The organism is Methylobacter marinus A45, assembly GCF_000383855.1.
GTDB lineage: Bacteria > Pseudomonadota > Gammaproteobacteria > Methylococcales > Methylomonadaceae > Methylobacter > Methylobacter marinus.
In genome coordinates this window covers 1-57671 of record NZ_KB912877.1, presented here as the reverse complement: position 1 = coordinate 57671, position 57671 = coordinate 1, and the positions used below count along the sequence as shown (strand labels likewise).

The following is a 57671-nucleotide window of genomic DNA, read 5'->3' as shown; positions in this document are numbered from 1 at the left end:
GAAGCGAAGCGCATCGCTCGCGAACGATGCGCCTCCTGTCGTCGGCACATATATGGACTCCTCGATTATTGCAAGCCAAGTTTTCAATTTTGTAATGTCACTAACAGAGATCAAGATTGCCGCCATATATTCGGTCTCTTAACAGAGGTTTTCTTACCTCAGGACTCCTGATGAATCTATCCGCGCGCTTTCACCTCAACCATCCTAACGGTTTCTTAAGAACCTATGTGCTGAGCGGGTTTGGAAAGCACCGGTCTGACCTGTTGTTGTCATCACTAATCGTTAACTTGCCTCCGCAATCTTGTGTACTCGGTTAAAATAGTGCTCAAGAGGGTTATCCACGCTTTGTCCACGGACGAAGTGCTTCACTTTCACGCAGTCGGTGGGCAAAGGGTGGATAACCCGGTGCCTAATTAGGCCGCCTTAGGCTCGTAAGCTTGCTCTTTAGTCGCCATCGCCCACAGGATCCGGGCATTCTTGTTGGCCAGGGCGACCACGGCCTTATTGAAGCCCCGCCGTTCAACCAGGGCTTGCAGCCATCGGTTTAATGGGTCGGTCTTGCCACTGCAGTACTTGACCACCGACCGGGCACCATGAATGAGCTTGGTACGGATATAGCGATTGCCCCGTTTGCTGATGCCCAGATACACCGCTTTATCCCCGCTGCTATGCTGCCTGGGTACGACACCCAAACTGGCGGCATAATCCCGGCTGCTGGCATAGCCCTTGCCGTGGCCAAGATCGGCTGCGACGATCGTAGCGGTGATCGGTCCTATCCCGGGAACCTCCAGAAATCGCCGGCTTAAGGCGTTGCTGTTGCACAGCCGGCTGATCCGCCGGTCCTGGTCCTTGATGGCTTGATCCAGCGCCTTCAATTGCCCGTATTGTTCGGCCAACACTTCACGGCTGAGCGGGGTCAAGCCGTTTTCCGCCTCCTCCAGGATCAAGGGCAGTTCTTTTCTGACCCGATCGATCCCCTGGGCTATGACAATCCCTCTTTCGCTCAATAAGCCCCGGAGCTGATTGACCAGTGCCGTACGTTTGTCCACCAGATCCTGCCGGATGTTATGAACCAGTTGCACATCCTGTTGTTCCAGCGTTTTGATCGCCACCACTCGCTTGTTCGGCCGGGTCACGGCATCGAAGATCGCTTGCGCATCGTTAAAGTCGTTCTTATTGCCCACCACGAAGTTTTTGACGTAACGGGCATTCAGCAGCACGACCTGATGCCCCAGCTTAGTCAGTTCTCTCCCCCAATGATGGGCTCCGCCGCAAGCTTCTATGCCAATCAGACTCGCCGGGTAATTGGCGAAAAAAGCCAGCAATTCTGCTCGCTTGAGCTTTTTCCTGATCGCTTTGCCCTCGGCGTTCAGGCTATAGCAGTGAAAGATGTTCTTTGCGATGTCCAGGCCAACTACATTATCATTCATTTCGGGCTCCTCTTTGCTCCGTTGTTTATTGTTGGGTGCATTATGACACCGTGGGAGTGAAGAGGAGTCCATATCATCATCCTATGTTTAAACAGGGACATTATTGACGACCAAATCCTTAGCAATGTCAAGATGGAATAAATGACATTGAATCGGTTTGTTTTTATAAATATTTCTATACGCGCAGGCAATAAAATAACACCGAGATCGGCAAATCAGTATGCCATTTTATAGTGTTGTGCCCAGGTATCGTTCAATTACTTCAGGCGTTGTCAATCCTCTTTGTGCAATCGGCTCTCGAGCTCTTCCCAGCAAGCAAGAAGATCGATTCGGGAAATGATGCCAACCAGTTTTCCCGCTTCCACTACCGGCAGGGAGGTCACCTGATACTCCACCATCAGCCGGGCGGCTTCGAACAAGCGCATGTCTGGTTCAACGCTGTACACATCCGTACTCATTATCTCAGCAGCTGTACGGCCCTCGGCTTTGCCGGGCTGAGGATCTTTAGGGGCAAAATAGGAAATCCAGAAATTCTCCTTCCAGATGGATTCGCGCGGTTTGAGCCGTTCGTCTAGTCCTCGGTCAATTAGATCCTCGGCTGTGACGATACCGAGCAACAAGCCTTCGGCATCTACGACGGGAACGCCATTGATGCGATTGGCTATCAGTAGGTCCGCCACCTCTTTAACCGGCGTTTCCGGCTGAACGGTAATGGGTTTGGGGGTCATAAAGTCTCGGATTAACATGAGCAGTTTCCTCGGCTTGTAAATTGATGAGCCTGCGTAGCCGTGTATACGCGTGCCGGCTCTCTCGTAACAGCGGCCCAATCGGATGATGCCGGGCGTAGCGTCGATTTCACTCTATGCATATAGCACGCTGGCTCAGCGAGAGCGGTTGGCCTCTGACGCGGCGTCACTTATGCAAGATGCTCCAGGTCCAAGGCCCCACTTCACGGTCATAAACGCCGATCGCATCCAACAGCGACAAGGTTTGTCCGGTGTGGGCGGCATTCATTGCCATAAATGCTTGCTAGCCATACGGATATAAAGTTTCGACCTTCCTGTGACCCGGTTTGAATGGACAGGATGCTTTTCAGCTCAGACAGCGCCGGTTCTAAAAAGACTCCAAACGTTTATACACGATTGCGTCAAGAGACCATAATCCAGTCAGTTTCGGCTTCATTGCATTTCCGCTGAATGCAAAAAGTTCCGTGCTATAATGGCGAACTTTAACTTACTATTTATAAGGTTTTAACCATGCAATTTACTCGGTTTTCTGTTTGCGCTCTGATGTTCTTGTCTTTTTCCGCGAATGCGGACGTTCCATTGACTCAGTCCGATCTGATCGGCAGCTGGCAAATCGACAAGGAATCAGTTGATCGCGAAGGTACCAAGTCAAGAAGCTTGAACACTGTTTGGACCTTCAGGGCAGATGGTACGATGGAAGGCATTTCCCAGGAATCGGATGCCCACGCACGGATCGATCAGCTGCGCGCAGTACTCAATTATTCCGTCGAAGACGGTAAACTGGTCAAGCAAGCCGCTCCCGGCCGCTCCAGAATGGAAACCTGCACTGCAGTTGAAAAAGAAAACAACAAAATGATTCTTAAATGCCAATCGGCTTATTTTTTCATGACAAAAAAATAATTAAGGTTTATTGATGTTCGATAAAGTCTTTAACGCCTTGTTTATCATGGTATTTACCTACTTTATCCATTCATTGAAGTGCATCGAGATACAGTAACATTCGACATTTTAAGCAGTAACATTTACAGTAACTCTAAAATACCAATGAGGAGTTACTGTAAATGGCTAAAGAGTTACTGAAAGACAGCGCAATCAAGAGCGCCAAGCCCAACATAAAAGATAAGCGGCTAAATGATGGCGATGGTTTGTATTTGCTCATCAAGCCCAGTGGTGCGCGGTGGTGGCGATTCGACTACAGCATAGACAGTAAGCGCAAGACATTATCATTAGGTACATATCCTGATACCAGTTTAGCGGATGCGAGGCGTAAGGCGGAGGAGGCGCGAAAGCTGGCCGCTAACGGCATAGATCCCAGCGATACAAGGAAGGCAGTGAAAAAGGCCCGTCATGAGGCCACAGAGAACGAAAAAAGAATAAAGGCAGGGTTGCCTATTGTCGGATCATTCGAAGACATAGCGGGGCAGTGGTTCCGCTCCATCAAGCATCAGCTAGCCGAGCAGACTTATGCAAGCAAGCTGGGCAGGTTCAAAACCTATGTTTTCCCCATCATTGGCGGCATGGACATTAAAGCGGTCAAGTCGCCCGACATTATGGCTGTCATTAAAGCCATCGATTCAGGAAAAACAGCCACCGCTAAAGCCTTAAGAGCGGAAATAAGCGCAGTTTTTGGCTATGCAATCGCTCACGGTCTGGCGGATTATGACGTTGCTCAGCCAGTAGCAAAGATGCTGAGATCCCATCAGGGCAATCACCGTCCAGCTCTTACAAATCCCGCTGATGTAGGTAGGCTCTTACGCGATATTGACGCCTATAACGGCACATTTACCGTTAAATCGGCGTTAAGGCTGCTTCCGGTGCTATTTTGCCGCCCCGGTGAAATGAGACTGATGGAATGGGCCGGGATTGATATTGAAGCAAAGGAATGGCGCTATTTGGCATCTAAAACCGGAATCAATCACATCGTTCCCCTTTCTTCCCAAGCAATCAAAATACTGACCGAATTAAGGCCCGTTACAGGGCATTCCGAGTACGTTTTCCCCAAAGGCAGCGATCACAACAAACCGATGAGCAAGCGGACCATTCAGAACGCATTGCAGATCATGGGTTACGATGATATTCATTGCGCCCACGGGTTCCGGACCACGGCTTCAACATTACTGAATGAACAAGGTTGGTCTCCAGATGCCATAGAGCGGCAACTGTGCCATATGCCGAAGGATGCCGTAAGAGCGGCCTATAACCGGGCGCAATACCTGGATGAGCGCCGAAAGATGATGCAAGCCTGGGCGGATTATATGGACAGCTTAAAGAGTGGTGCTGATGTGATTCCGATTGGCAAGCGAGCATAAACACATGGACAATTCACTAGAAAATGCAGGAAATAAAGAAGGCCGATGGTGGTTCCGCTATCCACTCGCCGCACTTATGCTTTATGCGGCCTGGGTTCTAACCAATGAATATCCAGAAGATGAATGGAAAAGTTGGGCTTGCTTGATTTTTGCAGCGGTCCAGGCGCGAGAGCTTTCATTATTGATTTTGGCCGGGGTGTTTATTTACCTATTTTTTAAAGTAGTAGCGATTCTTCCGGCGAGTGTTGCCATTATTATAGGCGCCATAATTATCGCGAACTCTCTTAGCAGAAGATAAGCCGATATAATCGAATTTGACCGGATAGCGCGACGGCGCAACAAACAGGACTCGTTACCCTGTTTCCGGTCAACCCTTTTGTAACGGCTGCACTTTAACGGAGTGTTACCTGATGACAGATCAAATTACGGAAATATTCACTGACGAGTTATTAAGGCTTGATGGCTTAATTGGCGAATCGGCTGAAAGGTTTTTTGATGGCCTGGATCGCGCGGAAATAATCGCTGACCTACTTACTGAGGATGAGCGCATTTATATAGACAGTTTTGAAAAGCTTAGCTGTGCGCTTGCGATTTATCATATTAGTCTTGCCATAACCGCAACAGTGAGGGGGGCGTTTGGCGAGGCGCTTAAACATAGCCTTGCCGCAACTTTTCAGCGTGGAGTTTATCTTGAGCGCTCCGAATCGCAAAAGGAAGTATCAGAGCAGGCCACCGAAGCAGCGCGAAGTCGAAACGCTGAGAATATCAGCATTAAAAACGATGCTCTCGATTATTATGTTGAGCATAAGACCGAGTTCAAAAGTTTGGCAGACGCAGCGCGGCAGATTGCTGGAAAAATAGTCATTATGAAATATCGAACTGTTTATGACTGGATAAGAGACTACGAGAAAAGCGCGCCCGATTAAAAGTACAGTGTGCGCGCACACGGCATTTCCATAGCCAAAGGCAGAGAATAAGATTTGTTCCGTACTTAATTGAACAGGAATTTATCTTAATGAACACATTACCAAATACTGGCTTTCTTAGACTCGCCACCATAATCGGTGACAAGAAAGCCAACACCCCCGCAATCATCCCCGTTTCCCGGACATCATGGCTTGAAGGCGTTAAATCCGGCAAATATCCAAAACCTGTAAAACTTGGAGAGCGTTCTGTTGCATGGCGCGTTGATGATATCCGCGAATTAGTCAAAAAGCTCTCAGCACAATAATTATCAATCTACCGTCGTGATGACGGAAGGAAATCGCAAAATGAAATTATCCAATACCACGCCCGCAGCACATACCCATCTTGCGGGCTCAAATGAATTAACCATGTCCAGCCGTGAAATAGCCAAGTTGGTTGAATCCCGGCATGACAGCGTTAAGCGCACTATTGAAAGACTCGCAGAGCGCGGAACTATTGAATTACCACCATTGGTGGAAATCTCAACAGCAACAAAACCCATATCTGAATATCTTGTAAACAAGCGCGACAGCTATGTAATTGTGGCGCAATTATCCCCGGAGTTTACCGCGCGCTTAGTGGATCGCTGGCAAGATCTTGAAAGCAAAACCCTGTTCACCCTGCCAGACTTCACCAATCCTGCTATAGCAGCGCGTGCCTGGGCAGACGAAGTAGAGGCTAAACAAAAAGCGCTTGAGATCATCGACAAACAGCAATCGAGCATTGCCGAAAAAGATAATTTAATCCTGGCGTCCAACGAGGCGAGCATCAAAGCCGGGGAAATTCTTGTCCGTGAGTTCGTTAAATCCGTCGATATTGTGGACCTGGGAGAGAAGCAGTTCTATCAATGGATGAAAAAACATAAATTGATTATGGACAACCGCCAACCATACCAGCAATACGTTAATCGAGGGTTCTTTACTTGGAAACCAACGGAAGAAAAACACGGCGGCGAGTATCGATACACGTTAAGAATTACGCCGAGAGGCAGGGTATGGTTGGCGGCTAAATATATGTCGCTTTTGGATCAGGATTTTACTATCTAACGGACATAAAAAAAACGGACATAAAAAAGCCCATTACCAGCAGATAACGGGCTTCAACTTATTTACTTATCGTCGAGACGACGAAAGGACACCGCAAATGAATTATATATCACTCAAGCATTTTGTCATAGCCGAGCTAATCACCGCATTTAAGGCGCTATCTCTGGCATTTATAGCTATTTTATTATGGTGGGCGTTATGAAGGTAACTTCGAGAGATAAACGTGCGCTATCCGCATTAATACGCGGCCCTGTGATGCGAGAAAACCTTGATTTGATAGTCGGTTGTTCAAATGGGCCTGATCTAATTGCAGGACTTAGACGCAAAGGCTTAGTCATTCCATGTAGCCGCGTCGAACGCTACGATAAAGACGGGAACGCGTGCTATCCCGGCCAATACAGCCTAACACCCACAGATAAAGCTAAGGCTCATGAATGGCTGAGCGGTGGCTAATATGGGAATTGACAGCATATTGAATCGACTTGAAAAAGTCAGGCGAACCGGCCCCGGCAAATGGACCGCTTGCTGTCCTGCTCATGACGACAAATGCCCCTCATTGGGGATCAAGCAAGCCGACGACGACAAGATTCTGATTCATTGCTTTGGCGGGTGCGATGTGCAAAGCATTGTTTCCGCTATCGGATTAACGCTATCTGACTTGATGCCAGAAAAACCGCAGGGTTACGACCGGACACGCGCCAGGGGCTCACGGTTCTCAAAGTCTGAAATGTTCGATAGGTTGCTTCATGAATCGATCATTCTGGGCTTGGGTATTCGGCAGTTACTCAGCGGCAAAGAATTGTCGCCAGCGGACATTGAAAGCATTGGCAAGGCTGAATCACTCATTGATGAATTGCGCATTGAGGCCAGCCGATGACCAGCACACTAGAAGCAATGCGCGATAAGTTGACCACGGATAACAGCGGTACGTCTGGAAAACCTGAGTTTGAATTGATCGCAGCCAGTGAACTTACCCTTAAGCCTAAGCCGATAAATTGGCTAGTGAGAAACCTACTCGAGCGCGAAAGCATCAGCCTGTTATACGGCGCGCCAGCAAGCGGAAAATCACTGTTTGCACTGGATTGGGGATTTTGCATTGCTAAGGGGATGAAGTGGGAAGGCAGGCCGACACAGCAAGCAGGCGTTGTCATTATCGCGGGTGAAGGTTTTGCCGGATATGCACGACGGCTTAAGGCGTTAGAGATCAAGCATGGAATCAAAGCCCCCGGTAATCTGTTATTGAGCAAGCAGTCCGCGCAATTACAAGATCCCGGAAGTTGTGACGATGTTGTTAAGGCAATACAGAAATCATGCATCAAGCCCGGCCTAATCATCATCGACACGCTTAACCGCAATATCGACGCCGACGAGAACAGCAGCCGGGATATTGCCGCCTTTATCTCGAATCTGGATCAGTTCTTTAAGCCATTGGGCGCAGCCGTTTTAGTGGTTCATCACTCAGGACATAACGAATCCGGTCGCAGCCGAGGAAGTAGCGCCATTCGTGCCGCGATGGATGCCGAATATTGCGTTTCCAAGGATGAAAACACTGTAAATCTATCATGCACTAAGGCTAAAGACTTTGAGCCGCCAAAGCCGCTAGATTTTGCTTTACAACAGGTTTCACTTGATTGGCTCGATGATGAAATGACGCCATTAACGAGCGTTTATTTAGAGTATTCCGGTGAAACGATCAAACAACCGAAGAAGCTTAAATTAAGCGTTCGTGAGCGCCAAATACTCGACAGCATTACCGATGCCTTAAGAGTTCATGGAATCGAGCCTACAACGGAAATACGGCAGAAATTCGGCGGCTTTGGAACGGGTACGTTTAGGCATGTTGTTTCAATAGATCAATGGCGCGAGTTTGCCTTTAAGGTTATTCCGTCCGATTGTAGTCAGCCGCGCGTTACATTCAAAAGAGCGCGTGACAAGTTTTTGGAACGTAATCTGACAGCCGAGCATGACGGGTATATTTGGCGAATTGATGTCGATGCAGGCGTTACAAAAGCGTTACAAAACGACTCTGTAACGAGTGAATCAAATGTAACGGCTAAAACGTCGGCGTTACAGAGCGTTACAGAAAATAAAGAACCGCTAGAGCCTATGAATATCAAGGCTTCGAGGGAAGCGTTACATGGCGTTACATAGCGTTACATTTACAAAAGTGTAACGGTTGAGGGGCGTTACATACGTTACACACTCCTATAGGAGTGTAACGCTTGTAACGCCCTATCAACACCGACTTAAAACTTAGCCTTAACGGATACTTTATGACAACGAACAGAATAGAACGAATGTTGAAAAAGCAAGGAGTAAACAATTATGGCGTTTAAAAAAGGACAAAGCGGGAACGCGGCAGGCAGGCCAGCAGGCAAGACACCGGGCGCTAAGCTTAGAAAGGCCATTGAGCAAAGAGCCGATGATATTTTGCAATCGCTTATTGATGCGGCAGTCGGTGGCGATACGGCGGCAGCAAAGGTTCTTATTGACAAGCTTATTCCCAATTTAAAGCCAATAGCTGGACAAATAGCGGTAACCCTACCTGATGGCGCAGGGCTGGCCGACCAAGGCGCAGCAGTCCTTCAGGCGGCTTTGAATGGATCTATTCCGCCAGATATAGGCAGTCAGTTAATTACTGCGCTGGCGGCACAGTCGAAGATTATTGAAATTGATGAATTAACGCGCAGAATTGAAGCGCTGGAGCAATCTAAATGAATATACGCAGCAGATTAGCCAAGATTGAAGAAAAACGCGCAGCAAAGCCAGTACAGGTGCTTGATTGTCCAAATGCGCGCCAATGGCTGAATGACACTATCACGGCCATTAATAACGGCACACATCAACCAACTAAGCCGAGAAAGCCATTATCACCAGATGCCAGTCCTACGCATAGATGGCTTGATGAAGTACTGAATGGAATAGAGGCGAGATCATGAGCAGCATTAAGACGCGAGTATCGAAGTTAGAGCAGCAGCGCCCGGTATCGGCAAAGAAAGGCCCTATTGAGTTGATTGGTGTCCAAACAGGCGAAACCAAGGAAACAGCTCTTGAGCGGTGGATGAAGGATAATCCAGGCCGTGAGATGCCCGAGGATATTATTTACTTGGTTCCTTTTGAGCAAAAGACAAGGGGGCAGCATGACGAATTGAACTGAATCACAATTAACCATGATCTTTAATTTTTATTGCCGGGAGGCAAAACAATGTATGACAGACTTTTCAATTCTATCGGTAACGGACTTTCAACAATGGGCAATGGATTGCAACCAGGTATTGCTTCACATGGCTGTAATATTGGCAATAGCCACACATCGCGATTAATCTTTTAATTTATTGTCGGGAGACAACACATATGAACTTTGATTTTTTAAACTCATTCGGTAACACACTTGGACAGGGTATTGGGCATGTTGGAAACGGCCTAAGCTATATGGGCGACACCATGAGCGCCGGTTACGACAGGGCTAGCGGTTTTGATGCTTTCGGGCTTGGTTCCGGTTTACGTTCGGGCATGGCCGATTCCGGTCTTAGTCAGAACGCCATAGACAACCTTATGACTGCGGGTAAATGGGGCGCAGGCTTGGGGCTGGCTGGCGCATTAATGGATGGCGGCCAAGGGGGTATGCAGGGCTTAGGCATGGGCTTATTGGGTGGCGGCTTGGGTTCTTATCTGCAGCAGAACGGGCAGAAGGATGAAAAGAAAGGCAACATTTTCGACAGCGGCCTTCTTAGTTCCTTGAACCAAGACGTAACACCACAATTCCAAAGCCTACCGGCACCCTCACCCATAGGCCGCAGCAATTGGATGCCTCTTGATGCTTACCGCAAGGTCGGGAGGATTTAATCATGGTTTCATTGGAACCGAGCCATAGCGGAACTGCTCCATAAAACTCCAGTTGAATTGCTTATGGATAATCCGTTATTCATAAGCAAATGCTTATGTATTGGCGCTACCCTCAGCCAGGGTCAGGAAATCCTGTTATTGTTCCGAAACCACGTTAGAGGGTAACGGGAATTTAGCCGCCGCAATTTTGCGGAGTCCCCCAATACGGGGCGGCATCCGAGGTCATTTTCACTTCCCCCCACAAGGGAAGCGGTCTCCCCAATTTTGGGGAGTCCTCTAACATCCCGCGCTGAAAGATAATCCAAATTTGGATGATATTGATATTAAAGGAAAAGTCAGCTAAAAGAACGAACAGCCGTCCTTTATCCCAAGGGGACAAAAGCCCTATCCGCCTAATGTGTCGAATCCACACGTTTAAAAAGCTGGGCCGGATTTTCGGCTGAGTAACCGCGTGGTCATGCAGGAGGCACCGTATCGATGCGCCCTTAAAAGCAGCGCATTTTCCTGCGTGGTGATGTGTCGCAAATAGTAAACAATCAATTCCTTAGCATGATTCCATGCCAACATGATTATTTAGTCTAAAAAATATGGCTTTATATACTGGTATGATTATTGATATAGGTATTATTTCAAAATAAGTACACATCACCGCGCGAACACCAGTACCGAGACAGCATGAAAACCTAATAAAACCAGATATAGCAGGAATTACTGCTATTCAGTTGACCCGCCCGCCTTTGGTGGATATTTTCCATCGTGAATCACGATAGTATTCTGAGACAGTTGACCCGCCCGCCTTTTGTGGATATCCTTATCTTGCGCTGCACATTCGGCGCCGGGAGTCGAAACCCGATTATCTAACGTGAGAGCGCCTTTCACGGCGTTTTTTTGTGCCTTTCATTCATCGCGGGCCCTGGTCCGTGTACATTCTGTTATGGCGGGCTTATTTGGGCAGCGTTCGGCGCTGGCCGTTGTTAGATACGGTTTTCGACCCCATTTAAGCCTGCCACCCATGCAAAAGCATTGGCGGCGGTTATGCACCTTATAGGAGTCACCGCATGATCACCAATCCAGACGATAACTACAAGCTTTATAGATTTATCGAGCATCACGTTAAAAACCCTGGAGAACGCTTTGATTTCGGGCATGAGCCGCAACCCAAGAAAACACCCAAAAAAACACCCAAGCTAAAGCCAGATTTCAGCCACCGTCTATCCAGCCTTGGTGGTGAAGCCACCCCATGGGAATTACAAGATGCTATTAATAATCTGGCGCTACAGGCTGATAGCAGCCTAGTTCTAATTGGTGATCAATTTGTTAATGACGATGAAGAAAAAAAGGGAAGGATGTCTGACGAGGTTATGTACTGGTCTATTGAATCAGTGAGGCAAACCGTTAAAGATATGCGGGCCATTGTTGACGCCTACCACAAAGCGACAATTCAGCAGCGCAATAATTAACTCCGAGACAACGCTAAACCGTCGATTCGACGAGTTTAAACAAGGCCGGTTTCGACTGGCCTTTTTTGTGCCTTGGTAAAAATCAATGTTACAAAGTAACAATCTTGGATGTTTTTCAGGCTAAAAGCAGAGTCACAGATAAAAAACGCAGTAACATTTACAGTAACTTAATCATTATGTTCTTCAAATCCCTTTATTTTTGCGGTATTCAGTGCGGCTTATTTTTTCATGACAAAAAAATAATCAGCCGGCAGGTGATCAAGGCAAATGCCTCATCGCTACATAGTGATTGACGCATTTGCCGAAAGACTTAATAAACGTTTTGCCCACATCAATACCGGTGGCGGAGATTTAGCTCGACGGTAAGCGTATTATCGGCGATTTGCTCCCACCCATCCGGCTTTTTACCCTGACGGAAAATCTGTTTATCATTCAGGCGTATTTTTGTTTATCATCGCGCTGATTGCTGATTAAATGCATCTATCCAGCAGAAGCGAGAACGATCTGTTTGTCTTCCCATTATTCCGGTTCTGAACATCTTTCAGGCTCCATCGAACGCGTCACCTTCCACAGCGAGGCCTCCGGCTTCTGCGTGCTGCGCGTCAAGGTCAAAGGCAACCGTGACCCGGTGACGGTCATTGGCTCGGCCGCCAGCGTATCGGCCGGCGAATTCATCGAGTGCCTGGGAGCGTGGATCAACGACCGGCAGCACGGCCTGCAATTCAAGGCCAAAGAGCTGAAGGTCGTGCCGCCGACCACGTTGGAGGGCATCGAAAAATACCTCGGATCGGGTATGGTCAAAGGCATCGGGCCGCACTTCGCCAAGAAGCTGGTTAAGGCCTTCGGCATCGATGTGTTCGACGTGATCGAGCAAACACCCGAACGTTTGCGGGAACTGCCGGGTATCGGCAGGAAGCGTCAGGAGCAAGTCACGAATGCCTGGTCGGAACAGAAAGCCATCCGCGAGATCATGGTGTTCCTGCAATCGCACGGCGTCGGCACGTCCCGTTCCGTCAGGATTTATAAAACCTACGGTGACGAGGCCATCGCCAAGGTCCAGGAAAATCCCTACCGGCTGGCGCTGGATATTCACGGCATCGGTTTCAGGACCGCCGACACGCTGGCGCAAAAACTGGGCATCGGCACGCAGTCCCTGATCCGGGCGCAAGCCGGCGTGCGGCACGTGCTGCAGGAATGGTCCGGCGAGGGGCATTGCGCCGCATTCCGGGATCAGCTGATCGAGATGGCCGTCAGGCTGCTGGAGATCCCCGCTGACATTATCGAGCAGGCGATTGGCGAAGAATTGACCGAGGAAAACCTGGTGTCCGAGATCATAGATGGACAGGAGGCCTTGTTTTTGACGCCGCTGTACCGGGCCGAGATCGGCTGTGCCACGCATTTGCTGCGCCTGAAAGAGGGCAGGCCGCCGTGGGGCGATATCGATGCCGGCAAGGCCATTCCCTGGGTCGAGGAAAAGACCGGTCTGGCGCTTTCGGAGTCGCAGAAGGCCGCGATCGAGCAAGTGCTGAATAGCAAGGTGTCGGTCATTACCGGCGGCCCCGGCGTCGGCAAGACCACGCTGGTCAACAGCATTCTCAAGATTCTCAGGGCCAAGCGCATCAATATCGGCCTGTGCGCCCCGACCGGCCGGGCGGCCAAGCGCCTGGCCGAATCGACCGGCCTGGAAGCGAGAACCGTGCATCGCTTGCTGGAGTTCGACCCCCAGGCTTTTGCTTTCAAGCACAATGACGACAATCCGCTCGCTATCGACTTGCTGGTGATCGACGAGGCCTCGATGATGGACGTGGTGCTGACGAACCAGCTGCTGAAAGCCATACCGACTCACGCCGCCATGCTGATCGTCGGCGATGTCGATCAATTGCCGACGGTCGGCCCCGGCGCCGTGCTGGCCGACATCATCGATTCCGGACAAATCACTACCGTGCGCCTGACCGAAATCTTCCGCCAGGCGGCAACTTCCAAAATCATCGTCAATGCCCACAAGATCAATCAAGGGCAGGTGCCATCTGCCGAGAAAGCCGATGGTTTGTCGGACTTTTACTGTCTTCATGCCGAAACGCCGGAAGAGGTCTTCGCCAAGCTGATCCAGGTCGTGACCGAACGCATCCCGAAGCGCTTCGGTCTTGATCCGATCGACGACATCCAGGTGCTGACGCCGATGAACCGCGGCGGCCTGGGCGCCCGCTCGCTCAATGTCGAGCTGCAAGCCCGTCTGAACGGCCATAGCGAGCCGAAGATCAGCCGGTACGGCTCCACTTATGCGCCCGGCGACAAGGTGATCCAGAATGTCAATAACTACGATAAGGACGTGTTCAACGGCGACATCGGCCGCATACAGCGCATCGATCCGGAGGAAAGCCGGCTGTCCATCCGCTTCGATGACCGGGACGTGGATTATGAATTCAGCGAGCTGGACGAAATAGCGCTGGCCTATGCCACCAGCATCCACAAAAGCCAGGGCTCCGAGTATCCGGTCGTGGTCATGCCGCTGGCGATGCAGCACTACACCTTGCTGGAGCGGAATCTGGTTTACACGGGCGTGACGCGCGGCAAGCAGTTGGTAGTGATCATAACGCAGCCGAAAGCCTTGGGGATGGCGGTCAGGACGCAAAAATCGGGGCGGCGGCTGACCCATCTGGCCGGGCGGTTAAGCAGGCAGCCAGCGCGGCCTGAGGTAATACCGTGACGCAGTCCTGGTTCAGGCCGGGATGCGGCGTGGTGCTTACAAGGAGACTGAACCGGCACATCGAAAACCGGATGGTCTGATGCGCTGATTCGTTTCTGGACCTCAGCAGGTTCCGCATCTTGATTCAGTCTTCATCCAACTCCACCCAATCAATTTGTTTTTCGACGATAGTGCTTAATTCCAACGGGGTCAGCGATGCGGTCATCTTCAGCTCCGAGCTGATCTGTTCCAACTGTTCCAAATGCGACACCAACTCGAATAAATCGGTTTGATTGGTATTTTTCTTACGTTTCCTCATGTTTTCGTATCAAAACCCGCTGATATAAATGAATAGTAAAAGTGAAAAATGCGCCGCCGTTTTACGGCACGAGCATTTTTTTGTTCCATTTTATCCTGTTGCAGGGCGGGTGCAATTTAGACTTGGTCTTTGTCTGCGTTTTTATGAAATATCCGGGTGCGGAAGGTAGCCCGGTCAGGATGGTAGTCGCTGTTCCTAACGGGGTAATGGGAAAACAGATTCGACGCGAAAAACTTAAGCTTCTGATATGCAGGAAGAGGTTTTCAACGCGGGTATGTTTGGCAAGAGGCTTTTGCCTAGGAGATCATCATTATGATGGACTATGGCAATGCCTTCTTCAATGTCAGCAATCAATAAGATTTGCCCTAAGAATGGATGGTAACAGCGAGCGATAATCATTTCCGTATGTTCAACTCGTTCTGATTGCTCCCGGGATTCCAGATAAAGTTGATTAAACTGATCCAGGGTTAGTTTTTCAATACTCAACGATTGGCCTAAATAATTGAACTAAAAATAACCCTGATATTGATCCGGTAATATTAAAATACACTTAAAAAATCATTAAAAAACGCTCAATAAAAAAATTGAGACGCCCGTCACGCTGGATAAGCGGTCACATCGAAAGTGGTCAGTGCCAAAATGCCCGATCGCAGCTGCTCTAACCGATTGTTAAGGCCTTGTTTCCCCTTGCCAGGCAAAATTCAACATGTCTGTGATTCCCTTCAGCCCGTACCGAAATTTGAACTGCGAAAGGCGGTGCTTACGCGCGGGACTGAAGTGAGTTTTGTAACCTTCTGATTTTATGTAATTAAGAGGTGATGCTATAACTCAGCTATACTGAAAAGCGGATGTATGAAAAATAACAAATTTTTCCAGGAGAGCATTATGAATTGGTATCTTGACGTGGTGAAGAATAAATATGCCGTGTTTACCGGGCGGGCACAGCGACAGGAGTTCTGGTATTTCATTCTGTTTTATTTTCTCATCTATTTTGCCTTGTCCGTCATTGATCAAGTAACGGGGACGTTTGATGAGGAGACAGGCACCGGTTTACTCAGCGGCCTGTTTATGCTGGCCATGCTGGTTCCATCTCTAGCCGTGGGCGCGAGAAGACTGCATGATATTGGCCGCAGCGGCTGGTGGCAATTGCTTATGCTGATTCCGATTATCGGCGGCCTGATTCTGATTTTCTTTTTTGTCCAGGACAGTCAGCCTGGTGACAATCAATACGGGTCGAATCCCAAGCTCGGTTAAAAGCCGTCCAGACGTGATGCCGCGAGTTGCGATTACGGTTTGTCGCAACCGCGGCACTTCTCCGTTAATTGCTTTTTTCCAGCGCGACAGTAGACTCCCAGCCTCCGCCCAGGGCTTTGTAAAGCGCCGCCAGCGCTGTTGCCGTGGCGGTTTCGCTCTGGGCCAGCTGGCTCTGGTCCTCCAGTAAACGCAATTCAGTGTCCAGTACGGTCAGGAAATCGGCCACGCCTTCCTCGAAGCGCAGGTGAGCCAATTCATGGGCTCTTTCGCTGGCTTTGGCGGCTGTAGCGAGCAATGCCTGCCGGGCCCGCTCGCGATTGTAGTTGACCAGCGCGTTTTCCGTTTCCTCCAAAGCGTTCAGCACCGTTTGCTCGTACTGGGCCAGACTGGCCTCGGCGCTGGCATCGGCGGCCTTGATGCGGGCATACACACGTCCCAGGTCCAGGGCGGCCCAGCTGATCCGGGGGCCTACGGAATAGGTGTCCGAACCCGCCGCGCCGACGCCTGACAGTGTGGTGGCTTCCAGGGATATGGTGCCGACAAATGTCACGCGCGGAAAAAGATCGGCCGTGGCGACGCCGATGCGGGCGGTGGCGGCGGCCAGCGTGCGTTCGGCAATGCGGATGTCGGAGCGGCGCCGCAGCAGTTCGGCGGGACTGCCGATCTGAATGGTCTCTGGAATTTTGGGCATCGGCGCCGGCTGTTCCAGTTCCCTGACCAGCGCATCCGGCAATTGGCCGGTCAACACGCCGAGCCGATGAATAGCCTGGTAGATAGCGTTTTCCAGCGGCGGGATGGTCGCCCGGGTGGAGTCGAGCTGAGCTACGGCCCTTGAGGTATCGAGTTCCGTGCCGCGTCCGCTGTCGAGCCGAACGCGTGTGATTTCCAGGGTTTGCGCCTGGTTTTCGGCGTTCTTTTTGGCCACGGCCAGCTGGTTTTGCAAACCGCGCAATTCGAAGTAATTTCGGGCCACTTCGGCGATCAGGGTGACGCTGAGATCGCGCAGACTGGCTTCCTGCGCCTCGACTTCATCGCTGCTCGCTTCGACGTTGCGCCGTACGCGGCCAAAGAAATCGACTTCCCAGAAAGCATCGAAGCCGATATTGTAGAGTTTCAGCTGACGCGGTGCATAACTCAGGTTGTTTAATGCGCCTCTACTGCGTTTCTGCTCGGTGTAATTGGCGTGCGAGCTTACGATGGGGGCCAGATTCAGCCCCGCTTCCAGGTAGAGCGCCCGTGCCTCGCGCAGATTGGCGCGGGCTGTTTCAAGATCGCGGTTATGCTGAATAGTCTGATCGACCAGCGCCGTCAGTTGCCGGTCATCGAACAGCGTCCACCAATTTACTTCCACGCCTTGCCCGGAGAATTCAGGATGGACGGCATGGACGAAGGTCTGGGGCGTGTCGGTCGCGGGCATTTCGTAGTCCGGGCCAACGGCGCAGGCGCTCAGCAGCGTAGCGCCCAGCAATGTCATGGCGGTGCGGGAGTGGGTTCTGTGCGGGATCATAGGTCGTTACCGGATGAGGGCTCTTGGGGCAGTATATGGCTGGTCTTGGGACGGGCCGGCCGCAGGCGCTGCGCCAGGGCCTGTACGGTCACATAGAAGACCGGCGTCAGCAGCAGGCCGAAAAAGGTCACGCCGATCATGCCGCTGAACACGGCCGTGCCCAGCAGACGCCGTGATTCGGCGCCCGCGCCTTCAGCGACCACCAGCGGAAACACGCCCATGATGAAGGCGAACGAAGTCATCAAAATAGGGCGCAATCGGACCCGGGAGGCTTCCACGGCGGCCTCGAAGCGGTTGAGACCGCTTTCCTGCCGCTGCTTGGCGAATTCCACGATCAAAATCGCGTTCTTGCTGGCCAGGCCCACCAGTACGATAAAGCCGATCTGCGTCAGAATGTTGTTGTCCATGTTGCTGAGCCATATGCCGGTCATCGACGACAGAATGCACATCGGCACGATCAGGATGACCGCAAACGGCAAGGACCAGCTTTCGTACTGGGCCGCCAGCGCCAGGAATACAAAGATGACGCTGAGCGGGAAAACCAGCAGGGCCACGTTTCCGGCCAATACCTGCTGCAGGCTGAGCTCGGTCCATTCGAAGTCGAATCCCGGCGGCAGTTCCGCATCCATCAGCCTGGTCATGATGTCGATGGCCTGCCCGGAGCTGACCCCCGGCAACGTGCCGCCATTGATTTCCGCCGATGGGTACATGTTGTAGCGGGTAATCTTGTCGGGTCCGGTCATTTCCTTGACATCGACCAGCGAGCCTAGCGGCACCATGCCGCCTTGCAGGTTGCGCGTCTTCAATTCCGCGATGTCGCCGGGCTTCATGCGGAACTCGGAGTCGGCCTGCGCCATGACCTGATAAGTCCGCCCGAAGCGGTTGAAGTCATTGACATAGAGCGAGCCCAGATAGATCTGCAGGGTATCAAACACTTCCTTCAGGGGCACATCCATGGATTTGGCGCGCGTGCGGTCGACATCCAGGAACAATTGCGGCACGCCGGACCGGAAGGTCGTGAATAATCCCACCAGGCCGGGCTGCTGATTGCCCTGGGCGATCATTTCCGTAGTCGCGCGTTGCAATTCCTCGATGCCGGCATCGGTTCGGTCCTGGATCTGCAGTTTGAAGCCTCCCACCGAACCCATGCCCCGGATAGGCGGCGGCGCGAACACGGCGATATGGGCATCTTCGACCTGCGCCAGACGCTGCTGGAGGTTTTTGATGACGGCGTCGGCATGCAGGTTCTCGTGACCGGCGCGCTGTTCGAAATCATCGAGCCGGGCGAACATGGTGGCGACGTTGGACTGGCTGGAGCCGCTCAGGATCGAAAAACCGGCGTAGGCGTTCAAGTGTTTGACGCCTTCGGTATTCAGAATGATATCCGTAGCCTGCCGGACCACGGCCTGGGTGCGCGCCAGCGAAGCCGCATCAGGCAGTTGCGCGTACATGATCAGGTAGCCTTGGTCCTGCTGCGGGATGAAGCCGGTCGGGACTTTTTCGAAAGCCAGGAAGTTCAGCCCGTTCAGTCCGACGTAAAGCACCAGCACGACCGCGGTCGTGCGGATCAGCCGGCCGACCAAGCGCGAATAGCCTTCGCTGAAGCGGTCAAAAAACTTGTTGAAGCCGTTGAAGAACCAGCCCAGCAGGCGATCGATCACCCGTGTAAGTCTGTCTTTGTTGCCATGCGCCCGATCCAGCAGCAATGCGCACAACGCCGGGCTCAAGGTCAGCGAGTTGAAGGTCGATATAACCGTGGAAATGGCGATGGTCAGCGCGAACTGTTTGTAGAAAGCGCCCGACACGCCGGTAATAAAAGCGGTCGGCACGAATACCGCGACCAATACCAGAGATGTGGCGATGATCGGGCCTACGACCTCGTCCATGGCCTTGCGCGTGGCGTCCCGGGCCGACAGGCCCATGGCAATGTGCCGCTCGACGTTCTCGACCACGACGATGGCGTCGTCGACGACGATGCCGATGGCCAATACCAGGCCGAACAACGACAACGTATTCAGGGACAGGCCCATGGCCGCCATGACGGCAAACGTACCAATCAACGAGACCGGTACGGCGAGCAACGGGATGATCGTCGCGCGCCAGTTCTGCAGGAAGATCACGACCACGACCACGACCAGCAGTATGGCTTCGAACAGCGTCATGACCACCGCATTGATGGATTGCTGAATGAAGACAACGGTGTCGTAGACCATATTGTATTCAAGGCCTTCGGGGAAGCGCGTCTTCAGTCTTTCCATGGCCTCGACGACCGCTTCCTTGGTGTCCAGGGCATTGGAGCCCGGCAACTGGAAAAGGGCGAGGCCGACGGTGGGTTCGCCGTCCAGGAACAAGCCTGAGTTGTAGTCCTTGGCGCCCAGTTCGATGCGGGCCACGTCCTTGAGCCGCGTCACTTGTCCGTCGGCACCTTGCTTGATTACGATGTCGGCGAACTGCTCGGCTTCCATGAGCCGCCCCAGCGTGCTGACCGTGTATTGAAAGTCGGTATTTTCCTTCGACGGCTGTTGGCCGACCACGCCGGCCGCGACCTGGATATTCTGCTCACGGATGGCGTTGACCACATCGCTGGCGGTCAGGTTGCGCGCCGCCACCTGTTCGGGATTCAGCCAGAGCCGCATGCTGTAGTCGCGGGCGCCGAACACCAGGATTTCACCGACGCCGGGCAGACGTGCCAGGGTATCCTTGATTTGCAGCAGCGCGTAGTTGCTCAGATAAACGCTGTCGTAGCGCTTGTCGGGAGAGATCAGGTTGACGACCAGACTCAAGTCCGGGCTGCGCTTTTTGACGCTGATGCCTTGCCGCCGGACTTCTTCCGGCAGCTTGGGTTCAGCCAGCGCCACGCGGTTCTGCACCAGCACCTGGGCCTTGTCCAGATTCGTGCCCGGCTTGAAGGTGACCGTAAGAGCCATGTTGCCGCTGTTGGTGGACTGCGAGGACATGTACAGCATGTCCTCGACGCCGTTGACTTCCTGCTCTATGGGCGTCGCCACGGTTTCGGCCACCACCTGGGCGTTGGCGCCCGGATAGGTGGTGCTGATGACCACGGTAGGTGGTGCGATTTCCGGGTATTGGGCAACAGGCAGGGCGATCAGCGCCAGGCCGCCAACTAATACGATCAGGATAGATAAGACCGATGCGAAGATCGGCCGATCGATAAAAAAGTGGGTGAAGCGATTCATGGTTTATTGCTCTTTATGCGGGTCGGCGAGCGAGAGGCGTTCCGGATTCACCTTAATGCCCGGTCTGAGTTTTTGCAGGCCTTCGACAACGACCCATTCTTCGGGCTTGACCCCTTCCTTGATCACGCGCGACTGGCCGATGTGAGCCCCCAGGGTCACTGGGCGGTATTCCACCTGATTATCTTGATTGACGACCCAGACGAAGCGTTGCGCCTGATCCGTGGCGATGGCCCGATCAGGCAACAGAATAGCCGGGTAGGGGGTGCTGCCGCGCACACGCATGCGCGCGAAAAAGCCGGGACTCAGCAAGTCATCCGTGTTGGGGAACACGCCGCGCAACGTTACCGTGCCGGTGGCAGTGTCTTCGCGCGGCGAAATGTAATCGAGCGTGCCCTGATGCGGGAAATCATCCTCGTCCGCCACGGCCAGCCGCACGGGCGTTTGCCCGGCGCCGATATGCTGGCCCAGGCGGCGATACTTCAGCACTGAGCGCTCATCCGCGTCCACGTAGACATAAACCGGGTCGGTAGAGACGATGAAAGTCAGGCGGGTGGCATCGGCGCCGCCGCCGTTGACCAGGTTGCCCTCGGTGATCAGTTCACGGCCGATGCGTCCGTCTATCGGCGCGCGCACCTTGGTGTAATCCAGGTTCAGCCGGGCTGTATAAACATTGGCTTCCGCGGACTGAACCGCCGCCACGGCCTCGCGCAAGCCTTTGCTGCGGGCGTCGTGCTCTTCTTCGGAAATCGCTTTGGCGCGGAACAGGCGTTTAGCCCGTTCCAGGTCGTTCTTGGCCAGTTCGTGCTTGGCCCTGGCCCGTTCCAGTTCCGCTTCGGCATAGTTCAGTTGGGCTTTGAATGGCTTGGGGTCGATCAGAAATAACAGGTCGCCTTTCTTTACCTTTTCCCCGGCCTTGAAATTGACTTTCTCAAGATAGCCGCTGACTCGTGCGCGCACATCCACTGAACTGACGGCTTCGATGCGGCCTGTGTATTCGTCCCATTCGGTGACATCCTGCGCCAACGGTTGGGCGATTTTGACATTGGGCGCCTGGCCCTGCGCCATTTGGGCTTCCGGTCCGTTTTGCTCACCGCATCCGGCCATTGCCGCCAAGGCGACGAAGGCTAGCAGGCCTTGCCACATGCGTTGCATTGATCTTTTTGGCGGGCCTGATCGATGGATGACGGTCGACATGCGCGTTGCTTTTTTCATCCCTTTTGCACCTTGTTCTTGAAAGGAAAAAATAAATGGTAAAAAATATTACCGTTTAATTTACGGTATGATCGCTGCCCGAGTCAACAAAGTTTTAAGAGTGCACACATGATTAAATGCGGACGGCCACGCAAGGGCGAAGAATCCCAGAGTCGAGATCGATTACTGGATTCCACCCTCAGGCTTTTTTTGGAACATGGTTATGGAAGTGTGAGTCTGGAAACCGTTGCCAAGGATGCGCATGTGTCAATGCGCACCATTTACAATCAATTCGGCGGCAAGGCCGGATTGTTCGGTGCCGTCATAAAGCGTTGCAGTGATCCGTTTGTGACTGTGCTGTTGGAGGATGGGACCCTGGAAGGTCAGCCGGAGGACGCTTTAGCCGCCTTCGCCAGTCAGTTTCTGTACGGCATCACGCGACCCGATGCGGTACGCATACGCGCCATATTGATCGGTGAATCGCTAAAGTTTCCCGATCTCGCCATGCAATTCTATGAACAAGGGCCGCAGCGCACATTGGATCATCTCAGGCAATTTTTTGCCCGCCATCAACGGCTTGGCTATTTCGCCATCATGGATCCCCATTTTCTCGCCGAGCAGTTCCTGGGCGCATTGCGCGGTGAACGGATTCTGCGACTGCAACTGGGTTTAGAGTCCACACCTGATGAGGCTCAAATCAATACATGGGCGCGGCAGATTACGACTTTGTTTCTGCAGGGCTGCCTGACCGTCAGGCGGGAAAAATAGCTTGCGCCTTCAGTATTACTGGATTTGAATAGCCCGAAGGCCGTGTCGGCATAAGAGGCAAGACTGAAAAGAAAAATCTCCCAAGGCAGGATGCCCTGGGAGTCATCCAATGACTACTTTGAAAAGTAGTCCAGATGGAGCACGTTAAAGGGAAGAATTCAACAATTAGATTCGTTTGGCGTTTTTTAGTTTAAGGTTCAAGGTTGCATTGTGGGCAACAGCCGTTGATGCAGGCAACGTGGATGAGATTATGCAGTCGCCCGAAACAATCCCGAAAAACTCCGTCACCAAATCACTCCAGTAACAAATAGCCTTGGATGCTTCGTTCATTCTCAGTCCTTTTATATACGGTCAGAATCTGTTTTTGAAAGTCTTGATGCGACTATACGGATAGATTGGATAATTAACAATGAGCCAAAAAGAACATGGATCGTTTCTTTTATTGCAGTAGTCGTGCGATAAACATTAATGCCTTTAGAGTAGATCGGTTTTATTCAGGCGATGAAATCAATGCCAAACAGTCTGGTCTAATTTTTTGACATTACCCCATTTGCGCACAGACGGTTTTCTATCCTGTTTACCGCGCTAGAAAAAATGATATCGGGGGGATTGTCATTAGTTATTTTCAGAACTGATTTGCAATATAAAGGTAGGTGCCGAATCGACATGATGGATTCGCCGAGAACATTTGCATCCTTGGTCAAGCAGCATTCCTATAAAGGCAAAAAGGCAGCCCCATTGTGCAGCTTTTCATTTTTTCTCGGGGCCGGTTTTCCTAAATCGTGGGATGAAAGATTTCCGCTTGAAAACCAGTTGTTCGAATTCAAGTATCAGGAATGGAACCCGTGCGGCAGGGCTTTGGAGCAGTTTCTTATGCTCAATAACTACCAAACCCACAAACTGGATATTTCTCCCGAGCTTTTTAAGGATATTGTTTATCAGATAGGCATGATGAAAAAATATGCCTCTGTCAGGTCCAGATATCTTGATGAACAGAATATCGCTATCGTCGAAAACGAGCTCAAGGCGCTGATCGTTAAGAAATTTAAAAACACGGCGCCTTTATATGCTTTCAATCAGGATCTGAACAAGATTTGTTTTGATGCCCCATTAACCGATGAACAGGATACTATCCAGCAGCTCTTCTTACGGCTGTTCAAGGACTCTGACGGTGCCGATCGGTTGCCCGAAGGCATCCGGCCGCACTTTATTACCACCAACTATGATGCCGCTATTGAGGCCATTCTGGACAATTGTGCCGGATCGAATGGTTCGTTTCTGCGCTATACCTATCGGGGGATTACGCCGAGACAGTGTTCCGGTGAAAACAGCGGTACGGCGATACACGTTCATGGACTGGTCAATAATCTGCTAAAAATCAACGGCGGCTTTGAGATTTATGAAACAGCTGCCGGCTACGAATTTGACTACAGCGAAAGAGACTTTCACAGCTTGAAATTAAATCCGCCGCAGATCATGCTGCCCTCGCATGAGCAGGATTATCAGCAAAAATATTTTCAGGCCATCTTTCCCAAAGCGATCCGGCTACTGCAGGAGTCGATCGTGTTAGTCATCGTCGGCTACAGCCTGCCGGAAGAAGACGCGTTGGTGCGGTTGATGCTCAAGCAGTTCGCGGAAGACCGCAGCGACGGTTATAACAAGACAGTGTTCTACATCGATCTGGCTATCGACGATACGCAAATAGGCCGCATCAATGAAATCTTCCACCATACCGGCGAACGAAAAGGCTTAACCGTTATTTCTTATACCGGCAAGTTCTCCGCCTGGGCAAAAGCGGTATTGGAGGCTCTGGATTGATCAACTGAATGGGCCGATGCCGAGGCCGCGCCATCGATCGCATTCGTGCGCACAATACCGGGCTTATTTTTATCCGCCCGCATTTAAAGATGCCTGCAATTTGCCATTAATTGAATATTCGTTATATAACATTCGGTTATTCCATGCAGACCGGATGTCGCGAAATAGCTAATGAAAAGATTTTTTTTATTGATGATCAAGCTTTGGCGGCAACAGCTGAAGCTCTACTTTGCCGCTGCGATTGTTGGGGCATTAATCGGCATTTTCATTTTGGCGCCGAGCTACGACTATATCAATTCGCACGAGCGGGCGGCCGATCCCGTCTCGTCCATTGAATATGTCCTGAGTCAAGTCAAGGACATGCTGATGGGGCGAGTGGCGCCGAATAATCTTATCGTATTCTATGCGGAAATCGGCGCAATGTTGGGCTTGTTATCCCTGGGGCTATACAGGGTCTTGCATCAGCGCTTATTACGCATCGAACAATTAAAATTGGAGCTTGATAAGGATTTGCCTTCGATTATCAGGCAAGGGGAGGGCCCGTTGCTGGAATTCAAGTCTTCATTTCGCTGGGATATGGCGGAGTCGCGCATTAACCGGGCTCTTGAAGGTGTGGTGTTGAAAACCCTGGCCGGTTTTTTGAATAGTCATGAGGGCGGCACATTGCTGATCGGCATTGCCGATAACGGTGAAGTGGTTGGCCTTGAAAAAGATTATCAAACGCTTAAAAGACAGGATCAGGATGGCTTCGAACAAACTATCATGACGGCCATTTCGACGAATCTGGGCGCCGATCTTTGTTCTTTCGTGCATGTTTTATTTCATGTCATTGACGGCAAGGAAGTTTGCCGCCTTATCGTTTCGCCTTCTATCAGGCCCGTGTTCTTTAACCAGGGCAACACGCCAAAATTTTATGTCAGAACTGGCGGCGGCACGCGCGATCTGAATATTCAGGAGGCATTGGGCTATATTTCCGGCAGATGGAAGCATGCGCAATGATTCAACCTCCGTGGCGTTTCTTATGGCTAACGCTCATTATTTAGAAAAAAAGTCCACTTCATCGGGTTTGGCATAATCGACGCCGACGCTGATCACGAAGCTCGAGACCTCTTCAATATTCATGTTTGACTTGACGACCTTGTCCTTGTGAACCATGACGGTAAAGCCGGAGGTGGGGTTGGGGGAGGTTGGAATATACAAAACATAGCTGTCATTTATACGATTGGTGACATAAGCCGGCACCCACATGCCGTCTTTAGGGTACTCGACATAAACAATTTCACGGACTTGAGGGTCTTTGGTCGTGAAAAACAACCTGATCAGCTTTCTTGTGACCCGATAAATGCTGCCGATAATGGGGATGCGCTGGATCAGTCCTTCCAGATAATACAGCAAATGCGCTCTGTCATGCTTGAGCAGTTTGCCGAAATAAGCCAGTAACGCGATGGCCACCATAAACAAAGCAATGGTCACCAGCGGGTTTTCGTATTGGCCATGGACGAGTAATACAAAGTCCGCCAATAAATGTTCAACATAGATAACAATCTGAAATACTAGGGCTATCGGGAGAAACGCGGCCACGCCGATCAGTACGTAATCTATCAACAGTTTAAGTTTGTCTTTCATGGTTGTTTCCTTATTTACCGTTATAATGAAGCGCTTTTTCATCTTAACGCTATTGTCAATTATGGGCTATACCATCTAGGTTTTTGTCAATCATAAACCGGTATTTGGATTTCATGCGGTCTTTATTATCCCAGACAAGTTTCCGCAAGAGGACAGAAACTTCATTGCGCATTTTTTTAGTCCGGTTCAGATTTTGCATGGTGTTATGAAATATCTTCATCCTGCTAACCCCCCAGAGTCAACGCAACCAAGGCATTTGCCTTGCAAACCATTCTGAGTATCACCGGGCTTGCCGGACAGGTAAAGATAGCCGGCATCATCGCGGCGGCAATAACAGGTAAAAATCCATCGCTGTGCTCTGCGGGCATAGCGCAAGGGTATGTCTATGCAGTAGAGCGATGCTTGTCATGTTCGGAAGACGACTGTGCCATTTTAATTGCTGGCCTGGGTCTGCCTTGTGGTCAGGAGTTCCGATCAGGCTACGGCTGTTTAGCGATGAGGTATATAATTTTTGACGACTCATCCGTTTGGCCGCACAATCATATAATCAGACATGCAAGTGACTGTTTTTGAATAGTTAAAAACAGTCTTGATGTTCTTCACGGATTGCTCCGCGAGGTGTAGAGCCATCACAAGCGAACCATCAGGGAGATCTGGCTCAAACCAAAATGCAGGCTGTTGAATTCAAAACAACTCGCTGCGATTAAAACATTTTTATTAACAATTATTTGTATCACTATTTATTGAAATTATTCGAATATAACAGGATATGTAATACATGATGGAATTAATTTGGGTGGGCTCGGCTTATCTCATCGGCATGATCGCCAATCGTTTATCTTTTCCGCCGCTGGTCGGTTATTTGGCTGCAGGCTATATTCTGCACGCCATGGGCGTGGAATCCGCACAAACCCTGACACATCTGGCGGATATCGGCATCGAGTTACTGCTGTTCACGGTAGGCTTGAAGCTTAAATTAAGTTCCCTTGTGCGGCGCGAAGTGTTAAGCGTCGGCGGCTTGCATTTAGCGCTGGTAACCGGTTTTTCCGGCTTTGTTTTTCTGTTATTGGGCGAACAGATGACCGGCGGTTTGATACTGGGCGCGAGCTTGGCTTTCTCCAGCACCGTGCTTGCGATCAAGGTGCTGGAGGACAATGGCGAGCTTTCTTCCCTGCATGGCCGGGATGTGCTCAGCATTCTGATTTTTCAGGATATCGTAGCGATCGTGTTGCTGGCTTTTGCCGACGGCAGACAGCCCTCGTATTGGGCCTTCGCGCTATTGCTTGTGCCGTTGCTGCGTCCGCTGGCGCATCGCTTGCTCACATATACCCGTGCTAATGAGCTAAAGCTGCTGTTGGGTGTCTCTCTGGCACTCGCCGGAGGGGTAACATCTGAAAACGTCGGCATTTCACCCGATATCGGTGCCTTGCTGATGGGCGTGATGCTGTCTGCTCACCCTGAAATCGACGAACTTACCAGTAAACTTTGGGGGCTCAAGGAAGTCTTCCTCGTGGCGTTTTTCCTGCAAATCGGTCTGTCCGATCTGCCGAATACCGACCAAGTCATCGACGCGCTTGAATTACTGCTAATCTTGCCGCTGCAGGGACTCTTGTTCTTCGTATTGTTTTTGCTGGCCGGATTACGTGCGCGCACCGCCTTCATTTCATCGCTGGCTTTGATGACCTATAGCGAGTTCGCATTGATCACGACCGGTGCGGTAGTGAAAGCGGGCTTGTTAGCGCCGGAATGGAACGCCACCATCGCCTTGGCCGTAGCCGGATCGCTTGCGGTCGCGGCGCCGTTGAACCGGTATTCGCATCGCCTGTTTTCATGGCTTGAGCCCGTGCTGGTCCGTTTCGAGAAGAAAACCTGGCATCCGGACCGACTTCCCGAGTCCATCGGCGCGGCGGAATGGCTGGTCGTAGGCATGGGCCGTACCGGACTTTCCGCCTATCTGACCCTGCATCGGCAGGAGAGGCGGGTCGTCGGCCTGGATGCCGACCCGACCGTTCTGGAAAGTCTGCTGGCCGAGGGGCGACGCGTAATTTACGGCGATGCCGGCGACCCCGAGCTCTGGTCGGGACTAGCCTTGAACAAGGTCAGAGGCATTATTTTAACGCTGCCTGAATTTGATGCGCGTTGCTGGGCTGTGAGCCAGCTCAGGAAGAATGGCTATTCAGGGCAGATAGGAACAATTTGTTATCATGCCGAAGAGGAAGAGCAATTGGAGCAGCTCGGAGCGAATTTTATTATCCATCCGCTGGTTGAGGCCGGCAATCAGTTGGCCCGGCAAATAGTTGAGTCCCAAGCCGGGTTCAATGCCTTGGGTAATCAGGTGACCAAGAGCGCAGCTGCGGGTAATCCCGGTATTGAGACGGTCCTTGGTGCTATCAACGGAGAAGCCGCGCTGGTGCAGGAAGACGCTGAAAAGGTTGTCATCCGGCAAGATTGAGCGAGAGTAAAGCAGAAAGGCGCCGAGAGTCGCCAGCTTTCAGCGCCGTGTGGAGCGGCGTCGATCGGCTGGTGACGATGGCGGTCAGCCTGGCCGTTGCATGGCTCATCCGCCGGTTTCCGGCACGCCATGCGGCGTGAACGTGCGGGTAGCGGATTGAATGCCGCTCATGAAGTAGGGAGGTACGGGGGTTCGTCTGACAAAGCACCCCAAAAAAGTCCACTGAAAACTAATCGTACATTTGCCGAATCAAGATGGCTTCCACTGTTGTCTGGGCTTCCTGTTAGGTTGGTTTTCCAGGCAGAAGAAAAATAAAAATTGACCCGCGGATCGAATAAATATATGGTTATCCATATATTTTATAACTGAAATATCCATGATGACACCAGCTCAATTTTTCAAGTCCCTGTCTGACGATACACGTTTGCGCTGCGTGACGTTGCTGCAAAAAGAGGGGAAGCTCTGCGTCTGCGAACTGACGGCGGCGCTGGGCTTGTCCCAACCCAAAATTTCGCGGCATCTGGCGCAATTGCGTCAATGCGGCCTGTTGCAGGACAGTCGCGAGGGGCAGTGGGTTTATTATCAGATCAATCCGAAACTGCCAGACTGGGCGTTTCCGATTCTGGAAAGCGCGCTAATGGCTGTCAATAAAAACGGCCAGTTTGAAAAAGACCAGGAGCGCTTGCGCAACATGGAATGCCGGCCTGAAGCAGCGGCATGCGGCTGATGTTTAGTTTCGTTGAAATATATGCTTATTCGTATATCAATTTAAGGGTATTTTTATGAAAATATTCGATATGCTCCCTGCAACAGTAAGCCTCGAACAGATACACAGGCCATGCCGTTTTACCCGGAACCTGACTGGCGCCGGCGGCGCTGCAAAACGTCCGATATGCCTGAAAGTCGGGCTGAACCGCATAATCAATCTACAACCTAAAGTTTTAAGGAGAACCTTTATGACAAGCCTAGTATTCGACCCCGTGCTGTACCGCGGCATGGAAGATAACAACATGGCGATGGAGCAGGAGAGAAAACATGTCTGATTCATTGAATGATTTACCCAATATTGAGCGCGACCTGTTCCGTATCCCGGATCCGGAGCAGTTGCGGCCGGCGAATCCTTCCACGCATGCCCCGCGCTTCCTGATGCTGTACGGCTCCTTGCGTGAGCGTTCCTTCAGTCGCTTGCTGACCGAAGAAGCCGCCCGACTGCTTCGAGCCATGGGCGGCGAGGTGCGGATCTTCAATCCCAGCGGCCTGCCGCTGCCTGACGATGCACCTGAGAGTCATCCCAAGGTGGTGGAACTACGGGAACTGACTCAGTGGGCCGAAGGCATGGTCTGGTGCTCGCCGGAACGCCATGGCGCCATGACCGGCATCATCAAGACACAGATCGACTGGATTCCTTTGTCCCTGGGGGCTGTGCGCCCAACCCAGGGGAAGACCTTGGCGCTGATGCAGGTGTCGGGCGGTTCGCAGTCCTTTAACGCCGTCAATCAGATGCGCGTCCTGGGGCGCTGGATGCGCATGCTCACCATTCCTAATCAGTCGTCGGTTGCCAAGGCCTTTCTGGAATTTGACGATAACAACCGGATGAAACCGTCCGCTTATTACGATCGGGTCGTCGATGTGATGGAGGAACTGTTTAAGTTCACGCTGCTGACCCGGGATGTGGCGCCTTATCTGGTTGACCGCTACAGCGAACGCAAGGAAAGCGCCGAAGAACTATCCCGGCGGGTTAATCAACGGACGATCTAGTCAGACCATGCTGCCGGGACGTGACTGTTATTTTTAATTTTATGTTTTTTGGAGCGGATGAAACTCATTCAAGCCTGAATCGTCCTTGCTGCGCCGGCGCGCCGTCAACGAACTGCGCGAGATCGACGCCGTGGACAGTCGTCATGCTCGGCGCCATGGTCGTGCCGCTGCTGAGGGAAGAACCGTTAGGCACAGAACGCCTGCGTATGCTCATCAATCCGCAGGCTTAGGGGAGATGTTGATCCGAGACTTCATCTCCCGAAGAAGTGAGACAAACACTGGCAACTGTTCAATATTATTCGAGGAAATATCATGTTAAACATACTTGTTCTTTGTACCGGCAACTCGTGCCGCAGCGTCATCGGCGAAGCTTTGTTCAATCATTTAGGCCAAGGCCGCATCAAAGCCTTTTCGGCCGGTAGTCATCCGAAAGGACAGGTGCATCCCAAGGCGCTGGCCACCCTGCAGGCGCAGGGTGTTTCAACCGAAGGTTTATTCAGCAAATCCTGGGATAGCCTGGAAAATCAGCCGATCGATATCGTCATTACGGTCTGTGACAATGCTGCCGGCGAAGTCTGCCCCGTTTATTTAAACCAGGCCGTCAAGGCCCATTGGGGCCTGCCGGATCCGGACCGCGTAACCGGATCGAACGATGAAGTCATGGCGGCGTTCAAAGAGACCTACCGTGCCCTGGAGCAGCGCATCAACAAAATGCTGGCGTTGCCGTTGGAGACGATGCCTGCTGATGAGCTGACCGCCGAACTCAACGCCATAGGCAAATTAACAGCTTAAGCCGACGAGGAGTAAAGCATGACTGAAACAAAACGTGATATGGGCTATTTTGAGCGCTATCTGACGGTGTGGGTGGCCCTATGCATCGTTGCCGGCATCCTGCTGGGCGTCTATGCGCCGGATTTCGCCAAAACCCTGGACGGCATGAGCATCGATGTCAATGGCGCGCCCGTTGTGTCGATCCCCATCGCCGTGTGCCTGTTCTTCATGATGTACCCGATCATGGTCAAGATCGATTTTGCCGAGGTCGTCAAGGCCGGCAAAAGCGTCAAGCCGGTTACGCTGACCCTGCTGGTCAATTGGGCCGTCAAGCCGTTTACCATGTATGCCATTGCCTATCTTTTTCTGGGCGTGCTGTTTCACCAGCTGATCGGCGCCGATGCGGTCGATCTGGTCAAAATGCCGTTCGGCCTGGATCTGCCGGTCGGCAGCGAGTATGGTTCCGGCACCGTCGTCGTCAATGACGGCGTCAAAATGCTGGAAGTGCCGTTATGGCGCAGTTATCTGGCGGGCTGCATTCTGCTGGGCGTGGCCCCCTGCACAGCGATGGTGCTGGTCTGGGGCTATCTGGCGCAAGGCAATGCCGGACATACGCTGGTCATGGTCGCAATCAATTCGCTGGCGATGCTGTTCCTGTATGGCGTGATCGGCGGCTTTCTGCTCGGCGTCGGCCAGCTGCCGGTGCCCTGGGAAGCCTTGCTATTGTCCATCAGCATTTATGTCGCGCTGCCGCTGGTCGCAGGGTACTTTTCCCGTAAATGGATTATTACCCATAAAGGTCCGGTCTGGTTCGAGCAGAAATTTCTGCATCTGCTGACGCCGATTACGATCATCGCCTTGCTGTTGACGCTGGTGCTGCTGTTTTCATTCAAAGGCGATGTGATTATCGAAAACCCACTAACTATTTTATGGATTGCGATACCGCTGGCGATACAGACGATTCTGATTTTTGCGATCACTTATCTGGCGGCCAAACTCTGGGGCTTTTCCTACGAGAACGCGGCGCCTTCGGCCATGATCGGCGCCTCCAATCATTTTGAAGTCGCGATCGCGACGGCCGTGATGCTGTTCGGATTGTCGTCGGGCGCGGCACTGGCAACTGTCGTCGGCGTGCTGATCGAAGTGCCTCTGATGCTGGCCCTGGTGGGTTTTTGCAAACGCACGAAAAACTGGTTTCCCCGCGAAGCGGCTGCCGTCGATGAAAGCCGCGCCGCTGCCAGTCCCGATAAAGCGCAGCGGACTGTCGGAGAGCGAGACCATGCAAGGTGATTGTCGGGAACAATCATTGCGACCTCCAGGGACGGAGGGAATGCAAGGTGATTGTCGGGAACAATCATTGCCTGATTAAATGCCTGAGATAAGTCAGCCTTATTTTCGGTCCTGAGACTAATAAATGCTAATAAAAGGTGGTCTGAATGTTTTCTAAAATAATCGTCGGTTCCAGCCTCAGCGAAGTTTCTTCCAAGACCCTCTGTTGCCTGAAAGGCCTGCGGCAAGCGGGCGCTAAGGAAGTCATTCTGGCGCATGCCATGAACATCCGCGATGTCGGCACCTTGTACAGCCAACTGCGCAAGCTTGCCGAACCCCTTCTGGAAGAGCAAAAGAAGGTTCTCGAACAGATGGGGTTTTCAGTTGAAATTGAGGTGCTTTTAGGTTTTCCTGACCACGAGATCAACCGGCTTGCGCGCGAAAAGAATGTGTCATTGATCGCTGTGCATATGACTTCCGAATCGCTATTTGATGATGCTTTCGTCGGCGGTGTCGCTTATGAGGTGATTCAGCATGCCGAAAAACCGGTGCTGGTGATGAAGGCGAAGACCGTCAATGGCCAGTGTGAAATGATGTGCGAGGAGATTCTCACCCACATCATTCATCCGACGGACTTCTCCGACAATGCCGAAAGAGCCTTTACCTATGTCGAGAAACTGGTCGAAAGCGGCTGCCCCAAAGTGACGCTGCTGCATGTTCAGGAGCAGGAACGGATCGGCAAATACCTCAAGGACCGCCTGGAAGAGTTCAATGAAATTGACCGGGCCCGCCTGGAGCGACTCAAGGAACGACTGCTTGAGAAAGGCGCCACAGACGTGCATATTGAAATTCCCTACGGTTCGACCACGCGCGAAATTCTGCGGGAAGTGGATCAGAATCCTTATTCGCTGATCGTGATGGGCAGCCAGGGCCGAGGCTTTATTCCCGAGATCTTTCTTGGCAGCGTCAGCCACAACATCGTAAGGAAAGCGCCGGTGCCTGTGTTGTTAGTGCCGGCTATTCGATAGAAAAGCATAAGTCGGATATCGAAATCGATGAATTGGAACGTCAGGCGGACCAGTCGAGTCGAAAGGAAATTACGACTCCGCCCTCGATAGCTGCTGGATCCGTGTCCGCTGCTGAACTATCGGTTCGTGCCGATGGATCTCTTCGGGGCCATGCCGTCAACAAGGACATGGCCCGTTGAGATGATCTGATGAGAAGCGGGCGAATCCTTTGAGTACACCACATAGCCGAAAGGAAAAATTTTATGTTTCTCTTGATCATGTTCTTTAGTTTACTGGACAGTGTCGGAGCATCGGCATTTTTCACCTGCTGGATCTAATTTAAGGGCTCTGATGGTAATGGGCGTATTGCTCGAACTCCGGAATATGTCCCTATCCCTCGGCCAGCGACGGGTACTGGATGCGATCGATTTGAGCATCGCCAGCGGGGAAATCCATGCGCTGGTAGGGGCGAATGGCGCCGGCAAGAGCACTTTAGGTTATGCCATCATGGGCTGCGAGGGCTACCGGCCGCAACAGGGGACTATGCTGTTCGAAGGCAAACCTATCGACGAATTGCCGATTCAGGCACGGGCACGGGCCGGGATTACCTTGGCCTGGCAGGAACCGGCGCGTTTCGAAGGGCTGCGTGTCTGCGATTATTTGGCTCTGGGTGCGTCTCAAGGTGACCCGGGAGCGGCGCTCGAAGCTGTCGGCCTGGCGCCGGCCGAATACTTTTACCGCCCTTTGGACAAGACCCTGAGCGGGGGCGAGCGCAAGCGCATCGAGCTGGCCGCGATAATCACTATGCGGCCGAAACTGGCTATCCTTGATGAGCCGGCGGCAGGGATCGATCTGCTGTCGCTCGACGATCTGATTGCGGCCATTCAAGCGATGAAAAGCACCGGCAGCACGATTTTGCTGATTACTCATGTTGAGCAAGTGGCCGCTCATGCAGACCGTGCATCGCAGCTTTGCGGCGGTCGTATCGTCTGCCAGGGGGAAACCCAAGCTGTGATCGAGAACTACAAAGCCCGCCGCTGCCGGCGCTGCGACGGGGAGACCTGCAACCATGGCTGATTTCGAGTCGCTTATCGATGCCTTACGGCTTGCCGGTGAAGACCCGCTCCAGGTACTGACGCCGGACAGCGCGCATCTTGTGGCCTATGATCATCATATCGTCGGTCTGCAATCGATTCCCGGCGTCGTTGTGCTCGCCAGAACCGAGCAAGACGTGATCAAGGCGCAGGTCACCATACTGGAGGGATTCACTATTGCTCAGCCTATACACCTGTGTTTCAGTCTTCTGGACCGCTTCGGCGGACAGAACGTGGAACTCGAACTGACTCTGCAACCCGGCGCCAGCGCGACCGTCTGGTCCCATTGTCTGTTCGCCCATGCCGAGCGGGCCTTTCATGCCATGCAGGCGCAGGTCCGACTTCAGGAAAAGGCATCGCTCCGCTATCAGGAGTCGCACTATCACGGCCTGTACGGCGGCATCACGGTGCGTCCCCGCGCCCGAATCCGGCTGGACAGAGAGGCGCGTTACCTGTCTGATTTCTCGTTATTGCAGGGGCGGGTCGGTCTGCTGGATATCGACTATGTTATCGACGTCGGGGCGGACGCGGTAACGGAGCTGACGAGCCGGGTATATGGCCATGCCGCCGATGAAATCCGCATGCGCGAACAGGTGAATCTCGAAGGCGAGCGGGCTCGGGGGCTCATCAAATCGCGGATCGCCGTCGAGGACGAGGCTACCGCGCAAGTCCTCGGCATCATGCACGGCAATGCGGCTGGCGCCCGGGGACATGTGGACTGCCTGGAAATCGTCCGGGGGCAGGGGACGGTGAGCGCCATTCCCGAAGTTCAGGTCTCCCATCCGCAAGCCAAGGTCACCCATGAAGCCGCCATCGGCAGCGTGGATCCCAGGCAGCTTGAGACGCTCCTGGCGCGGGGACTGGAACCTGACGAGGCCGTGGACCGGATCATACTGGGCATGCTAGGTTAGCGGTCGTTATACAAAGCGATTTTTTGCATAACACTTCATAAAACGCGTCCATCGATTGATAGGCGGCCTTTGGATATCGCCTGGCAATGACTACTTGAATGACGTATTTTATTTACAATCGACAGCAGCTCTTGCTATTTTCAAAAAACAGCCCGCTTTGATTCACTCTACGATTATAAAATGGAGATACCATTGAGCCCACAAACACTTGAGCATTACCTGCATGAACATATACCCCTCTCAAAGACCATGCAAGTCAATGTGATCGAAGCCGAGGAGGAAAGGGTTATTCTGAGCGCACCCTTGACTCCCAACATCAATCACACCGAATCTGTTTTTGGTGGCAGTGCCTCAGCCGTAGCGATCCTTGCCGCATGGTCAATAATACATGTCCGCCTGAAGAACGCAGACATCGCAAGTAGCATCGTGATTCAGAGTAATAACATGAGTTATGAGCGGCCAATCCGTGGCACGTTTACAGCGCGCTCGTTTATCACGCAGCCAAAAGCTTGGGAGGTTTTCATGCGAACACTCTTGCGCAGAAGACGTGCAAGAATTGCTGTGTCATCTGTCCTGGAGTACGAGGATCAGTTAGCGGGCAATTTTGAAGGGTATTTTGTGGCAATCGGCATAAACTGAAAGTGGGCGACCTAGTACTCAGTCAGCCTTGTTCTGACGAGTAAAATTTGCAGAGCATTCATAGCGTGCGAATAGTGCGAATACCCTGAAGGGCATAAATGAATTCGCACCTACAATTTACCTTCCATAATTAAATTGCCTGACTACTGACAAGTATTCACCGATTCTCTCACCGCGGCGTTATTTGCAAAATATTTTTCAGGGAGTATCGGTTACAATACCGTTTAAAATATTAACCCATTGATAAATATGCAATAAAGATACTGGCACTAAGCTAGATCATGCCATATGTATTATGGTATCGGCTCAAGCCACTTCCAAGCTTTCATGGTGACGCTCAGACATGGCAACTGCCCGAAATTGTCTGGCAACCATAGACAAGCCATCTGACTGTCGTAGTGAGTCCAAATAGCTGACTGTCCATAAATTTCATTGTGGAAGAGGTTAAGTCCCGCCCGGAAAGATTTCGATTACATTAAAAGTTCCCATGGCCATTGGAAACAGCTAGTTCAAAAGAATCCTTATGTTATATTGTCATTCTCTAATATAGTTTAATTATTTTTCGCAATTTGTTCATGTTTTGTACAACTATAAATAGACAATGGACAAGCTAATGATTATTATTGTGAAAAAAGTAAGGTCGATGTCGTTTTTGAAGTGCTGTGCAAAGCGGGTGCTCTTAATTTGTTGTAACAAAAATAAAACAATAAAATCAATAAATTAACTTATATTGAATTGAATTTTAATCAAGCCGGGCTTGCAAGAATACCCTTATTATGACCTATTTAGATAAATTATGGTCGAAATTACGGATAAGGAAAGCTGATATTGCCGCCGTTAAAATCGTTTCATTGTGAGTTCTATCATGAATAAAGATATTGCAGGAAATCCACGCAAAGCTATTGAGCTCACCGGGCCTGCAATAAGCTGAAACCCTCACCGTAATTAAGAATACATCACGGATTAGTCCAAAATGTTCGAGTATAAAAGCGTCAAGTCGTGTTAATGAAATGGTTAATCGCTTTTAAACTTGAAATTTTTTAAAGGTTATTCTGATTACAAACTTTGGTTTTTACATATTGCTTTGCTAACGGAGAATGGAATGCACCGGCAAAGCACATACATCCCATGGAACCGTAAGGATAAAGGCCAGATACAATGTTTAATGTGTCTGTTAAATTCTGCAAGTTAATTCAAATAATGGTTTGGAATGATATTTTTTTGCATAAAACCAGGCTGTGCTTATCAGCATTTAAACAACACCAACACCAGGTTGTTGATCATCCCGCAAAGGTCAGGAGATAAAGCATGAAGAAATATGTGATGAATACACTGCTTTGGGGAGTTGTATTGATTGGTGCGTTGTTAATATTCAATAGGTTTAATTCGACACCTCCTGTCGATCAATCCTTGGCCTATTCGACTTTCATCGAAAAAGTCAAACTTCGACAGATTGATCGCGTGGAAATCATGGGCCATCTCATTAGAGTTCGCACATCGGAAGGACAAATTTATGAAACCATTAATCCTGACGATCCTCACCTGATTGATGATCTGCTCGAGGCTGGTGTCCAGATAAGAACTTATGCGCCGGAACAACAATCATTCCTTACGCAATTATTCATTTCCTGGTTTCCTATCTTGCTGCTTGTAGCGGTGTGGGTCATCTACATGCGCCGAGTCCAGAGCGGCGGCGGTATGGGGGGCGGCATGAACTTTGGTAAAAGCAAAGCCAAAATGCTTACCGAAGACAAAATGACCGTCAAATTTGAGGATGTCGCCGGTTGTGAAGAGGCCAAGGCGGACGTGGTTGAGCTGGTCGACTTCTTGAGAGATCCCTACAAGTTTCAAAAACTGGGCGGTAAAATGCCGCGCGGCGTTTTAATGGTAGGCCCTCCCGGCACCGGTAAAACCTTGCTGGCCCGGGCCATTGCCGGTGAGGCGGGGGTTAAATTCTTTAGTATTTCCGGTTCTGATTTTGTCGAGATGTTCGTCGGCGTCGGTGCGTCCAGAGTCAGGGATATGTTTGCCCAGGCCAAAGAGCATGCGCCCTGTATTATCTTTATTGACGAGATTGATGCCGTCGGCCGCCAACGCGGCGGTGCCGGCATGGGCGGCGGCAATGACGAGCGCGAGCAGACGCTGAACCAGTTACTGGTGGAAATGGACGGTTTCGACGGCAATGAAGGCGTTATCGTTATTGCCGCGACCAATCGCGCCGATGTGCTCGATAAAGCTTTGCTCAGGCCGGGGCGTTTCGATCGCCAGGTCAATGTCGGGTTGCCTGACGTACGCGGACGCGAGCAAATTTTAAATGTGCACATTAAAAGAGTGCCGGTTGCCGACGATGTTGAGCTGCAATACATCGCGCGCGGTACGCCGGGATTTTCGGGGGCGGAACTGGCTAACGTGGTCAATGAAGCGGCGCTGTTTGCGGCGCGGGCCGACAAGGAGGAAGTCAGCATGCAGGACCTTGAAAAAGCCAAGGATAAAATTCTGATGGGTGCCGAGAAACACACCATGGTGATGACGGAAGAGGATAAGCTTTTAACCGCTTACCACGAAGCCGGACATTGTATCGTCGGACAGATGTCGCCGGACCACGATCCGGTCTACAAAGTCAGCATCATGCCCAGGGGGCGGGCGCTCGGCATCACGATGTTCTTGCCGGAACGGGACCAATACAGCGCCAGCAAGCGCAAGCTGGAAAGTCAGATAGCAGGCCTGTTCGGCGGCAGAATCGCCGAGTTGATGATTTATGGCGGCGACCGCGTGACCACGGGGGCATCCAACGATATTGAGCGGGCAACCGAACTGGCCCGCAACATGGTGACCCGCTGGGGGTTGTCTGACAAACTCGGGCCGCTGGTTTACGGCGAAGAGGGCGGTCAGCCTTTTATGGGACATCCCGGTTCCCAGGGCAGTGCTGTTTCCAGTAACGTTGCCCATCTGATCGATGAGGAAATACGCCTGGTCATCGATCGCAATTACCAACGTGCTGAAACCATTTTGCAGGAAAACATCGGTATCCTGCACAAAATGGCCGATGCCTTGATGAAATGGGAAACTTTGGATCGTCTGCAAATCGATGATTTAATGGCCGGCAAAGATGCCAGGCCACCTCAGGATGGAAACGATTTTCCAGACCATCAATCTAAATTGGATAAGAAAGGGCAGAACGCGGCGGATCAAGAAGTAGAAACTGCTGCTAATACGGCTGCCAAGATTTGAGGTGCGCTCATTCAGGGGGATATCTATCCCCCTCTTTTTGAATCAAAATTATTAAGCGTAATCTTGAAACGAAGTTTGGGCGCGTAAACCATCCAGAACCAGCTTGAAGTGATCATAATTGTTCACTCTGAAAGCACCGATCTCATCCAGGATCGTTTGATAATCAACTGCCGCTCTTCCGCCGGCAATCAGTGTGACATCTTTCCCGATCAGCGTGTTCAAGCGTCTTATCTCCTTGATAATAACCGAATCATCGTTTCTGAAACTGATGTTGATCGCCACTGCGCGGGCATGGGTATATTTAACGGCGGCGGCAATTTCCTCAGCCGGCAAATTGGCACCCAGGTAAGTCACGTGCCAGCCTTTGAATTCGGCAATAATCATCGCCAGCAAAGCACCCGTTTCATGTAATTGCCCTGTCGGCGTGCTCATGATCATACGCGGCGCCTGTCGGGAGCAAGGCCTGTTAGTCCGCAGGATATAGGCCAGTGAGCGTATGATGGAGGTCGCCATATGCTCATGCGCCGGTCTTAACAGTCCCGCTTGCAAGCTTTCGTCCATTTTAGTCAGCAACGGCGTCAATAACTGCTCGATAAAAGACATGGGCCCCAGTTCGGCGATGGCGTTTTCACAATGTCTTTCCAGTACTGTAGCCTCGAAAGCAATGATAGCGCTAAAACATTTCTCCAGATAATCGTCTAACAACTCATGTTTGTCGCCGCGTATCGGCCTGATATGGGGTTGCGTTTGGTTCGATGTGTGCATGTCTTTTGTTATTAAAGAATGCAATTCATTCAGAGAGAGTCTGGCAATCTGGCTGATGCTATGGCCATTATTCGTGGCCTGATTGAGTAATCTTAATCGGGCAATATCCTGGTCGGTATAAATGCGTTGTCTGCCCTCGGTACGCGAGGGGGATACGGCCTCATAACGTCTTTCCCAGGCTCTGATCAGATCGGCTTTTACGCCGGAACGCTTCGAAACAGTGCTGATTAAGTATTGCGCTGGATTGGCCTGATCTTCTTTCATGTTTGAGCCGATGAGATAAATATTCAAAAATTATAACATAATACCTTTACAAAAATTTGACACAGAACAATATTAAGGAAGGGCATATAGTGTATTGCCTGATTATTGAATAAGCTTTATTCAATAGTAAAAACCCTCTTGTGTGATGATTTTTTAACTATCGATATTGTCAAATCCAATTTCTCCAGAACTAAAAAACGGGTTGCTGATCATAAGTTAGCAATGGGCATGGAATAAATCAGGGAATTGTAGGTGCGAATTCATTCGCACATTTGGGGAACTTATTTTTATGCGCGTTCCGTAAGTCAGTGTGGTCGATTTTAACCAGGAAATGGGGAATTAATTAAGCGAATTTCAATTCAAAGCCGTAAGCATCTTGTTGCGAACAAGTGTTTACTAATAGAAAAATAACCATATTGAGGTTGAGTGATGAGTCTATTAGATGCGGTTATAGGAAAACAGAATGCAGACATGGTTGCTCAGTTGGCGCAAAGCGTCGGCATTGATCAAAACGATGTGCGAAATATCATCAGCCAGTTGCTGCCGGCCGTTTCGAAGGGTATCAAATCCAATGCTTCAAGCAGTGAAGGCCTGCAGGGATTGTTAAATGCCTTGCAGACAGGACACCATGAACGCTATCTGGAACATCCCGAAGCGTTAAAGGAGGAGTCGGCAAAAGAAGAGGGGAATGCGATTTTAAGCCATATATTCGGCAGTAAGGAGGTCAGCCGCAATGTAGCCGCCCATGCCGCTCAGGAAACAGGCACGGATACGGGCATTGTCAAAAGATTGCTGCCCCTGGTTGCGGCAGCCGTCATGGGAACCCTGAGTAAACAGGCATCCGGTAAAACGGTATCCGCCGGTCCAGCCGAAACCGAAGGCTTTGAACGAGCCGATGACAATTCGATAGGCAATATGATCACGTCCTTTTTGGACGCGGATAAAGACGGTGATGTCACCGATGATTTATTGAATCTCGCAAAAAAATTCTTTTAACAGCTTTTTCATATAAACACAGGAGCATGATCATGGGATTATTAGCTTTTGCAAAAGACATCGGCAGCAAGCTGTTTAATAAAGACGAAGAGGCCGCGGAAAAAATTACAGACCATATCAAGGCCAGTAATCTGGATATCCGGGATTTAAACGTCACCTTTCAAGACGGTAAGGCGACGGTGATCGGCACGACCGACAGCGCGGAGGCGGCGCAAAAAGCCGTGCTATTGGCCGGCAATGTCAAAGGCGTTAGCGAGGTCGTGCCGAAAATCGATATTGTCGAGGTCACTTCGGCGGGCAAGGATGCGTCAGCGGCACTGGAACCGGGCAATGTTCAGTATTATGAGATTGCCAGCGGCGATACTTTATCGAAAATCGCCCAGAAGTTTTATCAGAACGCGAATCAATATCAACGGATATTTGAGGCAAATCGGGAAGTCATCAAAGATCCCGACCTGATCTACCCAGGGCAGAAAATCAGAATTCCGATGGATTAACGATTGATTTTAAACATAGGATGTGCCGACGACAAAAGGCGCCTCATTCGCGAACAATGCGCTTCACTGCGCCGCCTGCTTTGGGCAGCACATCCTATGCAACATTCCAAATTCAGGAAGTCATCTTTAGACAAATCCTAAAAACGTTGGCAGGTCACAACAAAATCAGCGCTCAAAAAGACGCCCTGATATCACTATAAATTTCTCCGAAGCATCGAAACATCCAGACACCGTACTGCAACCTTAAATACGTCCATCAGCGGCCAGCCATTATACTGTTGGCCGCGCCGCCCTTCGATCAGGTTGGCGACCGGATCGCAATCGATATGCTTATCGTCCTAATCAGTTTTAACGGCGATTGATCAGAAAAAATGTCATTTCAACTCAAATAATTTACCATGTCTGTTAATGTTGATAATGTGTTCAATATTCAATAACAAATAATTGCATTATGCGGAGAGTTCAATAATCCGCTGTCACCTGGCCCGTTGGGCAAACAAAATAAAGCAGCTGGAATACGTTTAAGTGACTGGTATGGAAATAGCAACTAAAGGGAGGCTGTACTTTGCAACCCACGGAAAATCCTGAGCCGACCAATTTTGGTTTCCTGGCGGAACACGATCCGCTGTTCGCGCAAATCGCTTTCGCCGCCGAGAAAGCGTTCTCAAGCGATCCCAATACCACCCTGATCAAGCTGCGCCAGCTCGGTGAGGCGCTGGCCCGGCATATCGCCGCGCTGGCGGGCATCGAGTTCAATGAGCAAACCAGTCAGGCCGAGTTGCTGTACCGGCTCAACCGCGAGCTGAAGTTAGAACCCGTCGTGCGCGAGCTGTTCCATACCCTCCGCATTGAAGGCAACAAAGCCACCCACCAGTTCAAAACCCGGCACAAAGAAGCCCTGGACGGCCTGAAGGTCGCCAGGGCTCTGGCCATCTGGTTTCATCAGTCATTCGGCAAATCGGGCACGGCGTTTAAAGCGGGGCCCTTCATCCCTCCGTCCGACCCAAGCACTCAACTCCGGCAGCTCCAGGCGGAAATCGAGAAGCTAAAGCATGAACTGACAGAGACCAATATTCAGCTGGACTCCAGCCAGCAACTGAACGATCTGATCGCGCGGGAAAAGGCGGAATTCGAAGCGCTGGCCGTGGCCATGGATGAAGAATCCCGCGCGTTGGCTGAGCAGGCCAAAGCGCACGAAGCCGCTCTCAAAGCGCAGCAGCAAGACTACGAGAACAAATTAAAAGCCCTGCAAAGCCGGCTCACCCAGGAAGATGACAAAGCCATTGGCGAGCAGAAACAAAAAGTCGCCAACAAAACCCATTCCGCCAGCCAGCACATTGTTTTAAACGAAGAACTCACTCGCCTGCTGATCGACCAGCAACTGACCGAAGCAGGCTGGGAAGCGGACAGCCAGGAACTGACCTACCAACGCGGCGCTCGTCCGGAAAAAGGGACCAACAAGGCCATCGCCGAATGGCCAACTAAGCACAAGGGCGAGTGGGGACGTGCGGATTACGTGCTGTTTTGCGGGTTGACGCCTATTGCCGTGGTTGAGGCCAAAAAAGAAAACACCAATGTGGCGGGTAAAATTCCGCAAGCGGAACGCTACAGCAAGGGCTTTACCGTTGCGCAGCCCATGATCGGCGCCTGGGAACTGGCAGGCCGGACCGTAGCCTGGGCCGATGAGGAAGACGGCCACTACAAAGTGCCTTTCGTTTATTCCTGCAATGGCCGCCCCTACATTCCGCAACTGGCGGAGCAATCCGGCACCTGGTTTCGCGACGTGCGCGATCCCGGCAATACCCGACGCGCGCTTTTGCACTTCCATACCCCGCAAGGCCTGCTGGACCAGCTCAAACGCAGCAAAGCGCAGGCGGAAGAAGCGCTCAGACGGGAAGGATTCGCCTACCTCAAGCTCCGCGACTATCAGGTCAACGCCATCGCCGCCGTCGAGCAGGCGCTGGCCCGCAACAGCCGCACGGCCTTGCTGGCGATGGCGACGGGCACGGGCAAAACCCGCACCGTCATCGGCCTGATGTACCGTTTTTTGAAAGCCGAACGCTTCAGGCGCATTCTGTTTCTGGTGGACAGGACTGCGCTCGGCCGGCAGGCCATCGATGTATTCAACGAAGCCGCGCTGGAACAAAACCAGACCCTGTCCAAAATCTACAATGTGGCCGAACTCGGCGACATGGCCGCCGAAGCGGAAACCCGCGTGCAGGTCGCCACCGTGCAGGCCATGGTCAAGCGCATTTTCATGTCGGATGCGCCGCCGCCTGTCGACCGGTTCGACTGCATCATCATCGACGAAGCCCACCGGGGCTACACGCTCGATCAGGAAATGACCGAAGGCGAGCTGGCCACCCGCGATGCCGGCCAGTATCTGTCGACCTATCGCCGGGTGCTGGAGTATTTCGATGCGGTCAAAGTCGGCCTGACCGCGACCCCCGCAAAGCATACCAGCGACATCTTCGGCAAACCGGTCTACATCTATTCCTACCGCGAAGCCGTCGCCGACGACTGGCTGATCGACCATGAACCGCCGATCCGCTACGAAACCCTGCTGACGCAACAAGGCATCCGCTTTGAAAAAGGCGAGACGGTCAGCGCCGTCAACCTCCAGACCGGCGCGGTCGAAACCGCCGAACTGGAAGATGAACTGAATTTCGACGTGGACGCCTTCAACCGCCGGGTGATCAACGAAAATTTCAACCGGGTCATCTGCGAGCAGTTGGTGCAGGAACTGGACCCCTTCGGCGACGAGAAAACCCTGATCTTCTGCGCCACCGACCTGCATGCCGACATGGTCAAACGCCTGCTGGACGACGCCTTCAAAGACCTCTACGACGGCGAATACAATCAGGCCGCCGTCGCCAAGATCACCGGCCAGAGCGACAAGGTGGAGCAACTGATCCGCCAGTATAAAAACGAGCGCTACCCCAACATCGCCATCACCGTCGACCTGCTCACCACCGGCATCGACGTACCCAGAATCTGCCATCTGGTATTCATGCGCCGGGTGAAATCGCGCATTCTGTATGAACAGATGATCGGCCGCGCCACCCGCCGCTGCGATGAAATCGGCAAAACCGTCTTCCGCATTTACGATCCGGTGGATATCTATGCCGCCCTGCAGGACGTGAACACGATGAAGCCGCTGGTCAAGGACCCGAACATCACGATAGACCAGCTGGCAAACGAGCTCGCCGACCCGGAACAGCTGGAAAAGGCGCTGAACAGCCCCGGCGAACAAGCAGGCGAAACGCATGCCGATGTGGTGCTCAGCCAACTCAGCCAAAAGCTGATGCGCATACTGCGCAAGGCCGAGAACAAGTCGGAAAGCAAACCGGCGCTCAAGCAAAAACTTTCGGAACTGCAGCAACTCTGGGGCGTCGAGCCCAAGTCGCTGCACAGGCATCTGCATGAGCTTGGCCCCAGGCAGGCCGCCCGCTTTCTTCAACAGCATGCGGGCTTGCTCGATCAGTTGGAGGAAGTCAACGCCCTGCTGGGCAGCGAGCGCCAGCCGATCATCTCCGAGCACCCGGATGAAATCCGTGACCGCAGCCAGAGCTACGGCGCCCATCAACGGCCGGAAGACTACCTCGACAGCTTCAGCCGCTTCATCAAGGAGCAGCTCAACCAGTCCGCGGCGCTGGCCGTGGTGGTCAGCAAACCCCGCGATCTCACCCGCGAACAGCTCAAGGAAATCAAACTGCTGCTCGATGGCGCAGGCTTCAGCGAAGCCAGGCTGCAAAGCGCCGTGCGCAACCAGACCAACCAGGATATCGCCGCCAGTATCATCGGCCATATCCGCCGCGCCGCCCTGGGCGAACCGCTGATCCCGTTCGAACAGCGGGTGGCGAAGGCGATGGACCGGATCTACACCCGCCACAACTGGCAACCGGCGCAGCGCAAATGGCTGGAACGCCTGTCCAAACAACTGGTGCACGAAGTCATCATCGACCGCGAGTTCGTGAACAGCCGTTTCGCCGACCACGGCGGCGCCAGACAGCTGGATAAAGTGCTGGCCAATCAGCTCGATACGGTATTGGAAGAACTCGGCGAGGCCATCTGGCCGCAACAAGCCTAGTGACTTCTTGTTCCCGCGCTCCGGCGGGAGTGCATACAACCGTCAATGTTGCTTCGCGTAACCCGCCAATGAAACATTCAGGTCGGGGTTACAAACCCCGACCCGCGTGGGAAACTGTTTATAAAAATGTGGGGGCGACTTCAGTCGCCCATGGATTAATAGGCGACTGAAGTCGCCCCCACATACTTGCATAAGTCCAGCATCCTTATCTTGTCATGTTTAAAAATGCTGTTTTCTATATATAATGCTGTTTTCTATATATATTGTTCGGATAGGCATAGAAATAAGGAAAATCTATACATATGGCTCCCTCGCTCTGCGTGGGAGCCCGGCTTAGGACGCTCCGCGTCCCGAACCGCGGAGCGGTTCGAAATGCGTTCCCACGCAGAGCATGGGAACGATAAGGCAAAACATTTCATGTCGATTTTTTTAACATTTTTCGACATGAACGCTTGTTATGTCGACAGCATCGACATATACTGGCGACCCACGCATCACGTGTCGAAATTTTAAAGGATTTTAAACATGACTTGGCGCGCCGATCAGCCCTACAACGCATTGCCGCTGCTCCCTCCCGCAACCGAACAGGTAGAAACCTTAGGAGTTTTAAAAGCCTGCATCTCAGCGCGCGCAGCCTTGGCGGAACTGAAACAGGCCGGAGAACTGCTGCCCGACCAGGGACTGCTGATTAATTTGCTGCCGTTGCTGGAAGCAAAAGACAGCTCCGAAATCGAAAACATCGTCACCACCACGGACAAGCTGTTTCAGTTTGCCCATGAAGACAGCGGCGCCGACCAGGCGACCAAAGAGGCATTGCGCTACCGCACGGCCTTGTATCAAGGTTTTATGCAACTCGCACAGCGCCCGCTCTGCACAGCGACAGCCATTGAAGTCTGCAGCACCCTTAAAGGCATAGAGATGGACATCCGCAAGATTCCGGGCACCGTGATCGGCAATCAAAGCACAGGGGACATTATCTACACCCCGCCTGCGGGCGAGGCTGTGATCCGTGACCTGCTCAGCAACTGGGAACGCTTTATTCATGCCGAAGATGACATCGACCCGCTGATCAAAATGGCCGTCAGCCATTATCAGTTTGAAGCCATTCACCCCTTCCATGACGGCAATGGCCGCACCGGCCGCATCCTCAATATTCTGTATCTGATCGAGCGGCAACTGCTCACCTTGCCGATTCTGTACCTGAGCCGCTACATCGTGCAGCACAAGGCGGATTATTACCGTTTACTCAATCAAGTGACGAGCAGCGGCCATTGGCAGGACTGGATACTGTTCATCCTCAAAGGCGTCGAGCAAATGTCCGGCTGGACCTGCAGCAAAATCGCCGCCATTCGCGCATTGATGGAACACACCAGCCGCTACGTCAAACAGCAGCTGCCCAAAGTTTACAGCCACGAACTGATACAAGTGATCTTCGAGCAGCCCTACTGCCGCATCAACAACCTGGTTGAACGCGATATCGCCCAACGCCAGACCGCCTCGGTGTATCTAAAGCAACTGGCCGAGATCGGCGTACTGCAGGAGATGCAGGCGGGCAAGGAAAAACTCTTTGTCCACCCCAAGCTGATGCGCTTGATGAGCCGGGACAGCAACGAGATTACTCCATACCCCAATGACACTAGCCGCATTGGCTAGCGAACCGATTTTTTTATCAGGAATAGCATGACCCACAACGACATCGTCCAAAAACTCTGGAACCTGTGCGACGTACTGCGCGACGACGGCATCAACTACAGCGACTACGTCACCGAGCTGGTGCTGTTGCTGTTCATCAAGATGGTGCACGAAAACACCGAAGCCGGCACGCTGAAAAAACACCCGCTGCCCGAAGGCTGCCGCTGGACCGACCTGAACGGCAAGTCCGGCATCAACCTGCTCAACGATTACAAACGCATCCTGCTGAGCCTGTCCACCGGCAAGGATGCCGACGGCAACGGCATCCACGAAGACCCGCTGATCGCCGCCATCTACGCCGACGCGCAAACCCGCCTGCGCGAGCCGCGCCACCTGGAACAACTGATCAAAACCCTGGACCGGATCGACTGGTTCAGCGCGAAAAAAGACGGCCTGGGCGATCTGTACGAAGGCCTGCTGGAGAAAAACGCCTCCGAGACCAAATCCGGCGCGGGCCAGTACTTTACCCCGCGCGCCCTGATCAACAGCATGGTGCGCTGCATCAAGCCGCAGGCCGGCGAACTGATCCAGGACCCGGCCGCCGGCACCGCCGGTTTCCTGATCGCCGCCGACCAGTACATCAAACAGCAGACCGACGACCTGTTCGACCTGAACGCCCAGCAGCAACAGTTCCAGAAAAACAAAGCCTTCACCGGCGTCGAGCTAGTGCCTTCCACCCGCCGTCTGGCCTTGATGAATTGCCTGCTGCACGGCATGGAAGGCGACGACGAGGGCGTCGTGCATCTGGGCAATGCCTTGGGCCAGGCCGGCGCAGGACTGGCCAGGGCCGATGTCATCCTCGCCAACCCGCCGTTCGGCACCGCCAAGGGCGGCGAAGCCAGCATCACCCGCGACGACCTGACCTACAAAACCAGCAACAAGCAGCTGGCGTTTTTGCAGCATATTTACCGCAACCTCAAACCCGGCGGCCGCGCCGCCGTGGTATTGCCCGATAACGTGCTGTTCGAAGCAGGCACAGGCACCGAGGTGCGCCGCGACCTGATGAACAAGTGCAACCTGCACACCATTCTGCGCCTGCCCACCGGCATCTTCTACGCCCAGGGCGTGAAAACCAACGTGCTGTTTTTCAGCAAGGGCTCTGCCGGCGACAAACACCAGGAAGAAAACTGCACCGAAAGCGTCTGGGTCTACGACCTGCGCACCAACATGCCCAACTTCGGCAAGCGAACCCCGTTTGGCGAGCAGCATCTGGAACCGTTTGAAAAAGTCTATGACGCACAGGGAAGGGCTAATGATACCGGCGACGGCTTCGCGCAGATTCTGGCGAGCCGGCGGGAGGGCGAATGGTCATTCAATGCCGAGAAAATTGAAGCGCCAAATACCGACGAAAACCAGGGCGTCGATGATCGCCTGGCCCACAGCCGCTGGCGCTGTTTCAGCCGCAAGTGGATAGCCGAACATAAGGGCGATTCGCTGGATATTGCCTGGCTGAAGGATGCAGACAGCGTCGATGCCGCCAATTTGCCCGAGCCTTCGGTTCTCGCAGGTGAAGCCATGAGTGAACTGGTGCAGGCCGTGGGGGAATTGGATGGCTTGATGCGGGAGCTGGGAGCGGGCGACGAGGCGGATGCGCAAATGACTTTGCTGGCAGTGATGTTGGGTGATTATTGATGATGAAGGAGATAACATTGCCGGAAGGGTGGACAAGCATCATAACTACAAACGGATTTGAGCAAATTTCCACTACTGGAAAAAAGGTCAAAACTAAAGAGTGCCAAAAACAAGGTGTTTACCCAGTAATCGATCAAGGCCAAGATGATATTTCAGGATACATTGACGATAAAAGTAAGATTATCGATGTTAAAGAGCCTGTTTGTATTTTTGGTGACCATACGCGAGTCATAAAATGGGTGGATTTTAGCTTTGTACCAGGTGCTGATGGAACGAAAATTCTGAAACCTTTACCATTCTTAATTCCACGATTTGCGTTTTATCAGCTTAAATCTTTGGATATTCCTGACAAAGGTTATTCTAGACATTTTAAATTTTTAAAAGAAATTGATTTTGGCATCCCCCCGCTCGCCGAACAAAAAGTCATCGCCGATAAACTCGACATCCTGCTGGCACAGGTGGAAAGCACCAAAGCCCGCCTCGAACGCATCCTGCAAATCCTCAAACGCTTCCGCCAATCCGTCCTCACCGCTGCGGTGAGCGGGAAGTTGACGGAGGAGTGGAGGGAAATAAATAGCCTTGGAGAGTGGAAAAACCGCCTTCTTAAGGATTTATGTAGAAGTATTTCCGATGGTGATCATCAAGCTCCTCCACGAGCAGATAAAGGCATACCATTTTTAGTAATTTCCAATGTTAGCAACAGACTGATCAACTTCGACGAAGTATCTCGCTGGGTTCCGACTGACTATTACAATTCGCTCAAAGCTATTCGTAAACCAGAGAATGGAGACATTCTTTACACAGTAACAGGATCATTTGGTATACCAGTAATCGTTAATACTGATGAGCCATTCTGTTTTCAACGACATATCGCAATTATTAAGCCTAACCATGAAATAGTTGATTTCAAATTCTTATCTATTTACTTGGGTTCTCCAACCGTTTTTAAACATGCTGAAGAAGTAGCAACTGGAACTGCACAAAAAACTGTTTCTTTAAACAATCTTAGGAACTTTGAAATTAATGTTCCTACCCGAAAAGAACAAACCGAAATCGCCCGCCGTGTCAAACAACTGTTCGCCTATGCCGATACCATCGAACAGCAAGTGCAAAACGCCCTGGCGCGGGTCAACAACCTGACCCAATCCATCCTCGCCAAAGCCTTCCGAGGCGAACTCACCGAGCAATGGCGCAAAGACAACCCCGACCTGATCAGCGGCGACAACAGCGCCGAAGCGTTGCTGGAAAAAATCAAAGCGGAACGTGAAGCCATCAAGCCGGAAAAGAAAATCCAGGCGCGGAAAATAACAGCATGACAACGTTTATCAGCTCATTCATAGGGTTCCCATGCTCTGCGTCACTGTCATTAAGTTAAGACGTCATACCGGCATGGATTGCCGGTATCCAGTGCACAGGGATGTGCTTTTGGTTTGCCATCCATGGCTTCTGGGTTCCGGCAATCCCCCGGCAATCCCTGACTGGGGCAGGCTCTGCCGGAACGACGGTGCTATTCTTAACTTAATGGCAGTGATGCTCTGCGTGGGGATCCATCCCAGGGCGCTCAGCGGTTCAAGATGCATTCCAAGCAGAGCGCAGGAACGATGAGCAAGCTTTCGGGAACTAATTTGAGTCCAACTCCTAAGCAGCCCAAACCGGAAAAGGCAACAGCATGAAACCAGTAAATACTAGTGATCAATTAAGCAAGATTGTCATTGAAGGGTACAAATCCATAGCGAAGTGCGAGCTGGAAATGGGCTGCCTCAATGTGCTGATCGGCGCCAACGGCGCCGGCAAGTCCAACTTCATCGGCTTTTTCCGGTTGATAGCGGTGCTTCTGGATCAGCGTTTACAATCGCTGGTGGGAAAATCCGGCGGGCCCGATACCCTATTGCATTTCGGCCGCAAGAAAACCGAAGCTTTGAGCGCTGAACTGTATTTCGGCAATAACGGCTATAAATTTACGCTGGAGCCGACCAATGACAACCGCATGATGTTTCAGCGCGAAGCCTTATGGTGGAACATGAGCGGTGATAAAGGTGTATCTTCAGGCCATTTTGAATCGCAAGCAGATCAACATAAAACAGGCATTAAACAATATACCTTACCTATTATGCGTCGCTGGCGGGTGTACCACTTCCATGACACCAGCGACAGTGCAAAAGTAAAGCAAACCCATCGCATCAACGATAACGACTTTCTGAGAGAGAATGGCGCGAATCTGGCTGCGTTTCTGTTCCGTCTGCAAAAGCACCATGCCAGTCATTACAAACGGATTGTGAAAACCATTCAACTGGTTGCGCCGTTTTTTGGGGATTTTTATCTGCGCCCGACGCCGGATAACCCGGATTTTATCCAGTTGGAGTGGACAGAAAAAGAACAGGATATCCCTTTTAAAGCCAGCGAGCTGTCGGACGGCACCTTGCGCTTTATTTTGTTGGCGACCGTAATGCTGCAACCGGAGAACTATATGCCCAGCGCCATTATTGTGGATGAACCTGAGCTGGGCCTGCATCCCTATGCTATCAATGTATTGGCGGATTTAATCAAAAGCGCCAGCAGCGAGCATCAGTTAATTATCTCCACCCAATCCGTGGAGCTGGTCAATCAGTTTGATGCGGAAGACCTTATCGTCGTGGACAAACATCAAGGCGCATCCACCTTTAAAAGATTAAATAACGATGAGCTTGGTGAATGGCTGGAAGACTATAGCCTCGGCGAGCTATGGAAGAAAAACATTCTCGGAGGGAGACCGCAGCGATGACACGAATCAAGGTTTTCGTTGAAGGACAAACTGAAGAAACCTTTGTCCGTGATGTATTGGACCCTTACTTTGCTGGTCAGGGCATTTATTTAACAGCCATACTGGCGCAAACAAGCCCAGGCCATAAAGGCGGCATAGTCAGTTACGCGAAAATACGTCACCAGATTGACAAGCTGTGTAAAGATGACAGCCATTGCTGGATAACGACATTGATTGATTTTTATAAATTTCCAAAAGACGCTCCCGGCCGACAAGATGAGTCCTATTCAGGTCTGCGAGACTGTTATGACAAAGTAAATTACTTGCAAGAAAGAATGGCAACAGATATCGGCCGTCATAACTTTGTGCCTTTTTTAATGTTACACGAGTTCGAAGCCATTTTATTTTGCCAGCCTGAAAAAATGGCTGAATGGTTGGATGATGTGCCCGTAGGTCAACTAAGGCAAATTGCTGACAGTTTTAGTAGTCCTGAGGAAATCAATGAAGGAGAGCAGACAGCACCCTCCAAACGCATTGTGCAACACGTACCCAGATATAAAAAAACCGCTCATGGCCCAATTGTCGCCGAAGATATCGGCCTGGATATCATTCGTGCTAAATGCCCTCATTTCAATCGTTGGCTTGAGCAAATCGCCGCATTATAGCCAGGTAGGGCGGTTTTACGCAGCAAACCGCCATTTCAAGCAGGCCGGCTGCATAGCAGAACATTACGGCTTTAAGGCTCCGCTTGTTGGTGGATTGCCAAGGCAAATCCACCATACGAAACATCCGCCATACGGCCATTAATACGCCTTACGGGTTATGGTTCTTCTCAATTTTTATTGATCTACCACTATAAAAATTCGGCTTATTTCTAATTTTATTAACCATAGACTTCAAAGCATCTGTGTCATTTTTTACATTATCTGACTCACTTTCTGTTAATGGAATATTTAATTGAAACAGCCCGACACTGCCACATAAAACAGATAAAACCAAGCTACCATCTATTTCATATAACGTATAATTCCAAGGTTCTTGACTTACAATATTCATTTTTGCCTTGAGCAACAGTTTTAAATCATGGCCTATCTTTAAAAACTCTAAATTTTGTAGGATCAGTTACTGAAAGTCTTCCAGCAGCAGTATCAACAGTAATATTTTGGCATTTGCATTCTGCAAAATGTTCTGGTCTAGACTCCACGATTGCACCACAAATTAAGCATTCGTAATAAATGTTCTTGCCTATGGGGTAGCCTTGTTTTTGGTTAGGTTCTAATTCAATGTATTTCCGGTTATAAGTCATATTTGCTCTTCCGGCGTAATTCTTATAATTTTCCCCAACTCTATCAATCCATCGACACCAATCGGCGTCACTTTCTGATTTTAAAACCAACCAACCTACCTGGTTTGATTTCGCGTGGCGAACCGCCATTCAGACAGACCATTAATATCTCGGAACATTATAGTTTTAAGGCCCCGTTTGTTGGTGGTTTGTCAAGGTAAATCCATCTTAGAAGTCAGCCATCATATGGCCATATCAAATTGCCCTTGTTTTTAATTTTTATCCCCAAAAATGAAATAGATCGTCAATCATTTCTTTATCTTTGACCGTAAGTTTTTTGTAATCCTTACTTTCATTGGTATATACAATGAATTTTTCATATATACCTGAACGTTACCGTTTTTTCTCTCCTGCATTTCTCTAAATAGCCCAGCAGTTCTTTTTTTCTAAAATCATTTTTGATTCGAAGTTTAAAGAACGCTACCAAATCGTCTAGAGCCTCGTTATACGGATAGTCATTTCTTAAGTGCATTTTTATTTATCCGATAAAATACTGGGAGCAGGGTCAGGCCTTACATTTTTCATGACATGGATAGCCGGATATGCTGAAAAATATCAGATGAATGTAAAATTGTAAGGCCTGAACCTATTGCAGCTATTGCCGTTCCGTGGCTATCTGCATAAGTTATGTCAACAATTGTTTCACTATCTTTTCTGTTTTCCCAATTTCATTAAGGAAATCTTGTTGATAGTTACTAGACGTTTCCATATACCCTCTCGCACAATTTAATAGTTTATTTGCAAGCTTATGAACATCGCTTTCAGAAGAACCGCTCTCGATAGCTTTTAGCCAGGTAGGGCGGTTTCGCGCAGCAAACCGCCATTTCAGGCAGGTCCGGTAATATCGCGGAACATCATGGCTTTAAGACGCCGTTTGTTGGTGGGTTGCCAAGGCAAATCCACCTTACAAGTCATCCATCATACGGCCATGCAAGACCTGATGACCCCGTTCTTCCCGTAGTCAGTCATTGATCTGTCTGATGGTTACTCGAATGATGCGCTTCGTGCCTCAGCGCATCCTATGGCTCTTCCCATGACCCCGTTCTTCCCATCCTATGGCTCTGCTCATTTTGGGTTAAGCAATCCGATCCCACAATCCATTACAGTGCCTTTCTGGCTCAACCAAATTCCATATAGAACCACAAGAAGAACACTGATAATACGCATCTGGCCCAAGTTGCCCAGGCTTTGGCTTATACCAAGCTGGCTTATTCACTCTCACAAGAATGCCATTTTGGAGAGCCTTCTCTACAGCAATTGAGCAAGCAGCATGTTCAGCACGGCTTGTAAACTCCCCTTTACCAAATATCTGATCGCACTTAGTGCAACTAGGAAGAATACCAATTGAGGCAGACATTATTTTTCCCATATCCCCGTGCTTCAGTTTTAATAAAACACCTTGAGGAATTTTCTTTGAAAGCAATTCACGTGAAGCAGTAACCCAAGATTGAAATGCATCAACATTAAGCCGATTGTCCCGTAAATCAATTATTTTTTTCATCAATATTTGCAAATCATTCACAACCCGAATCTCCATTACTCCTGTTTAAGCGGTATGACCCAATCATCACTCCAAGTCTTAGTTGTACCCATAAATTGACGGATTCCACCAGAACCAGCAGCAGGATAAAACTCAGTGAATGGTTCCCAACCAACAGAAAGGCTTTCACCTAATGGCCTTGGAACAACTGCATTATCTAAAGCTGATGTTGGTATGCGAAGAAGGACTTCAGGCTCACCCCATGCCGGGAAAACCTGTCCTCAATCCGTTACAACTCCCGGCATTTCCCGCATTGTTTAGCTGTAACCGTTCATCGGGCGAATTAACTGTCAATGCCAATAGTTGCGCCCGAGCAGGCATCGCATCCGAACAGGCGCAAAACACCATTACCGAATTGCGGTTAAATGCCACTCGACTCACTCGTCTACGCAAAGCAGCTCTCGATCATTTGAATACTCAGATGAGACTTCGGCTTCAAACTGGTATAGATATCGGTATGGCAAGACAACAACTAGCGCAAGCCCAGCTTCGTAAAGATGGTAAACAACACTGGCCCGCTTTTTTTAGCTCAATACGCAGCTACCTGGGTCATGAAGCCGAACAACACTTACTACAGTCTGGCTATGTTGGGTAATTCACTCTAACGAGATATTGTTATCGACAGACATTCCATCTTCTCGAAAATAGGAAAAGACATAGCAGTTTGGCTAGCAATTATGGCAGCCAGGTAGGGCGGTTTCGCGCAGCAAACCGCCATTTCAAACAGGTCCGGTAACATTGCGGAACATGACGGTTTTAAGACGCCGTTTGTTGGTGGATTGCCAAGGCAAATCCACCTTGCAAGTCATCCATCATACGGCCATTATGTTGGTTCAATAGGCAGGGCAGTGCCTGAAGAGTTCCTTCTTTTGAAAATCGATACCAAAATGCCAGTCTCTCCATCCGTCGACAGGATCTGGAAAAACGCAAACAACAGAAACGCCCAACTCTGGATGTTCAGATAAGTAGTAAAAATGAAGTTCAGACGACGATGTTATTCTAAAGAGTTCTTCACCATCACCTGAAAACACCGATAGAGATTTTGGCAACTTATCAGCATCAGATAACACGACAATCACTTTATGCACATCATCAGCTAATGCTTGATCAATATTTTTAACAGCAACGGAAACTTGCCGGCTCAAAAAATTCCAGTGGAGCATTCCTTCCGTCTTATTGACATCAAAATTTTCAATTGTTGGCATAATTAAAATACTCTATTTTATTCTATTGGTTGCTCATCAATCACTTTGAGATAGTTCATGCGATCGACAGGATTTACCATCATCTCAACTTGCGAACCACCACCTGGTAGATACTTGCCCATCCCTTGATCAATCTGAGGACCAACCGGTCCAATCCTAACCGGTAAAGGTTGTGTGACTTCATATGTCACAACCCGATCAATGCTTGGCTTCCAAGCTTCTTTAACGGCTAATTCATTCCTAACATAATCCACATTTTGGATATCATCAAAAGTAGCAAATCCGCCTGGTCGCGAAGAAGCTTGGCCGGGGCTCATTGCCATGTTCATCTTAGTACCCGGAATTAATGTTGCTTCTGGAGGTTCGAATTCAATTGGCCAGGGAGATTGCTTATCAATAAGCGATTTATAAGCCGCCGCTGCTTCGGTTGAATTACCGAATTGTCTCTTGTGATGCTTTTGGAACTCGTTCCATGTATTTTCCTTACATGTTAATCCGAATGGATCAACCCACCCAGTAGGATTAGGCACATATTGATAAGGATTGAGGCCGCCGGCCAGCCCTATCGGATCCTGATGGATGAATCGCCCCGCCTGGGGATCATAATACCGGTGCAGATTGTAATGCAGCCCCGTCTCGGCATCAAAATACTGCCCCTGAAACCGCAGCGGATTATCGATGTCGGCCACATCGGCCAGGGCCAGCGAACCATAAGCCCGGTAGCGGGCCGACCAGACGATTTTCCCAGTCGTATCGGTCAGCTCGCGCGGTGTGCCCAGATGATCCAGGTGGTAGTAATAGACCTGTGAGGCCGCGCCGCCGGCCTGGTCGATGCAGGCCAAGGGCCGGAAGCCGCCGGGCTCGAACAGATAGGTCCGGCACCGCTCCGCCCGGGTTTCCTGCAACAGTCGCGCACCGTCATAGGCGAAGCGCGTCTCGCCCTCGGGCGTGACCTTGGCGATACGTCGGCCCAGCGGGTCGTAGCGGTACTGGCTGACGCCGTCGGGCGTTTCGGCCCGGATCAGGCGGTTGTCGCTGTCGTAGGCGTAGCGGGTAGTGAGTCGGCCGGCCTGGCTTTCGCTGATGACCTGGCCGAGGGGATTGTACTGGAACCGTAGCTGCGCGTGGCTGTTGTGGGCGCGGGTCAGGCAGCCGAGCGGGTCGTAGCTGAACTCGCTGACCGTGTTGTCCAAGCCAGGTAGGGCGGTTTCGCGCAGCAAACCGCCATTTCAGGCAGGTTCGGTAATATCGCGGAACATCATGGCTTTAAGACTTCATTTGTTGGTGGATTGCCAAAGCAAATCCACCTTGCAAGTCATCCATCATACAGCCATGTCAAGGCATATGAATGGAATCATGGTAAATGACTGGCTTTCGGGCATGTTGAGTCACGAGCTTCACACCAAAAAATGTTGGACTGCAAGACCTGACCCCGTTCTCTGACCCCGTTCTCTGCAGGTTACGCCCTAACTCTTATTTCCTTCACTCCTTTTTCCCTCCATTCAAATTCTACTTCTCCGCTGTTGCTAACACTTATTGGAACTAACAGGCCTTTGCATTGATCAAGAATTTTTACTGAGCCGTTCGCTGTATTGATTAAAAGC

General features: G+C 51.1%; 54 protein-coding genes. 38 read left to right on the top strand and 16 right to left on the bottom strand.

What is annotated here, in order from left to right:
• Positions 1-413: 413 nt before the first annotated feature.
• A complete protein-coding gene (locus METMA_RS0100280; protein ID WP_020157050.1) occupies positions 414-1430 on the bottom strand; it encodes an IS110 family RNA-guided transposase in 1017 nt (338 codons plus the stop codon).
• A gap of 272 nt (positions 1431-1702) precedes the next feature.
• On the bottom strand, positions 1703-2176 hold the full coding sequence (locus tag METMA_RS0100275) for a CBS domain-containing protein (protein ID WP_020157049.1): 474 nt from the start codon (positions 2174-2176) through the stop codon (positions 1703-1705).
• Positions 2177-2686: 510 nt separating this feature from the next.
• Between METMA_RS0100275 and METMA_RS0100265 the strand changes: the two genes are divergently transcribed.
• From METMA_RS0100265 to recD2, 14 genes are all read left to right on the top strand, one after another.
• Positions 2687-3076, top strand: a complete 390-nt coding sequence (locus METMA_RS0100265) for a hypothetical protein (RefSeq protein WP_020157047.1) — start codon at positions 2687-2689, stop codon at positions 3074-3076.
• A 161-nt stretch (positions 3077-3237) separates the two neighbouring features.
• A complete protein-coding gene (locus METMA_RS0100260; protein WP_020157046.1) occupies positions 3238-4485 on the top strand; it encodes a tyrosine-type recombinase/integrase in 1248 nt (415 codons plus the stop codon).
• A 4-nt stretch (positions 4486-4489) separates the two neighbouring features.
• On the top strand, positions 4490-4783 hold the full coding sequence (locus METMA_RS23560; RefSeq protein WP_020157045.1) for a hypothetical protein: 294 nt from the start codon (positions 4490-4492) through the stop codon (positions 4781-4783).
• Positions 4784-4895: 112 nt separating this feature from the next.
• Positions 4896-5411, top strand: a complete 516-nt coding sequence (locus METMA_RS0100250) for a hypothetical protein (protein ID WP_020157044.1) — start codon at positions 4896-4898, stop codon at positions 5409-5411.
• Between the two features lie 89 nt (positions 5412-5500).
• The gene (locus tag METMA_RS0100245) at positions 5501-5716 is read left to right on the top strand and encodes a helix-turn-helix transcriptional regulator (RefSeq protein WP_020157043.1); all 216 of its coding nucleotides are present in this window, start codon (positions 5501-5503) and stop codon (positions 5714-5716) included.
• A gap of 40 nt (positions 5717-5756) precedes the next feature.
• Positions 5757-6497, top strand: a complete 741-nt coding sequence (locus METMA_RS0100240) for a phage antirepressor KilAC domain-containing protein (protein WP_051114310.1) — start codon at positions 5757-5759, stop codon at positions 6495-6497.
• A 454-nt stretch (positions 6498-6951) separates the two neighbouring features.
• On the top strand, positions 6952-7374 hold the full coding sequence (locus tag METMA_RS0100235; protein ID WP_020157041.1) for a CHC2 zinc finger domain-containing protein: 423 nt from the start codon (positions 6952-6954) through the stop codon (positions 7372-7374).
• Positions 7371-8648, top strand: a complete 1278-nt coding sequence (locus tag METMA_RS0100230) for an AAA family ATPase (protein WP_020157040.1) — start codon at positions 7371-7373, stop codon at positions 8646-8648. The genes METMA_RS0100235 and METMA_RS0100230 overlap by 4 nt, the downstream gene beginning before the upstream one ends.
• Before the next feature lie 174 nt (positions 8649-8822).
• Positions 8823-9215: a DUF5681 domain-containing protein gene (locus METMA_RS0100225; RefSeq protein ID WP_020157039.1), complete on the top strand. Its 393-nt coding sequence runs from the start codon at positions 8823-8825 to the stop codon at positions 9213-9215.
• Positions 9212-9436: a hypothetical protein gene (locus METMA_RS26790; protein ID WP_156830418.1), complete on the top strand. Its 225-nt coding sequence runs from the start codon at positions 9212-9214 to the stop codon at positions 9434-9436. Before METMA_RS0100225 ends, METMA_RS26790 begins: the two co-directional genes overlap by 4 nt.
• Complete coding sequence (locus METMA_RS0100220; protein ID WP_020157038.1) at positions 9433-9654, top strand: hypothetical protein; 222 nt, start codon at positions 9433-9435, stop codon at positions 9652-9654. The genes METMA_RS26790 and METMA_RS0100220 overlap by 4 nt, the downstream gene beginning before the upstream one ends.
• 197 nt (positions 9655-9851) lie before the next feature.
• The gene (locus METMA_RS0100215) at positions 9852-10343 is read left to right on the top strand and encodes a hypothetical protein (RefSeq protein ID WP_040590284.1); all 492 of its coding nucleotides are present in this window, start codon (positions 9852-9854) and stop codon (positions 10341-10343) included.
• Positions 10344-11401: 1058 nt separating this feature from the next.
• Positions 11402-11803: a hypothetical protein gene (locus tag METMA_RS0100205; protein WP_020157035.1), complete on the top strand. Its 402-nt coding sequence runs from the start codon at positions 11402-11404 to the stop codon at positions 11801-11803.
• 508 nt (positions 11804-12311) lie between these two features.
• Positions 12312-14510 carry an SF1B family DNA helicase RecD2 gene (gene recD2 / locus METMA_RS0100195; RefSeq protein ID WP_040590829.1) on the top strand — a complete coding sequence of 733 codons (2199 nt, stop codon included), beginning with the start codon at positions 12312-12314 and terminating at the stop codon, positions 14508-14510.
• A gap of 124 nt (positions 14511-14634) precedes the next feature.
• On the opposite strand, the gene METMA_RS27330 is transcribed toward recD2, so the two are convergent.
• Both METMA_RS27330 and METMA_RS26785 read right to left on the bottom strand, forming a co-directional pair.
• Entirely contained in the window at positions 14635-14808 is a 174-nt protein-coding gene (locus METMA_RS27330) for a hypothetical protein (RefSeq protein ID WP_020157032.1), read from the bottom strand.
• A 234-nt stretch (positions 14809-15042) separates the two neighbouring features.
• Positions 15043-15294 carry a hypothetical protein gene (locus tag METMA_RS26785; RefSeq protein ID WP_036246900.1) on the bottom strand — a complete coding sequence of 84 codons (252 nt, stop codon included), beginning with the start codon at positions 15292-15294 and terminating at the stop codon, positions 15043-15045.
• 399 nt (positions 15295-15693) lie between these two features.
• Here METMA_RS26785 and METMA_RS0100185 point away from each other — a divergent pair, with 399 nt between their 5' ends.
• Complete coding sequence (locus METMA_RS0100185; RefSeq protein ID WP_027146899.1) at positions 15694-16062, top strand: DUF805 domain-containing protein; 369 nt, start codon at positions 15694-15696, stop codon at positions 16060-16062.
• Positions 16063-16126: 64 nt separating this feature from the next.
• On the opposite strand, the gene METMA_RS0100180 is transcribed toward METMA_RS0100185, so the two are convergent.
• The 3 genes from METMA_RS0100180 to METMA_RS0100170 are packed head-to-tail and all read right to left on the bottom strand — an operon-like array spanning position 16127 to position 21909.
• The gene (locus METMA_RS0100180) at positions 16127-17569 is read right to left on the bottom strand and encodes an efflux transporter outer membrane subunit (protein WP_020157030.1); all 1443 of its coding nucleotides are present in this window, start codon (positions 17567-17569) and stop codon (positions 16127-16129) included.
• On the bottom strand, positions 17566-20766 hold the full coding sequence (locus tag METMA_RS0100175; RefSeq protein ID WP_020157029.1) for an efflux RND transporter permease subunit: 3201 nt from the start codon (positions 20764-20766) through the stop codon (positions 17566-17568). The genes METMA_RS0100180 and METMA_RS0100175 overlap by 4 nt, the downstream gene beginning before the upstream one ends.
• 3 nt (positions 20767-20769) lie before the next feature.
• The gene (locus METMA_RS0100170; protein WP_020157028.1) at positions 20770-21909 is read right to left on the bottom strand and encodes an efflux RND transporter periplasmic adaptor subunit; all 1140 of its coding nucleotides are present in this window, start codon (positions 21907-21909) and stop codon (positions 20770-20772) included.
• Between the two features lie 177 nt (positions 21910-22086).
• Between METMA_RS0100170 and METMA_RS0100165 the strand changes: the two genes are divergently transcribed.
• Complete coding sequence (locus METMA_RS0100165) at positions 22087-22725, top strand: TetR/AcrR family transcriptional regulator (protein WP_027146897.1); 639 nt, start codon at positions 22087-22089, stop codon at positions 22723-22725.
• A 165-nt stretch (positions 22726-22890) separates the two neighbouring features.
• Here the strand turns inward: METMA_RS0100165 and METMA_RS26780 are convergent, their stop codons facing one another.
• Positions 22891-23055 carry a hypothetical protein gene (locus METMA_RS26780; RefSeq protein ID WP_156830417.1) on the bottom strand — a complete coding sequence of 55 codons (165 nt, stop codon included), beginning with the start codon at positions 23053-23055 and terminating at the stop codon, positions 22891-22893.
• 543 nt (positions 23056-23598) lie between these two features.
• On the opposite strand from METMA_RS26780, the gene METMA_RS23555 reads away from it, so the two are divergent.
• Positions 23599-24543, top strand: a complete 945-nt coding sequence (locus METMA_RS23555; protein WP_232216293.1) for an SIR2 family protein — start codon at positions 23599-23601, stop codon at positions 24541-24543.
• Positions 24544-24714: 171 nt separating this feature from the next.
• Entirely contained in the window at positions 24715-25542 is an 828-nt protein-coding gene (locus METMA_RS0100155) for an AlbA family DNA-binding domain-containing protein (protein WP_020157025.1), read from the top strand.
• A gap of 36 nt (positions 25543-25578) precedes the next feature.
• On the opposite strand, the gene METMA_RS0100150 is transcribed toward METMA_RS0100155, so the two are convergent.
• Positions 25579-26169, bottom strand: a complete 591-nt coding sequence (locus METMA_RS0100150) for a DUF502 domain-containing protein (RefSeq protein WP_027146896.1) — start codon at positions 26167-26169, stop codon at positions 25579-25581.
• A 778-nt stretch (positions 26170-26947) separates the two neighbouring features.
• Here METMA_RS0100150 and METMA_RS0100140 point away from each other — a divergent pair.
• The 4 genes from METMA_RS0100140 to arsH all read left to right on the top strand — a co-directional run bounded on the left by METMA_RS0100140 (position 26948) and on the right by arsH (position 30379).
• Positions 26948-28621, top strand: coding sequence for a cation:proton antiporter domain-containing protein (locus tag METMA_RS0100140; protein ID WP_020157022.1), 1674 nt, complete (start codon positions 26948-26950; stop codon positions 28619-28621).
• Between the two features lie 376 nt (positions 28622-28997).
• On the top strand, positions 28998-29348 hold the full coding sequence (locus METMA_RS0100130) for a metalloregulator ArsR/SmtB family transcription factor (RefSeq protein WP_020157020.1): 351 nt from the start codon (positions 28998-29000) through the stop codon (positions 29346-29348).
• 55 nt (positions 29349-29403) lie between these two features.
• The gene (locus tag METMA_RS0100125; RefSeq protein WP_020157019.1) at positions 29404-29664 is read left to right on the top strand and encodes a hypothetical protein; all 261 of its coding nucleotides are present in this window, start codon (positions 29404-29406) and stop codon (positions 29662-29664) included.
• A complete protein-coding gene (gene arsH, locus METMA_RS0100120) occupies positions 29657-30379 on the top strand; it encodes an arsenical resistance protein ArsH (protein WP_020157018.1) in 723 nt (240 codons plus the stop codon). Before METMA_RS0100125 ends, arsH begins: the two co-directional genes overlap by 8 nt.
• A gap of 64 nt (positions 30380-30443) precedes the next feature.
• Here arsH and METMA_RS27950 read toward each other — a convergent pair whose 3' ends face one another.
• Positions 30444-30572, bottom strand: a complete 129-nt coding sequence (locus METMA_RS27950; protein WP_269634151.1) for a hypothetical protein — start codon at positions 30570-30572, stop codon at positions 30444-30446.
• 119 nt (positions 30573-30691) lie between these two features.
• On the opposite strand from METMA_RS27950, the gene METMA_RS0100110 reads away from it, so the two are divergent.
• From METMA_RS0100110 to ftsH, 7 genes are all read left to right on the top strand, one after another.
• A complete protein-coding gene (locus METMA_RS0100110) occupies positions 30692-31171 on the top strand; it encodes an arsenate reductase ArsC (protein ID WP_020157016.1) in 480 nt (159 codons plus the stop codon).
• A gap of 18 nt (positions 31172-31189) precedes the next feature.
• Positions 31190-32440: an ACR3 family arsenite efflux transporter gene (gene arsB / locus METMA_RS0100105; RefSeq protein ID WP_020157015.1), complete on the top strand. Its 1251-nt coding sequence runs from the start codon at positions 31190-31192 to the stop codon at positions 32438-32440.
• A gap of 146 nt (positions 32441-32586) precedes the next feature.
• Positions 32587-33447: a universal stress protein gene (locus tag METMA_RS0100100; protein ID WP_020157014.1), complete on the top strand. Its 861-nt coding sequence runs from the start codon at positions 32587-32589 to the stop codon at positions 33445-33447.
• 363 nt (positions 33448-33810) lie between these two features.
• The gene (locus METMA_RS0100095) at positions 33811-34503 is read left to right on the top strand and encodes an ATP-binding cassette domain-containing protein (RefSeq protein ID WP_198014441.1); all 693 of its coding nucleotides are present in this window, start codon (positions 33811-33813) and stop codon (positions 34501-34503) included.
• Complete coding sequence (locus METMA_RS0100090; protein WP_020157012.1) at positions 34496-35431, top strand: SufB/SufD family protein; 936 nt, start codon at positions 34496-34498, stop codon at positions 35429-35431. The genes METMA_RS0100095 and METMA_RS0100090 overlap by 8 nt, the downstream gene beginning before the upstream one ends.
• Positions 35432-35623: 192 nt before the next feature.
• On the top strand, positions 35624-36070 hold the full coding sequence (locus METMA_RS0100085; RefSeq protein WP_198014440.1) for a YiiD C-terminal domain-containing protein: 447 nt from the start codon (positions 35624-35626) through the stop codon (positions 36068-36070).
• Positions 36071-37378: 1308 nt separating this feature from the next.
• On the top strand, positions 37379-39301 hold the full coding sequence (gene ftsH / locus METMA_RS0100080; protein WP_020157010.1) for an ATP-dependent zinc metalloprotease FtsH: 1923 nt from the start codon (positions 37379-37381) through the stop codon (positions 39299-39301).
• A gap of 51 nt (positions 39302-39352) precedes the next feature.
• On the opposite strand, the gene METMA_RS0100075 is transcribed toward ftsH, so the two are convergent.
• Positions 39353-40330, bottom strand: a complete 978-nt coding sequence (locus tag METMA_RS0100075) for a MerR family transcriptional regulator (RefSeq protein WP_036254010.1) — start codon at positions 40328-40330, stop codon at positions 39353-39355.
• Positions 40331-40759: 429 nt separating this feature from the next.
• On the opposite strand from METMA_RS0100075, the gene METMA_RS0100070 reads away from it, so the two are divergent.
• From METMA_RS0100070 to METMA_RS0100030, 8 genes are all read left to right on the top strand, one after another.
• Positions 40760-41326 (top strand): DUF937 domain-containing protein, encoded by a 567-nt coding sequence (locus tag METMA_RS0100070; RefSeq protein ID WP_036253995.1) that lies wholly within the window; start codon positions 40760-40762, stop codon positions 41324-41326.
• A 32-nt stretch (positions 41327-41358) separates the two neighbouring features.
• The gene (gene lysM, locus METMA_RS0100065) at positions 41359-41823 is read left to right on the top strand and encodes a peptidoglycan-binding protein LysM (RefSeq protein ID WP_027146894.1); all 465 of its coding nucleotides are present in this window, start codon (positions 41359-41361) and stop codon (positions 41821-41823) included.
• A gap of 565 nt (positions 41824-42388) precedes the next feature.
• Entirely contained in the window at positions 42389-45913 is a 3525-nt protein-coding gene (gene hsdR / locus METMA_RS0100055; protein ID WP_020157006.1) for a type I restriction-modification system endonuclease, read from the top strand.
• A 525-nt stretch (positions 45914-46438) separates the two neighbouring features.
• On the top strand, positions 46439-47566 hold the full coding sequence (gene fic / locus METMA_RS0100050; RefSeq protein ID WP_020157005.1) for a protein adenylyltransferase Fic: 1128 nt from the start codon (positions 46439-46441) through the stop codon (positions 47564-47566).
• A gap of 27 nt (positions 47567-47593) precedes the next feature.
• Entirely contained in the window at positions 47594-49237 is a 1644-nt protein-coding gene (locus tag METMA_RS0100045; protein ID WP_020157004.1) for a class I SAM-dependent DNA methyltransferase, read from the top strand.
• Positions 49237-50553, top strand: coding sequence for a restriction endonuclease subunit S (locus METMA_RS0100040; RefSeq protein ID WP_020157003.1), 1317 nt, complete (start codon positions 49237-49239; stop codon positions 50551-50553). Before METMA_RS0100045 ends, METMA_RS0100040 begins: the two co-directional genes overlap by 1 nt.
• A 353-nt stretch (positions 50554-50906) precedes the next feature.
• Positions 50907-51998, top strand: a complete 1092-nt coding sequence (locus tag METMA_RS0100035) for an AAA family ATPase (protein ID WP_020157002.1) — start codon at positions 50907-50909, stop codon at positions 51996-51998.
• Positions 51995-52642, top strand: a complete 648-nt coding sequence (locus METMA_RS0100030) for a DUF4276 family protein (RefSeq protein WP_020157001.1) — start codon at positions 51995-51997, stop codon at positions 52640-52642. Before METMA_RS0100035 ends, METMA_RS0100030 begins: the two co-directional genes overlap by 4 nt.
• Before the next feature lie 148 nt (positions 52643-52790).
• Here METMA_RS0100030 and METMA_RS26775 read toward each other — a convergent pair whose 3' ends face one another.
• The 3 genes from METMA_RS26775 to METMA_RS0100025 all read right to left on the bottom strand — a co-directional run bounded on the left by METMA_RS26775 (position 52791) and on the right by METMA_RS0100025 (position 54844).
• The gene (locus METMA_RS26775) at positions 52791-53033 is read right to left on the bottom strand and encodes a hypothetical protein (protein ID WP_156830416.1); all 243 of its coding nucleotides are present in this window, start codon (positions 53031-53033) and stop codon (positions 52791-52793) included.
• Positions 53034-53058: 25 nt separating this feature from the next.
• Positions 53059-53412, bottom strand: a complete 354-nt coding sequence (locus METMA_RS26770; protein ID WP_156830415.1) for a hypothetical protein — start codon at positions 53410-53412, stop codon at positions 53059-53061.
• Between the two features lie 985 nt (positions 53413-54397).
• A complete protein-coding gene (locus tag METMA_RS0100025) occupies positions 54398-54844 on the bottom strand; it encodes a hypothetical protein (RefSeq protein WP_156830414.1) in 447 nt (148 codons plus the stop codon).
• A 151-nt stretch (positions 54845-54995) separates the two neighbouring features.
• On the opposite strand from METMA_RS0100025, the gene METMA_RS23550 reads away from it, so the two are divergent.
• The gene (locus tag METMA_RS23550) at positions 54996-55457 is read left to right on the top strand and encodes an HNH endonuclease family protein (RefSeq protein ID WP_156830413.1); all 462 of its coding nucleotides are present in this window, start codon (positions 54996-54998) and stop codon (positions 55455-55457) included.
• Positions 55458-55695: 238 nt separating this feature from the next.
• Here the strand turns inward: METMA_RS23550 and METMA_RS0100015 are convergent, their stop codons facing one another.
• Positions 55696-56067, bottom strand: coding sequence for a hypothetical protein (locus tag METMA_RS0100015; protein ID WP_020156998.1), 372 nt, complete (start codon positions 56065-56067; stop codon positions 55696-55698).
• A gap of 17 nt (positions 56068-56084) precedes the next feature.
• Entirely contained in the window at positions 56085-57287 is a 1203-nt protein-coding gene (locus tag METMA_RS25585) for an RHS repeat-associated core domain-containing protein (protein WP_020156997.1), read from the bottom strand.
• Between the last annotated feature and the right edge of the window lie 384 nt (positions 57288-57671).

What these genes read in the sequence shown, in the direction of transcription:
- METMA_RS0100280 (WP_020157050.1), bottom strand. Translation starts at nt 1,430, where the DNA reads ATGAATGATAATGTAGTTGGCCTGGACATCGCAAAGAACATCTTTCAC.
- METMA_RS0100275 (WP_020157049.1), bottom strand. Translation starts at nt 2,176, where the DNA reads ATGTTAATCCGAGACTTTATGACCCCCAAACCCATTACCGTTCAGCCG.
- METMA_RS0100265 (WP_020157047.1), top strand. Translation starts at nt 2,687, where the DNA reads ATGCAATTTACTCGGTTTTCTGTTTGCGCTCTGATGTTCTTGTCTTTT.
- METMA_RS0100260 (WP_020157046.1), top strand. Translation starts at nt 3,238, where the DNA reads ATGGCTAAAGAGTTACTGAAAGACAGCGCAATCAAGAGCGCCAAGCCC.
- METMA_RS23560 (WP_020157045.1), top strand. Translation starts at nt 4,490, where the DNA reads ATGGACAATTCACTAGAAAATGCAGGAAATAAAGAAGGCCGATGGTGG.
- METMA_RS0100250 (WP_020157044.1), top strand. Translation starts at nt 4,896, where the DNA reads ATGACAGATCAAATTACGGAAATATTCACTGACGAGTTATTAAGGCTT.
- METMA_RS0100245 (WP_020157043.1), top strand. Translation starts at nt 5,501, where the DNA reads ATGAACACATTACCAAATACTGGCTTTCTTAGACTCGCCACCATAATC.
- METMA_RS0100240 (WP_051114310.1), top strand. Translation starts at nt 5,757, where the DNA reads ATGAAATTATCCAATACCACGCCCGCAGCACATACCCATCTTGCGGGC.
- METMA_RS0100235 (WP_020157041.1), top strand. Translation starts at nt 6,952, where the DNA reads ATGGGAATTGACAGCATATTGAATCGACTTGAAAAAGTCAGGCGAACC.
- METMA_RS0100230 (WP_020157040.1), top strand. Translation starts at nt 7,371, where the DNA reads ATGACCAGCACACTAGAAGCAATGCGCGATAAGTTGACCACGGATAAC.
- METMA_RS0100225 (WP_020157039.1), top strand. Translation starts at nt 8,823, where the DNA reads ATGGCGTTTAAAAAAGGACAAAGCGGGAACGCGGCAGGCAGGCCAGCA.
- METMA_RS26790 (WP_156830418.1), top strand. Translation starts at nt 9,212, where the DNA reads ATGAATATACGCAGCAGATTAGCCAAGATTGAAGAAAAACGCGCAGCA.
- METMA_RS0100220 (WP_020157038.1), top strand. Translation starts at nt 9,433, where the DNA reads ATGAGCAGCATTAAGACGCGAGTATCGAAGTTAGAGCAGCAGCGCCCG.
- METMA_RS0100215 (WP_040590284.1), top strand. Translation starts at nt 9,852, where the DNA reads ATGAACTTTGATTTTTTAAACTCATTCGGTAACACACTTGGACAGGGT.
- METMA_RS0100205 (WP_020157035.1), top strand. Translation starts at nt 11,402, where the DNA reads ATGATCACCAATCCAGACGATAACTACAAGCTTTATAGATTTATCGAG.
- METMA_RS27330 (WP_020157032.1), bottom strand. Translation starts at nt 14,808, where the DNA reads ATGAGGAAACGTAAGAAAAATACCAATCAAACCGATTTATTCGAGTTG.
- METMA_RS0100185 (WP_027146899.1), top strand. Translation starts at nt 15,694, where the DNA reads ATGAATTGGTATCTTGACGTGGTGAAGAATAAATATGCCGTGTTTACC.
- METMA_RS0100180 (WP_020157030.1), bottom strand. Translation starts at nt 17,569, where the DNA reads ATGATCCCGCACAGAACCCACTCCCGCACCGCCATGACATTGCTGGGC.
- METMA_RS0100175 (WP_020157029.1), bottom strand. Translation starts at nt 20,766, where the DNA reads ATGAATCGCTTCACCCACTTTTTTATCGATCGGCCGATCTTCGCATCG.
- METMA_RS0100170 (WP_020157028.1), bottom strand. Translation starts at nt 21,909, where the DNA reads ATGTGGCAAGGCCTGCTAGCCTTCGTCGCCTTGGCGGCAATGGCCGGA.
- METMA_RS0100165 (WP_027146897.1), top strand. Translation starts at nt 22,087, where the DNA reads ATGATTAAATGCGGACGGCCACGCAAGGGCGAAGAATCCCAGAGTCGA.
- METMA_RS26780 (WP_156830417.1), bottom strand. Translation starts at nt 23,055, where the DNA reads ATGAACGAAGCATCCAAGGCTATTTGTTACTGGAGTGATTTGGTGACG.
- METMA_RS23555 (WP_232216293.1), top strand. Translation starts at nt 23,599, where the DNA reads ATGCTCAATAACTACCAAACCCACAAACTGGATATTTCTCCCGAGCTT.
- METMA_RS0100155 (WP_020157025.1), top strand. Translation starts at nt 24,715, where the DNA reads ATGAAAAGATTTTTTTTATTGATGATCAAGCTTTGGCGGCAACAGCTG.
- METMA_RS0100150 (WP_027146896.1), bottom strand. Translation starts at nt 26,169, where the DNA reads ATGAAAGACAAACTTAAACTGTTGATAGATTACGTACTGATCGGCGTG.
- METMA_RS0100140 (WP_020157022.1), top strand. Translation starts at nt 26,948, where the DNA reads ATGATGGAATTAATTTGGGTGGGCTCGGCTTATCTCATCGGCATGATC.
- METMA_RS0100130 (WP_020157020.1), top strand. Translation starts at nt 28,998, where the DNA reads ATGATGACACCAGCTCAATTTTTCAAGTCCCTGTCTGACGATACACGT.
- METMA_RS0100125 (WP_020157019.1), top strand. Translation starts at nt 29,404, where the DNA reads ATGAAAATATTCGATATGCTCCCTGCAACAGTAAGCCTCGAACAGATA.
- arsH (WP_020157018.1), top strand. Translation starts at nt 29,657, where the DNA reads ATGTCTGATTCATTGAATGATTTACCCAATATTGAGCGCGACCTGTTC.
- METMA_RS0100110 (WP_020157016.1), top strand. Translation starts at nt 30,692, where the DNA reads ATGTTAAACATACTTGTTCTTTGTACCGGCAACTCGTGCCGCAGCGTC.
- arsB (WP_020157015.1), top strand. Translation starts at nt 31,190, where the DNA reads ATGACTGAAACAAAACGTGATATGGGCTATTTTGAGCGCTATCTGACG.
- METMA_RS0100100 (WP_020157014.1), top strand. Translation starts at nt 32,587, where the DNA reads ATGTTTTCTAAAATAATCGTCGGTTCCAGCCTCAGCGAAGTTTCTTCC.
- METMA_RS0100095 (WP_198014441.1), top strand. Translation starts at nt 33,811, where the DNA reads ATGTCCCTATCCCTCGGCCAGCGACGGGTACTGGATGCGATCGATTTG.
- METMA_RS0100090 (WP_020157012.1), top strand. Translation starts at nt 34,496, where the DNA reads ATGGCTGATTTCGAGTCGCTTATCGATGCCTTACGGCTTGCCGGTGAA.
- ftsH (WP_020157010.1), top strand. Translation starts at nt 37,379, where the DNA reads ATGAAGAAATATGTGATGAATACACTGCTTTGGGGAGTTGTATTGATT.
- METMA_RS0100075 (WP_036254010.1), bottom strand. Translation starts at nt 40,330, where the DNA reads ATGAAAGAAGATCAGGCCAATCCAGCGCAATACTTAATCAGCACTGTT.
- METMA_RS0100070 (WP_036253995.1), top strand. Translation starts at nt 40,760, where the DNA reads ATGAGTCTATTAGATGCGGTTATAGGAAAACAGAATGCAGACATGGTT.
- lysM (WP_027146894.1), top strand. Translation starts at nt 41,359, where the DNA reads ATGGGATTATTAGCTTTTGCAAAAGACATCGGCAGCAAGCTGTTTAAT.
- fic (WP_020157005.1), top strand. Translation starts at nt 46,439, where the DNA reads ATGACTTGGCGCGCCGATCAGCCCTACAACGCATTGCCGCTGCTCCCT.
- METMA_RS0100045 (WP_020157004.1), top strand. Translation starts at nt 47,594, where the DNA reads ATGACCCACAACGACATCGTCCAAAAACTCTGGAACCTGTGCGACGTA.
- METMA_RS0100040 (WP_020157003.1), top strand. Translation starts at nt 49,237, where the DNA reads ATGATGAAGGAGATAACATTGCCGGAAGGGTGGACAAGCATCATAACT.
- METMA_RS0100035 (WP_020157002.1), top strand. Translation starts at nt 50,907, where the DNA reads ATGAAACCAGTAAATACTAGTGATCAATTAAGCAAGATTGTCATTGAA.
- METMA_RS0100030 (WP_020157001.1), top strand. Translation starts at nt 51,995, where the DNA reads ATGACACGAATCAAGGTTTTCGTTGAAGGACAAACTGAAGAAACCTTT.
- METMA_RS26775 (WP_156830416.1), bottom strand. Translation starts at nt 53,033, where the DNA reads ATGAATATTGTAAGTCAAGAACCTTGGAATTATACGTTATATGAAATA.
- METMA_RS26770 (WP_156830415.1), bottom strand. Translation starts at nt 53,412, where the DNA reads ATGGCGGTTCGCCACGCGAAATCAAACCAGGTAGGTTGGTTGGTTTTA.
- METMA_RS23550 (WP_156830413.1), top strand. Translation starts at nt 54,996, where the DNA reads ATGGCCTTGGAACAACTGCATTATCTAAAGCTGATGTTGGTATGCGAA.
- METMA_RS0100015 (WP_020156998.1), bottom strand. Translation starts at nt 56,067, where the DNA reads ATGCCAACAATTGAAAATTTTGATGTCAATAAGACGGAAGGAATGCTC.